This window comes from Faecalibacterium prausnitzii (genome assembly GCF_019967995.1).
Lineage (GTDB): Bacteria > Bacillota > Clostridia > Oscillospirales > Ruminococcaceae > Faecalibacterium > Faecalibacterium prausnitzii_E.
Genome location: NZ_CP065377.1, coordinates 1,997,690 through 2,053,561 on the forward strand (window position 1 = coordinate 1,997,690; position 55,872 = coordinate 2,053,561).

Below are 55,872 nucleotides of genomic sequence, written 5' to 3' on the forward strand. Positions count from 1 at the left end.
TGCTCCCGGCTACTACATGGCCAAGCAGATGATCCGCATGATCTGCAAGCTGGGCGACCTCATCAACAACGACCCCGTCGTCCGCGAAAAGCTGCGCGTGGTCTATCTGGAAGAGTACTGCGTCTCCCTGAGCGAGCACCTGATGCCCGCTGCCGAGGTCTCTGAGCAGATCTCTCTGGCAGGCACCGAGGCTTCCGGTACCGGCAACATGAAGTTCATGCTGAACGGTGCCATCACGCTGGGTACCCTGGACGGTGCCAACGTCGAGATCGCCGATGCCGCTGGCAAGGAGAACGAGCTGATCTTCGGTATGCTGACGCCTGAGGTCAACAACCTCAAGCAGGTCGGCTATCACCCCAACGCCTTCATCATGGGCGACGATGTGGCCAACGCAGCCCTGAACTTCCTGGAGCGCGGCTGGAACGGTGAGAACTTCCACGAAGTCACCGAGAACCTGCGCAGCAGCGACCCGTACATGGTCATGGCCGACTTCAAGGATTACCGCCGTGCACAGGCCGACCTGCAGCGTCTGTATGCCGACCGTGAGGCCTGGGCCCGCATGAGCCTGAAGAACATCGCCAACAGCGGCATCTTCAGCGCCGACCGTTCCGTCCTGGATTACGCCCGCGATATCTGGAACGCACCTGTCGTAAAATAAACCGTCTTATCGATCAACTTCTCCGTCTCGCTTCCGCTCGCCAGCCCCCCTGATCGGGGTGCCTCTGGCGAAGAGAAGAAACTCTTCGCATTGACGGAAAGGTTTAACCTCATGATACCAAAAGCTCCGGACTGTACAACGGCTCCGGAGCTTTTTTCGAGAAAGGAACGACCCGACTTGTCTTGCCTGTTCAACAGCTACGATCCCTATTTCAAGCAGCCCTTCGGTGCCGTGCGGGCCGGGCAGAGCGTCCGGCTCTCCCTCTGCATCCCCGAAGAACTCGGCTATGTGGACCCGCACCTCGTCCTTCAGAAAGAGGGCCGGTTCGACGTGCCGGTGTACTACCGGATGAACTTCAACGGCCAGACCCCCAAGCAGAACCATTTCTCGGTCGAAGTCACCCTCAACGACCCCGGCCTCTACTTCTACTATTTTGACCTCTATACCGACTTCCGCCGCATCGTGCGCGGGCCGGACAACTGCGGCATGGTCAGCTGGCAGGACGGTGAGAAATGGCAGATCACGGTCTACGATGCCGCCTTCGAGACGCCGGAGTCCATCAAGGGCAAGGTATTCTACCAGATCTTCCCGGACCGCTTCTGCGAAGGGGTGGAGAACAAGCCCATGCCCTTCCCGGACCGCATCTATCAGGCCGACAAACACGCCGAACCCTTCTGGCAGCCCAACGAGGTGGGCGGCCACCTGAACGAGGACTACTTCGGCGGCGACCTGAAGGGCATCCAGCTCAAGCTGCCCTACCTACACGAGATGGGCGTGGATTTCCTCTACCTGAATCCCATCTTTGAGGCCCACTCCAACCACCGCTACAACACCGCCGACTACCTCAACGTAGACCCCCTGCTGGGCACCAACGAGGAGTTCGAGGCGCTGTGCGCCGAGGCGAAGAAGTACGGCATCGGCATCGTGCTGGACGGTGTGTTCAGCCACACCGGTTCCGACAGCCGCTATTTCAACCGCGAGGGCCGCTACGGCGAAGGCGGCGCTTACCGCGACCCCAGCTCCCCGTACCGCAGCTGGTACGATTTCGACCCGAAGTACAAGGGCGGCTACCGCAGCTGGTGGGGCTTCGAGACCCTGCCCGAAGTCAACGAGGAGACCCCCTCTTACGTCGAGTTCATCACCGGCGTGGGCGGCGTCATCGATACCTGGCTGCGGCGCGGTGCCGCCGGTTTCCGGCTGGATGTGGCCGACGAGCTGCCGGATGAGTTCATCGAACAGATCCGCACCGCCGTCAAGCGGGTCAGCCCCGAAAAGTTCCTGCTGGGCGAAGTCTGGGAGGACGCCACCACCAAATACGGCTTCAACCAGCGCCGCACCTACCTGCTGGGCAAGGGGCTGGACAGCGTGATGAACTATCCGTTCAAGAATGCCGTGCTGGATTTCGTCAAGGGCAAGCCCGCCGAGCAGGCTGCCAACGAGATCCTGACCATCTGCGAGCACTACCCTGCCCCCGCCATGGACACGGCGCTGAATTTCCTCTCCACCCACGACACCGAGCGCGCCCTGACCGTCATCGCCGACGAGCCCGCCAACGGCCGGGGCCGGGAATGGCAGAGCGGCCGCTGTGTGACCGGCGACGCCTACGAGGAGGGGCTGCTCCGGCTCCGGATGGCCTACGCCATCATCTACACCCTGCCGGGTGTGCCCTGCCTGTACTACGGCGACGAGATCGCCATGCAGGGCTACCGCGACCCGTTCAACCGGGCCTTCTTCCGCTGGGACGCCCACGAGCAGCGTCTGCGCCCCGTTCTGGCACAGCTGGCCCAGCTGCGCCACACCTGCGAGGCGTTCCGCACCGGCAAGCTCAACGTCCTGCGGGCCGAGGGCGGCATCCTGCACTACCAGCGCATCGGCGAGGCGGAGACGGCGGAGATCATCGTCAACCGCACCGAACACATCATCGTGGAGACGCTGGCCAGCGGCAAGAGCACCGAAGTGAACCCCATGGGCTTCACCATCGTGGTGGAAGAGGTCGGCCACAACCCGAACCACAGCTACTACGATTATATCTGACCCTCAACGAACAAGGCCCGTGGGATCGCAAGACCGCGGGCCTTGTTTTCTTAAATCAGGACATCTTGTAATCCCGCCCTCGTTATTATATAATAAACGAAAAGAGGCCCTTCGTCTCGTTTTCATCTGCAAGGGAGGGAGTATCTATGCCCATTGACCCCATCTTCTGGCTCATCGCAGCCATCGGCTTTCTGGTGCTGGAGGGAATGACCTTCAGCATGGTATCCATCTGGTTTGCAGCGGGCAGTGCGGCTGCTCTGCTGAGCTGCCTGTTCTGGCCGTCGTTCCGGGTGCAGGCGGTGGTGTTCATCGTGGTCAGCATCCTCTGCCTGGCGGCGTTCAAGCCGCTGGCCGACAAGCTGCGCCGGAAGCACACCCCCACCAACGGCGACCGCAGCCTTGGCCGCGAGGCAAAGGTCCTGACCCCGGTCTCCGCCGGGAAGACCGGCCGTGTCCGGCTGGACGGCGTGGACTGGAACGCCCGCTGCGCCACCCCCGGCGACGCACTGGAGCCGGGCCAGACCTGCCGTGTGACCGAGATCCACAGTACCCTGCTCATCGTGGAGCCTGTCCTGACCGAATCATCCACCCACTGAAAAAAGGAGCGTCCCTATGCCCATCATGCTGTTTGTGATCCTTGCACTGGTCTTCGTCATCCTTCTCATCGTCATCACCAACATCGTCATCGTGCCCCAGTCCATGACCTACGTCATCGAGCGGCTGGGCAGCTACTCCGACAGCTGGAGCGCCGGCCTGCACGTCAAGATCCCGTTCGTGGAGCGGGTGGCCAAAAAGGTCAGCCTGAAGGAGCAGGTCGCTGACTTCCCTCCCCAGCCGGTCATCACCCGCGACAACGTCACCATGCAGATCGACACCGTGGTCTTCTTCCAGGTCATGGATGCCAAGCTCTACACCTACGGCGTCAACCAGCCCATCGCGGCCATCGAGAGCCTGTCTGCCACCACCCTGCGCAACATCATCGGTGAAATGGAGCTGGACCACACCCTGACCAGCCGCGATGTCATCAACGGCAAGATCACGGCCATTCTGGACGAAGCCACCGACAAGTGGGGCATCAAGGTCAACCGCGTCGAGGTCAAGAACATCATCCCCCCGCGTGAGATCCAGGAGGCCATGGAAAAGCAGATGAAGGCCGAGCGCGAGAAGCGCGCCGTCATCCTGAAGGCCGACGGTGAAAAGCAGGCCGCCATCACCGCCGCCGAGGGCGAAAAGGAAGCCGCCATCCTCCGCGCCGACGCCGTCAAGCAGCAGCGCATCCTCGAAGCCGAGGGCGAGGCACAGGCCATCCTCGCGGTGCAGCAGGCCAACGCCGACGCCATCCGCCTGCTGAACGAGGCCATGCCCAGCGACAAGGTGCTGGCCATCCGCAGTCTGGAAGCGCTGGCCAAGGTCGCCAACGGCAAGGCCACCAAGATCATCATCCCGTCCGAGCTGCAGAACCTCGGCGGCGTGGTGCCCAGCATCAAAGAGCTGCTGACTGACCCGAAGGACGCAGAATAAGGAGCCTGTTTATGATCTACGATACCCTGAACAACCTGCCAAACTATCTGGGCATGAGCGAAAATCTGGACGCCGTCATTGAGTTCGTCATGGCGCGGGACATCAACAACCTCCCCGCCGGAAAGACCCGCATCCTCGGCGAGAAGGCCGTCGTCACAGTCAGCACCGTGACCCCGCAGCCCGGCGACAAGACCCCCTTCGTCCGCCGGGACACCCACCTGACGCTGGAGACCGACCTCGAAGGCAGCGAGCTGTTTGAAGTCTCGCTGGGCGAGTTCAGCCCCACCAAGCCCACTGATGAGGCTGCTGACATCACGGTCGGCAGCGCGGGCACCAGCATTGCCGGGATGCTCTGCGAAGGCCGCTTCGTCCTCTATCTGGCTGGGGAGCCGTACAAGTCCGGCCTGAAGGCGCAGGGCTGCGGCAAGCTGAAAAAGGCCGTGTTCAGCATCGAGCTGGACGAGGACGCCGAAGAAACCGAAGCGTAAACCAAGACCCCTCTACGCAGCGTAGGTTGCGCAGAGGGGTTTTCTATGCTATCCTGTCTGCAACGCAAACGAACAGGAGGAATCCATTATGAATACCTATGTGACCGGAAACACCATCCGGCTGCTGCGGGAAGCCAAGGGCCTGACGCAGGCAGAGCTTGCCCGCCAGCTCCTGGTCAGCGCCAAAACGGTCTCCAAATGGGAGACCGCCAAGGGCCTGCCCGACATCTCTCTGCTGGAACCGCTGGCCGCTGCACTGGGCGTGTCGGTGCTGGAACTGATGCAGGGCGAACCGGTGGTCAACCGGAACCGTGCCGCCAATCTGCTGCGTTCCAAGCTCTACGTCTGCCCCCTCTGCGGGAACGTGCTCCACTCCACCGGTCAGGCCGTGGTGAGCTGCTGCGGCATCACGCTGCCCGCGTTGGACATCGCGGATGCCGATGACGCCGACGAGAAGCACCAGCTGACCATTGAGCGGGTGGAAGATGAACTTTTCGTTACCCTGCACCACCCCATGGAGAAGGGCCACTTCATCTCCTTCATCGCCTATCTCACCGGCGACAAGCTCCAGCTCGTCAAGCTCTACCCAGAGGGCGAAGCCAGCTGCCGGTTCCCGCTGCGGGGCACTGGAGTGCTCTATTTTTACTGCAACCGCCACGGCCTGATGAAAGCCCCAGACCTCCGCACGGCCACCCGCCGCACTCCGCCCCAGAAGATCCATCTGCGGGAGCCGGACGAGCGTGACCGCGAACAGGTCATGACGTATCGGAAGGAATTTCTCGCCCTCGGCTCCCGGATGGACGGCACCTCGGCGCTGGACCAATTCGACGATTTCGACGCCTGGCTGGCCCAGATTCGGAAACTGACCGACCCCCGCACGACGCCCGCCGGGCTTGTTCCTGCCACCGAATATCTGGCGCTGGACGAGCACGAACGCCTTGTGGGCATGACCAACCTGCGCCATCGCCTGAACGACTATCTGCTCACCTACGGCGGGCACATCGGCTACAGCGTCCGCCCCTCCGAGCGGCAGAACGGCTATGCCACCCAGATGCTCCGCCTGACGCTGGAACAGGCCAGAGCGCGCGGCATCGGGAAGGTGCGCATCTGCTGCGACCACTACAACGTCGCTTCCGCCAAAACCATCCGCGCCAACGGCGGCGTCCTCGAAGACGAACAGTTTGACCCGCAGGATGGAACCCTGACCCAGCGGTACTGGATCTCCAACAATTAAGAAACCCTCTCCGTCAAAGCCTGTCGACTTTGGCGGAGAGGGTCTTATATTATCAACCCAGATGGAACAGATCAATAAGAACGACCATGGCAAGGCCGTAATAGACCACAACGGCCACCAGATCGTTGATGGTGGTGATGAGCGGGCCGGAGGCCACAGCGGGGTCGATGTGGATCTTGTGGAACAGCATGGGGATGACCGTGCCCACCAGGCTGGAAACGACCATGGCGATGATCAGCGCCACGCCGACACAGCCGGACAGCAGGAAGGCTTCGCCCCAAGCATACGCCTTGAAGAAATGGATATAGCAGCCCAGGAAGCCCAGCGCCATCACAGCCAGCAGTGCGCCGTTCACCAGACCGACCCGCATCTCCTTCCAGAGCAGCTGGAGCTTTTTGGCGGTGGTCAGGTTCTCGTCCACCAGCACACGGATGGTCACGGCCAGCGACTGGGTGCCCACGTTGCCGGCCATGTCCAGCACCATAGACTGGAAGCAGATGACGATGGGCAGCACCGCCACCACCGACTCGAACGCACCGACGACCGAGGAGACGAGCATTCCGAGGAAGAGCAGGGCGATCAGCCAGGGCAGGCGCTTCTTCACGCTCTCGAAAACGCCCTCGTTCAGGTCCTCTTCGCTGGTCAGGCCGCCCAGTTTTGCGTAATCGTCGCCCATCTCGTCATCGACCAGTTCGACCACGTCGGACGAGGTGATGATGCCGACCAGCTTCCCCGCATCGTTCAGCACCGGGAGCGAGCGCTCGGCGTAGTCCACGATGCGGTCGATGCAGTCGCTGATCTTCTCGTGGTCGGTCACATAGGGGTACGACCGCGCGATGAGCTTTTCGAGCCGGTCGTCCGCGCGGGCAATGATGAGGTCTTTCAGGTCGATGGCACCATAGAACTTGTCGTTCTCGTCCACGACGTACAGGGTGGAGATATTGTCGTTCTCGCCCGCCTGCTTCACCAGCTCGCTCATCGCCTGCCGGATGGTCATATCCTTCCGGATGGAGATATAGTTGGTGGTCATGCTGCTGCCGATCTCATCCTCGCCGTAGGAGAGCAGCATCCGGACGTCCTCAGCGGAGTCGCGATCCAGCTGGCCGACGATCTTGGCCTTGTCCTCTTCTTCGAGGTCATCCAGCGCGTCCACCGCATCGTCCGAATCCATGTTGGAGACGACTTTCGCCGCCTTTTCCGAGGGCAGCTCTTTCAGATACGGCTCTGCATCGTCGAGGTAGGAGAAGATCTCTGCCACACGCTCGATGCCCAGCACCGGGTACAGCTTCTGGCGCTCGTCCGGCGTCAGCGCCGTCAGCGCATCGGCCAGGTCGTTTTCGTGGTAGTCGGAAAGCTTTTCCGCCAGCTCTGCCTGCGGCAGACCGCTGTGGATGAGGTTCAGGATCTCTTCCTGGTAATTCTTCTTCTGCATCTTGGTTCCCTTCCTGCCCATTCCGGGCATAAAAAATACACCGCGTCGGTCAAGCTCGACTCCTGCGGTGTATCATGGGCACATGCAGTTCAGGACGCGGCAGACTCATTCGCCTGGCCCGCATCGCAGGAGAAACGTTGTTTGGGGTGATCCGTATGGTCACTGGACATGGAAATCAAACGCCTCCTGAAACTGAGATTTGCCGTTCGGCCTCGTTATGATACTACGGCCGGGCGGATTTTTCAACCCCTTTTACAAAACTTTTACCGATTCTGAGCCGGATTTCAAGACATGATAAAACCGGAACGCATCGAAAGATACGTTCCGGCTTTTGTCACTTTTTGTATTTTCCGTACCATGTCACCGACACCCGCCAGGACACGGCATACAGGGTCAGTACCACCAGCAGAAGCACTGCGGCCAGCCAGAGGGGTACAGGCAGCGGCACACTTCCCGTGCCGTTCTGCTGCAGTTCATCCATCACGGCACCGCCGCCGCCCAGCAGGGCACCCAATCCGACAAAGGTCAGGATATAGATCATGCTGGCTTTTTCTGCCCCAAAACGGTACAGCAGCGGCAGAGAAATACCGTTGACCAGCAGGATGGCACACACACTGCCCGCCAGCAGGGACAGCACATCCTTGTCCGGAGCCGTTCCGGTGCGCAGAGGGATCACCGTTACGAACAGTCCTCCGATCACAACAGCCGCCGCAGCGCAGAACAGACCGATGAGGTACTTTTCCGCCACCAGCGTCTTTTTGCTCACCGGAAGCGTCCGGCCATACTCCACCCAACCGACACTCTGATCGTAGGCAAGCAGGTTCACCGGCAAGATGCCCAGAAAAATGGCCGCATAACTCACCGGGAACACATAGGCGCTCGATGTGCTGAACACCCACACCAGCACAAATGCAACAGTCAGGTACATGGCTTTCATACTGGTTCTGACCTGATACCAATCCTTCAACAGCAACCCTTTCATCGCATATTCTCCCCTTTCACCATCAATACAAACAGTTCCTCGATACTCACCGGTGTCAGGGTGCTGCCCAACGGGACAAGTTCCCTTTTCACCAGTGCCTCGGCCCCGTAGGCTGTCACCCGATGGCTGACGATGGCGTTTTTATCCAGCTCCTCCAATTGCCCGGCAGTGCCGTGCCAGAGGGCGTATTCTTCCCGCAGGGTGTCTTTGTCCTCGCAGAGCAGGAGCCTGCCCTTGTGCAGGAAGGCAATGGTGTCGCAGAGCTTTTCCAGATCACTGACAATGTGGGACGAGATAAGAATGGCGTGGTCTTCGTCCCGCACAAAATCCAGCAGCAGGTCGATGAGCTCATCCCGAACGACAGGGTCCAGGCCGCTGGTGGCTTCGTCCAGAAGCAGCAGCTTCGGATGGTGGGACAGTGCCACTGCAAGGCAGAGTTTCATCTTCATGCCGGTGGAGTATTCGTTATACTTTTTCTTAGCAGGCAGTTCAAAGCGCTTGCAAAATCCGGCATAGACCCCGGCGTCCCAATTGCGGTAGATGCCCGCCATCACCTTTCCCACCTGTTCGGCGGTCAGGCAGGTGGGGATGCCATCGCCGCTCAGCACCACGCCGATGTCCTCCTTGGTGCAGGGGGATGCTTCCAGGTCGTCTTTCCCCAGCACCCGGATGGTGCCGGACTCCGGTGGAAGTATTCCCAAAATCAGCTTCAGGGTCGTGCTCTTGCCCGCACCGTTCTCGCCGATGAGGCCGCAGACCGTGCCGCCGGGCAGGGTTAAATCGATAGGGCCCAGGGTAAAATCCGGATACGTTTTCTGTACGCCGTGCAGTTCCAGTGCGTTCATCTTCATTCCTCCCACAGCAGTTCCAGCATTTCGACAAGGTCGTTCTTTGCCAGCCCGCAGGACGCCGCCAGCCGGACGGCCTCCGTCAGGTGCGATTCAATTTGCTTCAGATTCTCCTCCCGGAGCAGTTCCGTGTTTTTCGCCGCCACGAAGAAGCCTTTGGCCGGGATGGCATACAGAAAGCCCTCCTTTTCCAGCTCATCGTAGGCGCGTTTGGTCGTGATGACGCTGATGCGCAGGTCGCGCGCCAGCGCCCGGATGGACGGCAGCGCCTCGTCCGGCTGCAGATTACCGTTCAATATCTCATTTTTGATCTGGGTATAGATCTGGTCATAGATCGGTGCTCCGCTTTTGTTGTCGATAAAAAGATTCACATCGCTCCCCCCTCCGTCTTGTCTGTACATGTACAGTATATACAGTTGACGCAGAGTTGTCAAGAGGCAACTGCAAAAAAGCAGCCGCTCCCAACGGGAACGGCTGCTTTTGGTTTTTCTTATGCAGTTCCTGCGAACGGCTCAGTAGGCCACGCCCCAATAGACCATGGCCTTGGCGGGCTTGCCGCAGCAGGGGCAGACATCGCTCAGGTGCTCCTGCGCGAAGGGCATGCAGCGGCTGGACAGACCTGCCTCTTCCTTCATCTTCATCTCGCAGGCCAGGTCACCGCACCACATGGTCTTGATATAGCCGGTGTTGGCCTTGGCCAGCTCCTTGACCTCGTCCATGGTGGTGGCTGCCCAGGTGCGCTTTTCGCGGTTGGCCAGAGCGCGCTCGTACAGGTCCTTGCGCAGGGCCTCCAGCTGGGCCGGGATGGCCGTTTCCAGCTCATCCAGAGAGACGAAGACCTTCTCGCGGGTGTCGCGGCGGACCAGGACGCACTGGTTCTTCTCCAGATCCTTGGGGCCGATCTCCAGGCGGAGGGGCACACCCTTCATCTCCCACTGGGAGAACTTCCAGCCGGGGGCGTTGTCGCTGTCGTCCAGCTTGACGCGGGCGTACTTGCTGATCTTCTCAGCCAGCTCCGCGGCCTTCTCAGAAACACCGGGCTTGTGGGCGGCGATGGGCACGACCACGACCTGGATAGGAGCCACAGCGGGCGGCAGGATCAGGCCGTCGTCGTCGCCGTGGGTCATGATGATGGCACCCACCAGACGGGTCGAAACGCCCCAGCTGGTCTGGAACGGGTGGTGCAGCTGGTTGTCGCGGCCGGTGAAGGTCACGTCATAGGCCTTGCTGAACTTATCACCGAAGTAGTGGCTGGTGCCGCTCTGCAGGGCCTTGCCGTCCTTCATCATCGCCTCGATGGTGTAGGTCGCCTCCGCACCGGCAAACTTCTCTTTATCGGTCTTGCGGCCCTTGACAACAGGGATGGCGAGATCCTGCTCGCAGACGTCTGCGTAGCAGTTCAGCTGCTGCTGGGTCTCAGCCTCAGCCTCGGCAGCGGTCTCGTGGATGGTGTGGCCCTCCTGCCACCAGAACTCGCGGCTGCGCAGGAAGGGACGGGTGGTCTTCTCCCAGCGCACGACGCTGCACCACTGGTTGTACTTCATGGGCAGCTCACGGTAGCTGTGCAGCACGCGGGACCAGTGGTCGCAGAACATGGTCTCGCTGGTGGGGCGCACCGCCAGACGCTCTTCCAGCTTGTCCGAGCCGCCCATCGTGACCCACGCCACCTCCGGCGCGAAGCCATTGACCAGCTCGCCTTCCTTCTGCAGCAGGCTCTCCGGGATCAGCACGGGCATGGCCACGTTCTCATGACCGGTGGCCTTGAAGCGGGCATCCATGTCCTTCTGGATCAGCTCCCAGATGGCCTGGCCGTAGGGGCGCAGGATGATGAAGCCCTTCACGCTGGAATACTCGACCAGCTCTGCCTTGACGCAGATGTCGGTGTACCACTGCGCAAAGTTCTCTTCCTGGCTGGTGATCGCCTGCACGAGTTTCTTGTTGTCTTTTGCCATTTTCTTTTATCCTCCAAAGCCGTGCGCCAAACGCCCTGCTCCCAGGCCGTTCCGCACGAACTCATATTAAAAGCCCCGCCGCAGCACCGCCGTGTGCAGCGCCGGGAAACGGGGCCTTTTGCAGCGTCCGGATCAGCCCTGATGGCTGTCCACAAAGTTCACCACGTCACCCACGGTGCGCAGCGTCTCGATGGCGTCATCCGGCACCTCGATGCCGAACTCATCCTCCAGCGTCATGACCATATCCACGATGTCCAGGCTGTCGGCCTCGAAATCGCTCATGATGTCGCTCTCCATCGTGATCTTGGCGGGGTCGATATCCAGCTGTTCCGCCAGCAGGGCACGAATTTTCTCAAAGGTATCCATTGTCACGGTCTCCTTTTGTCATCGATTCTTTGTTGTCCGCCCTGCGCAGCTGACCGGCCGCGCAAAGCACTCTCTATTTTTTATATCCCATGGGCCGCATCTTGTCAAGCCCTGTTTTGGATTCCGGAACGGATGCGGCGGAAATTTCCGATAAAAATTGCGGAAAGCACAGTTTTCCGCTTGACAGAATCCCGTTTGCTTCTTATGATAATAAGAGGTTCGTTATAACTACCGAAAGGATGAACGCGATGAAGTTCTCATTTACCAAAATGCAGGGCTGCGCCAACGACTATATCTATCTGGACTGCCGGTCCTCCGGCGTGCCGGAGAACATTGTTCCGCTGGCCCGGAAGCTCTCGGCGCGGCATTTCTCGGTGGGTGCCGACGGCATCATCTGCATCTGCGCCCCGGAAACGCCGGGCGCAGACGGCACCATGCGCATCTTCAACGCCGACGGCAGCGAGGCGCAGATGTGCGGCAACGGCATCCGCTGCGTGGCTGAGTGGCTGCATGTGCATGAACCGGCCTGCGCAGCAAAGCCCGTGCTGAAGATCGACACCCGCAGCGGCCGGAAGACGCTGACCCGGATGGGCGAGGAGCTGTGGCAGGTGGAGATGGGGGCCTATTCCACCCGCGCCGCCGATCTGCCCGCCGTGAACATGGGCGAAGGGCCGCTGGTCCGCTGCCCGCTGACGGTGGACGGCAAGACCTGGGAGGTCACCTGCATCAGCGTGGGCAATCCCCACTGCGTCACCCTTGTGCCGGAGGTGGACGGCCTCAAGCTGGAGGCCATCGGCCCGGCGTTCGAGTCCCACCCGAACTTCCCGGAGCGGATCAACACCGAGTTCGTCGAGTTCGTGGACCGCACCCGCCTGAAGATGCGGGTGTGGGAGCGCGGCAGCGGCGAGACCTGGGCCTGCGGCACCGGCACCTGCGCCACGGTGGCCGCTCTGGTGGAGCAGGGCCTGTGCCCCGCGGGCGAGGACGTCCATGTGGCGCTGCGCGGCGGCGAGCTGACCATCCGGGTCCTGCCCGGCCAGCAGCTGCTCATGACCGGCGCGGCCTCCACCGTTTACGAAGCTGTGATCGAAGTCTAACGTTAGAAAGAATCGAGGGAAAATACAATGAAAATGAATCATCATTACGGTGAGCTGAAGGCAAGCTATCTGTTCGTGGACATCGCCCACAAGGTCGCCGCCTATCAGGAAGCACACCCCGAAAAAGAGATCATCCGCCTGGGCATCGGCGATGTGACCCAGCCTCTGGCCAAGTGCGTCGTCACCGCCATGCAGGACGCCGCCGCTGAGATGGGCACCAAAGAAGGCTTCCACGGCTACGGCCCGGAGCAGGGCTACCCCTTCCTGAAGCAGGCCATCCAGGGCTATTATGCCGGCCGCGGCACCCGGCTGGACGAGGATGAGATCTTCATCTCCGACGGTGCCAAGAGCGACCTGGCCAACGTGCTGGGCCTGTTCGATGTGGACAACACCGTTCTGGTTCCGGACCCCGTCTACCCCACCTACGTGGACGACAACGTGACCGACGGCCGCAGGATCATCTACGGCCGCACCAGCCAGGAGAACGGTTTCCTGGGGATGCCCGATGAGAACGTGAAGGCAGACATCATCTATATTTGCAGCCCCAACAACCCCACCGGTGCCGCTTACACCCGCGAGCAGCTCAAGGAGTGGGTGGCCTATGCCCGCAAGAACAGCGCCGTCATCCTCTACGATGCCGCCTACGAGTGCTTCATCACCGACGAGCACCTGGCCCGCAGCATCTTCGAGATCGAGGGTGCCCGCGAATGCGCCATCGAGATCTGCTCCTTCTCCAAAATCGCAGGCTTCACCGGCACCCGCTGCGGCTACACCATCGTGCCCAAGGAGCTGGAGCGCGAGGGCATGAACCTGAACAAGCTCTGGCTGCGCCGCCAGACCACCAAGTTCAACGGTGTGCCCTACGTCGTGCAGCGCGCCGCTGCCGCCGTCTTTACCGAGAGCGGTATGGCCGAGATCCAGCAGAACCTCGACTACTACCGCCAGAACGCCAAGGTCATCGCCGATGCGCTGGACGCATGCGGCGTGTGGTACTGCGGCGGCAAGAACAGCCCCTACATCTGGCTGCGCTGCCCCGGCAATATGAAGAGCTGGGAGTTCTTCGACTGGCTGCTGGAGAACTGCGGCGTCGTCGGCACCCCCGGCGTTGGCTTCGGTGCATGCGGCGAGGGCTATTTCCGCCTGACCGCCTTCGGCGATGCGGAGAAGACCCGGACCGCCGCTGAGCGCATCCAGACCGCCATCCAGGCCCTGTAATTTTTTGCAAGCAAAAAGGCGATGCAGTTTTTGTACGACTGCATCGCCTTTTCTGTTTTTTCCGGTCCGGTCTTATTTCCGGCCCGTCAGCCGGTTCAGCAGCATCACCGCCAGGACCAGCACACCGATGACGAGGATGATGCCGACCATTCCGATCACCATGATGGGCAGAGTGGTCATCCACGAAGAAAGATGAAGCATAAACACACCTCCGTTAAGCCATCAGAGTCAGGATCAGGCCGCCTGCAATGACGGACGCGATCTGCCCCGAAACGTTGACGCTGATGGAGTACATCAGCAGGAAATTCTGGTTGTCCTCTTCCAGGCCCATCTTGTTGACGACGCGGCCGCTCATGGGGAAGGCCGAGATGCCGGCAGCGCCGATCATCGGGTTCAGCTTTTTGCCCTCCGGCAGGAAGAGATTCAGCAGCTTTGCAAACAGCACACCGCCTGCGGTATCGAAGACAAAGGCCACCAGACCCAGTGCGAGGATCAGCAGGGTGTCGGGCCGGACGAACTTGTCTGCGGTCATCTGCCCGGCTACGGTCAGGCCCAGCACGATGGTGATGAGGTTCGCCAGCACATTCTGCGCCGTTTCACTCAGCACATTCAGCACGCCGCACTCCCGCAGCAGGTTGCCGAACATCAGGAAGCCCACCAGCGCCACACTGGCCGGGGCCACCATGCCCGCGATGATGGTCACAACGATCGGGAACAGGATCTTGGTCAGCTGGGAGACGCTGCCCTTCTCGTAGGACATCCGAATGCGGCGCTCCTTCCGGGTGGTCAGCAGCCTGATGACCGGCGGCTGCACGATGGGCACCAGCGCCATGTAGCTGTAGGCAGCCACCATGATGGCACCGAGGTACTGGGAGTTGAGGGTGTTGGCCACGAAAATGGCGGTGGGGCCGTCGGCTGCACCGATCACGGCGATGGACGCGGCATCCTTCAGGTCAAAGAAGAAGCCCGCCAGGAACAGCGTGAAAAAGATGCCGAACTGTGCTGCCGCACCAAAGAGCATAAGCCACGGCTTTTCCAGCAGGGGGCCAAAGTCGATCATGGCGCCGATGCCGATGAAGAGCAGCAGCGGGAACAGCTCGTTGGACATGCCCGCCTCAAACAGGGCCGAAATGGGGCCGACGGTCTCTCCCTGGGTGATGGCACCCGACAGGGGCAGGTTGACCAGAATGGCACCAAAGCCCATGGGCAGCAGCAGGCTCGGCTCCATCTTTTTTGCGATGGCAAGGTAGATGAGCAGCGCACCGATGCCCCACATCACCACCATCTGCCAGGTCAGATTCCCGAAATTGGAAAAGAGCCCGGCGAACGTGTTCAGAAAGTTCATAGTTTTACCTCCTCGTGTTCCGGTGCCAAAGGCAAGAAAAAAGAGACTCCTGCCACAGCACCCTGTCTGTGACAAAAGTCTCAAGCGAACACATGACATCGGGCATTTCTGCCGTGATGACGCTGCCATGCAGCACCCCGCAGACCCTGCGGAGCGCTCTTTACTCCCTTTTATCGGGTCTTATTAAATCAGACTGCGTCCCCGCTGTCAAGAGGTTTTCCGGATTCTTTGCCAAATTTTGCTTCAGCGCTCGAACGTCGTGCTCAGGGTCGTGGCCCAGTGCTGGCCGGGGGCGAGGCAGGCGGCGGCAGCGCGTTCGGTCCAGGCCTGCGGGTCGCACTCGGCACCGGGCAGGGACTGCCACGGCTCGATGCAGACGAAGCGGACCGGCTTTGCCGGGGCCGACCAGATGAGAGAATACGGGTAGCCCTCGACGTTGCAGACGATGTGGCGGCCGGTGTCCTTTTCGTAGATGCCCAGCGTCCTGGTGCGCAGGCCCGCCATGCAGAAGCTGTCGTTGGCGAAGAGGTCGTCCGTGAGCGGGATGGCGGAGACGTTCTTCCACCGGTAGCCGCACCTGCCGGTCAGCAGGCCGTTGGGGTAAGCGTCCAGGATCATCGGGCTTTCGGGCTGGTCGAAGCGGAACTCGTAATCGGTGGTGGTGTGGCTGGCATCAAAGGGGATGCGGAAGGCCGGGTGGTAGCCGATGCCGAAGCGCAGCTCCTCTGCGGCGGTTTCGGGGTTCACGACCGTCAGGGTGTGGTGGACGGTCTTCCCCTCCAGCCGGAAGGTGCTGGTGAGGACAAAATCGAAGGGGAAGCGCTCGGCCTTGATCGCATCGTCCGAGCGCAGTTCCAGCTCAATGGTGTCACCCTCGGCGCGGAGCAGGGTGTGCTCCAGATCCCGTGCAAAGCCGTGCTGGCCGCCCTTGTAGGTCTTGCCGCCATGGGTGAAGGTGCCGCCGGGCAGTTTGCCCGTCCAGGGGAAGAGGATGGGCGCATGACGCTTCCAGACCGCCGGGTCGGCCTGCCAGAGCAGCTCTTCGCCCGCTGCGTTCTTCAGGCTGACGGCCTCCGCGCCAAGGGTGTCCACGGTCAGAGTCAGAAATTCGTTGTGGATGGTTGCCTGCATGATTCGTTCTCCTTTTTCATTGTTATCGGTTGACGATGTGCTCGCCGTTTCCGTCCAGGAAGGTGCGCAGGTTCCGGGTGGTGATGTCCATCAGGTTCTGCAGCGCTTCCTTTGTCGTCCATGCAATGTGCGGGGTGAGGAGGGCGTGGGGCTCCTTCCGGAGCGGGCTGTCCGCCGGGAGGGGTTCGGTGGCAAAGGCGTCGGCCCCGTAAAAGCCCAGCTGCCCGCTGCGGAGCGCCGCCGTGACCGCTGTTTCGTCCACAAGGGCACCGCGCGCGGTGTTCAGCAGGATGGCACCGGGCTTCATCTGCGCCAGTGCCTCCGCACCCATGAGCCCCCGCGTCTGGGGCGTGGCCGGGCAGTGGAGGCTGAGGACGTCGCTCTCCTTCAGCAGGTCGGCAAACGGCACGAACTCCACACCGTCGGCGGCATATTCCGGCCGGACGGTCCGGGTGCAGACGAGCACCCGCATCCCGAATGCTCTGGCGATGCGGGCTGTCTGCCGCCCGATGCTGCCGTAGCCGTAGATGCCGAAGATCTTGCCGTACAGCTCCATCTGGGGCAGCAGGCCGTAGCCTGCCGGGATATCCAGCTGCCACAGGCCGTCCTTGACGGCGCGGTCATACCGCTCGGCACACTGGACGATGGCCAGCAGCAGGCTGAAGGTCATCTGCGCCACGCTGTAGGTCGAGTAGCCGGGCACATTCGCCACGGCCACGCCATGGCGGCGGCAGGCGTCCAGATCCAGATTGTCAGTGCCGGTGGCGATGATGCCCACGAACTTCAGGTTCGGGCACTGGGCTAGGATGGCTTCATCCATCCGGCATTTGTTGAGGAAGACGACCTCGGCATCCCCGATACGGGGCGCAATCTCCTCGTAGGCCGTGCGGACGTAGCTGGTGGTATCCGGGATGAGGGCTTTGACCCCCGACCAGTCGAGGTCGCCCTCGTGCATGACATAGCGTTCCAGAATGACAGCTTTCATCGCTTCTCCTCCAATTCCACGTCCTCGCGGAGCACCTGCCCGATGGGCTGGGCGATGCACAGGTCTGCGCTTTCGTCCGCCGGGGTGGGCTGCATGTTGATGACGACGAGATGCCGGCCCCGGAAATACCGCAGCAGCCCCGCCGCCGGGTAGACCACCAGACTGGTGCCGCCCACGATGAGGGTATCGGCCCGGCGGATGGCCTGCACGGCCCCGGAGACGACCTCGTCGTCCAGCCCTTCTTCGTATAGCACCACGTCCGGCTTGACGATGCCGCCGCAGTCCGGGCAGCGGGGCACACCGGTGCTGTTGGCGATGAAGTCGATGTCGTAGAACTTGCCGCATCCGGTGCAGTAGTTGCGCAGGGTGCTGCCGTGCAGCTCATAGACGGTCTTGGACCCTGCCGCCTGGTGCAGGCCGTCGATGTTCTGGGTGACGACCGCTTTCAGCCTGCCCTCGCGTTCGAGTTTGGCCAGCCGCAGATGGGCGGCATTGGGCCTTGCCCCTTTCACGATGAGCTTATCGCGGTAAAAACGGTAAAATTCCTCTGGATTTTGTTCCCAGAAGGTGTGGCTCAGGATGGTTTCGGGCGGGTAATCGTATTTCTGATGATACAGCCCGTCCACGCTCCGGAAGTCCGGGATGCCGCTCTCCGTGGAGACGCCCGCACCGCCGAAGAAGACGATGCTGTCGCTCTCCTGGATGATTTTCTCCAGCGCAGGAACCATAACAAAAAACGCCCCTTTCCAGCAGATTTGGTTACACGTCCAGTATAACACAAATCCGGCGGAAAGGAAGCGTTTCTTTTGGTTCTCTGGTTCAGCGGCCGTTCTCGGCAAACAGGGTGCCGAGGGCCGCAAAGAGGTCGTGCGGGAGCATCCCGGCTTCGCCGTGCACGGCGGCGGCGCGGTCGGCAGCGGCCCCGTGGAGGTAGACCGCGCAGACGGCAGCCTCAAAGGCAGGCAGCCCGCAGGCCAGCAGAGCGCTGGTCATACCGGCCAGCACATCGCCGCTGCCCCCGCGTGACAGGCCGGGGTTGCCGGTGGGGTTCACCGCGCACCGGCCATCCGGGGCCGCGATGACCGTCTGCGCCCCCTTGAGCACGACCACGGCGTTCCACGCTCTGGCAAACCGCAGGGCGGTGCCCTCCCGGTCGGCGTGGATGGCCGCAGCGGACAGCCCGGTCAGCCGGGCCATCTCGCCGGGGTGGGGTGTTAAAATCAGTTCACCCTTCGGATGAAGCATTTTTCCAGCTTGCAACAGGTCGGCGGCGGCGTTCAGGCCGTCGGCGTCCAGCACGGCACTGCCCGCAAAGCCGGGCAGGAGCGTTTGTACCAGTGTCCGGGTCTCGGCGGCGCGGGCCATGCTCTGGGCCGTGTAGCCCAGCCCCGGCCCCAGCAGAAGGACGGTCGCCTTCTGGCGCTGGATGCAGGGGATGCTCTCCGGCGCGATGCCGCATTCGGCCCCGGCCTCGCAGGGGCAGAGGCAGCACTCCGGCAGGCGGGCAGACACCGCCGCCAGCACCGGTTCCACGCTGGCCAGCGTGACGATGCCCGCACCGGTGCGCAGAGCGCCTTCCACCGCCAGCGCTGCCGCACCCCGGTAGCTGGCGCTGCCTGCCACGGCCAGCACGGCCCCGAAGGTACCTTTGTGGCTGTCCCGCGGGCGGGGGCGAAGACACGTCCAAACATACGCGGCGTCTGTTTTCATAAGGTTTACACCTCTCCCTGCAAATAGTTCCGGATCTCCTTCTCGACCTCCTGCACTTCCTGATGGAACATGCGGGCCGAGACGCGAAGGGCACCGTGGCCCAGAATGATGATCTGTTCCATGCCGTCGGAGGTGGCCACGCGGACCCGCCGCCCCTTGCCGATCTCGTGGGTAACATGCTCGATGAACATATCCGCCGTCTCGGCCTCCTTGGTGTAGACGACGTGGATGTTGTGATATTGCTCGATGACGCCGGGGCTGCCCGGCACACGGTAGGCATCGAACACGAGGATGAGCACACACTTTTTGAACCCCTGATAGTTGCACAGGATGTCCATCAGCTTCTTGCGGGCGGCATCAAGGCTCTGTTTGGAGAGCTCGTTCAGCTCATCCCACGCAAAGATGATGTTGTAGCCATCCACCAGCAGGTATTCGGGCGCGATCTCCCACTGCTCGGCGTCAAAATCCGGGCGCTCGGTCTTCCGGGTCGGGCGGAATGCGGCCAGCGGGTCCCGCTTGATGGGGCCATAGGTCTGCTCAAAGATCTTCAGCAGCTCGGCGTCCTCTTCCAGCGTGGCGCGGTAGGCGGCCATCCGGCGGGGCCGGGTGGCCGCCTCTTCCGCCGGGCGGGCGGTCTTGCCCCAGCCGCTGTCCACGTGCATGTGGCTGCGTACCTGTTCCCAGGGCACCACGAACCCGGCCCCATGGGAGCAGAAGACCGAATCCGCCGGGTTGTCGAGGTCGTGTTCCGGCTCGTAGCCGATGGCTGCCAGCACCTCGTCGGTGTTGTGGCAGGGACGGTAGCCATCCAGCGTCAGACTCAGGTGCCCCCGGCCCCGCGTGTAGCCCACTACGTCCATCGGGTAGCTGCGCATCGTGGAGGCCGGGGCTGTGCCGGTCAGGGTGGCCGTCTGGCCATCCGGAGCCGTCTGGGGCGGGTCGAAGCTGCCGCCCATCTGCTGGATGTCGTTCATCGCACGGCCCACATTCTCGGCCGGAAGTTCCAGCCGGAAGGCGTACCACGGCTCCAGCAGCTGCGCTTTGTGGATCTGCGCGGCCATCATCAGGCCCTGCCGCACCGCGCGGTAGGTCGCCTGCCGGAAATCGCCGCCCTCGGTATGCTTCAGGTGGGCGCGGCCCGCGATGAGGGTGATCTTCACATCGGTCAGCGGGGCACCGGCCAGCACACCAAGGTGCTGTTTTTCTTCGAGATGGGTCAGCACCAGACGCTGCCAGTTCTTATCCAGCACCTCTTCGCGGCAGTCGGCCGCAAACTGCATCCCGCTGCCGCGGGGCAGAGGTTCCAGCTTGAGGTGGACTTCGGCATAGTGGCGGAGCGGCTCATAGTGGCCCACGCCCTCGATGGCCTCGGTGATCGTCTCCTTATATAAAATGCCGCCGGGGCCGAAGCACACCTCCAGCCCATAGCGCTCTGCCAGCAGGCTCCGGAGCACCTCCAGCTGGATCTCGCCCATGAGCTGGACGTGGATCTCGCCCAGCGTCTCGTTCCAGACGACGTGGAGCTGGGGTTCCTCTTCTTCCAGCCGGTGGAGCTTGCCGAGAGCTGCGTGGACGTCAGCCCCCTCCGGCAGAAGCACCTGATAGCTCAGCACCGGCTCCAGGACCGGCAGGTCGCCGTCCCGCTCTGCGCCCAGCCCCTCGCCGGGGCGGGCTTTGGTCAGTCCGGTGACGGCGCAGACCTGCCCCGGCCCGATGCGCTCGGCCAGCGTATACCTGGCACCGGAATAAAGGCGGAGCTGGTTGGCCTTTTCGGCCCAGGGCTCCCCGTCCACTTCGCCGGTGAGCTGGGCCTTGACCTTCAGTTCGCCGCCGGTCACGCGCAGCCAGGTCAGCCGGGCCCCCTGCTCATCCTGCGAGATCTTGAACACCCGTGCGCCGAAAGCCTCCAGCGCGGGAGCCGGGCGAGTGAAGCGGTCCAGCCCGGCCAGAAGTTCGTCCACACCCTCCAGCCTGAGCGCTGCGCCGAACCAGCACGGGAAGACATGCCGCCGGGCGATGGCCGGGAGAATGTCGGCATCGGTCAGTTCCCCTTTGTCGAGGACGGTTTCCATCAGCCGCTCGTCGCAGAGGGCCAGCGCTTCGTCGCGGGCGGACGCATCGGCCCCGAAATCCACAAAGCCGTCCCCCAGCCGATGGTTGAGCTGTTCCAGCAGCGCCTCCCGGCCGGGGCCGGGCAGGTCCATCTTATTGAGGAAAACGAAGGTCGGGATGTGATACCGCCGCAGCAGACGCCAGAGCGTTTCGGTGTGGCTCTGGACGCCGTCGGTGCCGCTGATGACCAGCACCGCATAATCGAGTACCTGCAGGGTGCGCTCGGTCTCGGTGGAAAAGTCCACATGGCCGGGGGTATCCAGCAGGGTGAAGTCGGTGTTTCCTGCCGTCAGCAGGGCCTGCTTGGAAAAGATGGTGATGCCGCGCGCCTTTTCCAGCGCGTCGGTGTCGAGAAAGGCGTCCTTGTGGTCCACGCGGCCCAGCTTCCGGATGGCACCGGCGCGGTAGAGCATGGCTTCGGAAAGGGTGGTCTTGCCGGAGTCCACATGGGCGAGGATGCCCACCACCAGCTGCTTGTGCGGGTTTTCCATGGTCTGCACCCTTCCTTATAAAAAGCTGATGCAGAGTGCCACCACCACCAGCGGCACCCCCAGCACCAGATTGGAGAGCATACTGCAATAGGTACGCTCCTCCGGCTCCAGCTCCTCAAAGGAGACGATCTTCTCGTCGGCATAGTCCATGATGGAGCGGGTGGCGTGGAACTTTTTCTGCGGCTTGATCCCCTTGAACTCTTCGAGCAGATGGTGGATGGTCAGGCCGTCCAGCCGCATATAGTCCACCCACGCCCAGATGAGCAGCACCACGCCGCACAGAAAACCCGGTGCCTCCCACATGGAGAAGGTTCCATCGCTGACATACCGCTCCCACAGCAGCATCAGCACAGCCACGATGGAAGTGCGGGTCACAGTTTTATATAAGATGGGATGAAGCATATAGCCTTTGTACATCGCGCGTAGTTTTTTCATGGTTTGCTCCTTATTCCGATACAGATACATTTTATTGTAGCATGTTTTTATGAAAAAAGATAGCAGAATCGTCCGTGGTGAAAAAACAGTCCACCTTTTTTTCTTTTGAAGCCTGCCGCTTTCCGCGGCCACCCGGCGCTTTGGATTCTTTTGCATTTTTCCGCTGCTGCTTTTCATGCAAAAGCGGCTGTCACCCTTTTGTTTCCAATTTATTGCTTTAATCCGTTGACTTCTTTTCAATACAGTGCTAAAATATCTGGAGTGCGACTTTTGCCCTTCCTGTGCATTTTTTCGTGGAGGACAGGCCACACTCGTTCAGGAATAGGAAAAAACGGCGCAGGCAGACCGCCAGTGCCAGAGATCTGGGAGGATCCATCCATGAGTATCAATTTTGAGTCTCACAAGCTCGACCGCCGCAGCTTCCTCAAGGGCGCAGGCATGGTCGGCGCAGCTGGGCTGCTGGCCGCCTGCGGCGGCAAGTCCGACAACGGCAGCAGCGCTACTTCCACCAGCGGTGCCGCAGCCCCCAACACCACCGGCGCCACCCCGCTGAAGGAGTTCATCTCCTTTGAGAGCGGCAACCGGGAGCTGGAAAGCTGGAATATACTGTACACCCAGAGGGCTGAGGACGCCAACGTCATCACCAACCTGTGGGACGGCCTGCTGAGCTTCGACTGCTACGGCAAGGTCGTGCCCGCCATCGCTTCCAGCTGGGAGCACAACGACGATTCCACCGTCTGGACCTTCCACCTGCGCGATGACGTCGATTGGGTCGATGCCAACGGCGAGGTGAAGGATCACCTGACCAGCAAGGATTTCCTGGTCGGCTTCGAGTGGGTCATGAACGCCTACAAGAATGAGGCCAACAACACCTCCATGCCCAACGATACCGTCGTGGGCGCTGCCGATTACTACGAGCAGACCAAGGCAGCCGGCGACGCTGCTGCCGACATGACCTATGAGGACATGCTGGCTGCCGGTGTCGGCATCGAGGCTCCCGATGACTACACGCTGGTCTTCACCTGCAAGGACCCCTGCCCGTACTTCGACACCGTGGCGGCTTACAACAGCTTCTACCCCGTCGCTCCCGCCCTGCTCGACGAGCTGGGCATCGAGGGCTTCCGCGGCTGCGACAACACTACCATGTGGTACAATGGCCCGTACGTCGTCGAGGAGTATATCCAGGGCAACACCAAGAGCTATATCCCCAACCCCAGCTACTACGATGCAGCCAACGTCAGCCGCTTTGAGCGCCTGACCATCACCATGATCTCCGATGGCTCCATCAGCCTGCAGCTGTACGAGAACCGTGAGCTGGACGAGGTCGATCTGGGCGAGAGCAGCATCGCCACCATCCAGGCCGATCCTTCCAACGTGTTCAACCAGCAGCTGTGCGAGAAGCGCCCCAAGAAGTTCAGCTACTGCTTCATCTTCAACTACGACAAGCGCAAGGCCGACGGCACCGCCGATGAGAACTGGAACAAGGCCATCGCCAACAAGGCATTCCGCCAGTGCTTCTCCAAGGGTCTGGAGCTGTCCAAGTTCTACGCTCGCTACAACCCCATCAACCCGCTGAAGTGCGAGAACGACTTCTTTACCATGAGCGGCCTGTGCTACACCACCGACGGCACCGATTACACCAGCCTGGTCGCTAAGGAGCTGGGTCTGGATGGCGAGAAGTATGATGGCAAGACCATGAAGCGTCTGCGCGCCAACAACGGCGACATCACCGACCTGAAAAAGCAGGCCATGGACGAGCTGAGTGCCATCGGCGTCACCTTCCCGGTGCACTGCTCTTACTATATCCTGGCCGGTTCCACCACCGCTCTGGACAGCGCGACCGTCCTGAAGCAGTGCTTCACCGACAGCTTCGGCGATGACTTCATCGTGCTGGACATCGAGACCTTCGTCTCCTCCACCATGAAGGAGGTCGTGGCACCCAAGCTGCAGAGCTTCGTCCACATGGGCTGGGGCGCTGACTTCGGCGATCCCATCAACTTCCTGGCCCAGATCATCGTCCACGACGACAACGCTTACTACAGCTGCAACATGACCAACATCGAGGGCATCGCCGAGAACGGTGCCGCCGATTACCAGAAGGATCTGGTGGCTGCCTACGAGCAGTTCACCGACCTGGTCAACGAGGGCCGCGTCATCGTCAACGACACCGATGCACGCTACGCTGCCTTCGCAAAGGCTGAGGCCTACTTCCTGGAGGAGAATCTGATCTTCCCCACCGTCTACGATGTGACCTGGTGCCTGACCCACGCCAACGAGTACAGCAAGATCAACGCCATGTACGGCCCCTGCAACTACAAGGCGGTCAACTGGGAGACCAGCGAAGAGGCTTACACCACCGAGCAGTACGAGGAGTTCGCCGCTGCTTTCGATGCAGCCACCCAGGCCTGATCGGTTTTTGAGCGCATTCTAAGTTAAGCACTTTTCCCCCGGCGGGAGCTGTTCGCAAAGCGGATGGCTCCCGCTCTTTTATTATGTAAAGTGTTTCACACCTGTTCGTTTGTGAAGAACAATTTCGGTTGTTTTGTCTTTCAAAAGCAGTGTTAAACTTTTTGCATCCTTCGTCAGACAAAAACAAATATATTTCATCGTTTTCCACAGTCTATCTTTCTTTTTTGAAGAAGTTCCTGTCCATGCTCCATTGACAGCTTATTCTTTTAATGATATAATAATCAGCGTGTTAAGGTTTTGCGGGAGGAGCACAGGCACAGACAGAGGGGTCTGTATCTGCGCTCTTTTGTATTCCTCAGCAGTACAGGAGATGCGAAGCTCCCGCAAAGGAGTGGGAAACAAGCAGGACAACGCGCCCTGCACCATGCACCGAAGCACGGAAAAAATTTTAGGGAGGATAACACAATGAACATCAATCACGAGTCTCATGCAATCAGCCGCCGCAGCTTTCTGAAGGCTTCCGGCGTTGTTGGTGCCGCCGGCATCCTGGCAGCCTGTGGCGGCAGCTCCAGCAGCTCCACCGCTGCTTCTTCCGGCGCAACCAGCGCCCCCAACACCACCGGCGCTACTCCGCTGAAGGAGTTCATCTCCTGGGAGGGCACCAACCGTGAGCTGGAGAGCTGGAACATGCTGTACAGCCAGATGGCTTCCGACATGAATGTCACCACCAACCTGTGGGAGGGCCTGCTGAGCTTTGACTGCTACGGCAAGGCCGTGCCTTCCGTGGCCAAGGAGTGGAGCCACAACGAGGACTCCTCCGTCTGGACCTTCAACCTGCGCGACGATGTCGACTGGGTGGACGTCAACGGCGAGGTCAAGGCTCACCTGACCAGCAAGGACTTCCTCGTGGGTCTGGAGTGGGTGCTGAACGCAGCCAAGAACCAGGCCAACAACACCTCCATGCCCAACGAGACTCTGGTGGGCGCTGCGGACTACTACCAGAAGACCAGCGACATGGGCGACGCCGCTGCCGACCTGACCTACGAAGATATGCTGGCCGCCGGTGTGGGCATTGAGGCTACCGATGATTACACTCTGGTCTTCACCTGCAAGAATCCCTGCCCGTACTTCGATACCGTGGCTGCTTACACCAGCTTCTACCCCGTCTCTGAGGACCTGATCACCGAGCTGGGCATCGAGGGCTTCCGTGCCTGCGACTACACCAACATGTGGTACAACGGCCCGTATGTGGTGGAGGAGTTCATCAGCCAGAACACTAAGAGCTACATCCCCAACCCCAACTACTATGGTGCAGACGATGTGTCCCGCTTCGACCGCTTCACCGTTACCATGATCAGCGACGGCACCGTCACCTTCCAGCTGTATCAGAACCGTGAGCTGGACGAGATGGATGTCGGCGAGAGCACCCTGACCACCATCCAGGCCGATCCCAACAGCGAGTACAATGCTCAGCTGTGCGAGAAGCGCCCCAAGAAGTTCAGCTACCAGATGCACTTCAACTATCAGAAGAACAATGAGGACGGCACCCCCGACGACAACTGGAACAAGGCCATCGCCAACACCGCCTTCCGTCAGTGCTTCTACAAGGGCCTGGAGCTGACCAACTGGTATGCACGTACCAACAAGATCAACCCCCTGAAGTGCGAGAACGACTACTACACCATGCCGGGCGTCTGCTACAACACCAAGGGCGAGGAGTACTCCACCCTGGTCGCCAAGGAGATGGGCTTCGACAAGGAGTCTTATGACGGCAAGACCATGATCCGCCTGCGCGCCAACAATGGCGACATCGCGGACCTGAAGAAGCAGGCTATGGACGAGCTGAGCGCCATCGGCGTCACCTTCCCCGTCCACGCTGCTTACTACATCATCGCCAGCAACTCCACCGCTCTGGACAGCGCAACCGTCCTGAAGCAGTGCTTCACCGACAGCTTCGGCGATGACTTCATCGTGCTGGACATCAAGACCTTCGTTTCCTCCATCACCCAGGAAGTCCGTAACCCGCAGCTGCAGAGCTTCGTCATCAACGGCTGGGGCGCTGACTTCGGTGACCCCGTCAACTTCGTTGGTCAGGAGATCCTGCACGACGACAACGCCTACTACAGCTGGTACTACTCCAACATCGCTAAGATCGTCGAGGCCGGCCCCGCTGACTGGCAGAAGGATCTGGTGGCCTGCTACGAGGAGTTCACCGATCTGGTCAACACCGCAAAGGCCATCGTCGATGATACCGATGCCCGCTATGCTGCCTTCGCAAAGGCTGAGGCCAGCATGCTGAACAACGTTCTGGCCTGCCCCTGCTACTTCGAGGTGGCCTGGACTCTGACCCACGCCAACGAGTACAGCAAGATCAACGCCATGTACGGCCCCTGCAACTACAAGGCTGTCAACTGGGAGACCAGCGAAGAGGCTTACACCACCGAGCAGTACGAGGAGTTCGCTGCTGCATTCGATGCTGCCACCAAGGCCTGAGTTTTTTACCGCACCCCAAAATAAAAGTTAAAGGTTCGATAACATGTTAAAATACACGGTTAAGCGGCTGCTCCAGTCGCTTGTCACAATCTTTTTGATCGCAACAGCCGTCTTTTTGATGATGCGCTGTCTGCCGACGGACTACTACTTCACTGAGGAACAGCTCATGAAGTTCACCGATCAGCAGAAGACCGCTGCTCTGGAAGCAGCCGGCCTGACCGACCCCATCCCCACCCAGCTGATCAAGTTCTACAACGATCTGCTGCATCTGGACTTCGGCACATCCCGCCGCATCCAGAACGGTGCATCGGTGGTCAAGGTCATCGGCAAAAAGTTCGGCGTCTCGATGCGCCTGGGCCTCACCGCCTCCGGCATCTCTCTGGTGCTGGGTGTGCTGATGGGCATTCTGCAGGCGGCATTCAAGGACAAAGTGTTCGACTGGATCGGCACGGCTTACACCGTGTTCGTCAACGCAGTTCCTTCTCTGGTCTCGTATTCGCTGGTCCTGGTCTTCGGCTCCAAGTACCTGGGCTTCCCCACGCTGTACTCCACCCGCAATGTGGGTGCGTCCAGCGTGCTGCCCATCACCTGCCTGTCGCTGGCTTCCATTGCAGGCTATGCCCTGTGGACCCGCCGCTACATGGTCGATGAGCTCACCCGCGACTACATCAAACTGGCGCGTGTCAAGGGCCTGAGCTCCCGCGAGATCATGTTCAAGCACGTGCTGCGCAACGCCATGGTCCCCATGGTGCAGTATATCCCCCAGTCCATCCTGCTGACGGTCGGCGGCTCTCTGCTGATGGAGCGCTTCTTCTCCGTCCCCGGCATGGGCCCCCTGCTGACCGACGCCATCCAGCGTTATGACCTGAACGTCGTGCAGACGCTGGTCATCCTGTATGCCGTTCTGGGCATCGTGGGTGTTTTCCTGGGCGACGTGCTGATGATGGTGGTCGACCCGCGTATTACTCTGACCGGAAAGGAGGAAGCTCGCTGATGGCTAAGGCATCGGATTTTGAGGGCAAGAAGCAGGACGAACTGTTCTACTTCGTCGAATACTCTCCGGAAGAAGCCGAGCGCATCGGCTATTCCAACTATTCCTACTGGGGTTCCGTCATCCAGAACTTCCTCAAGCAGAAGGTTGCTGTCTTCTGCCTGATCCTGTTCCTGGCACTGAGCGTGTTCTCTTTCATCGCACTGGCCATTGGCAAGTACGATTACACCACCCTGATCTCGGATACGAGCAAGGCATTCATCAAGCCGAACAGCGAATACTGGTTCGGCACCGACAACCTCGGCCGTGACTACTGGTGCCAGGTGTGGTACGCCACCCAGGTCTCCATCCGTCTGGCTCTGGTCGTTGCCGTTGGCGAGAGCATCGTCGGCGTCATCTTCGGCCTGATCTGGGGCTACGTCCGCAGCCTGGACCGCTTCTTCACGGAGCTGTACAACCTGATCGACAACGTGCCCTATATCATCTATATGACCCTGATCGCCCTGATGGTCGGTCAGAGCTTCTGGATCATGGCCATTTCGATGATCGCCATCAACTGGCTGTCCATGGCGCGCCGTGTCCGTAACATGGTCTTCATGTTCCGTGACCGCGAGTACAACCTCGCTTCCCGCTGCCTTGGCACCCCGCTGTGGCGTGTTCTGACCAAGAACATCCTGCCGTATCTGGTCTCTGTCATCATCCTGCGCATGGCGCTTTCCATCCCCGGCACCATCAACCTGGAGTCTACGCTGTCCTACCTGGGCCTGGGCCTGGGCATCGACACCCCGTCTCTGGGCCTGCTCCTGAGCAAGGTGCGCGGCTTCTTCCTGGATTACCCGTACCTGCTGGTCTTCCCTGCATCCATCGTGTCCATCATCTCGATCTCGTTCTACATCATGGGCAACGCTTTGTCGGATGCGGCAGACCCGCGCAACCACGTTTGATAGATTGGAGAGAGAAACGTAAATGGATAGAAAACCGATTATCTCTGCCAAAGACGTGGAGATCACTTTTAGCCTGCGCGGCCGCAAACTGAACGCCATCCGCAAGTGCTCGCTGGATCTGTATGAAGGCGAGACCCTCGCCATCGTCGGCGAGTCCGGCTCCGGCAAGTCCGTGTTTACCAAGACCTTTGTGGGTATGCTGGATGCCAACGGTACCATCACCGGCGGCTCCATCCTGTACGAAGGCCGCGATATGACCAAGTTCACCGAAAAGGACTGGCTTGGTGTCCGCGGTAAGAAGATCGCCATGGTCATGCAGGACCCGATGACCAGCCTGAACCCGCTGAAGAAGATCGGCAAGCAGATCCAGGAGAGCATCGAGCATCACCAGGGCCTGAAAGGCGAAGCCGCCAAGAAGGCCGCCATTGAGATGCTGGGCAAGGTCGGCATCCCCGACCCGGAGCGCCGCTACGAGCAGTATCCGCACGAGTTTTCCGGCGGTATGCGCCAGCGTGTCGTCATCGCCATTGCAGCAGCCTGCCGCCCGCAGATCCTGATCTGCGACGAGCCGACCACCGCACTGGATGTGACCATCCAGGCGCAGATCCTGCAGCTCATCCGCGATCTGCAGAAAGAGCTGGGCATGTCCGTCATCTACATCACCCATGACCTGGGTGTTGTGGCCAACGTGGCAGACCGCGTGGCCGTCATGTACGCCGGCCAGATCGTGGAATACGGCACCGTTCAGGAGATCTTCTACGACGCATGGCATCCCTACACCTGGGCGCTGCTGCAGGCGCTGCCGCAGCTGGGCACCAAGGGCGAGAGCCTGCCCACCGTGGACGGCACTCCCCCGAACCTGTTCAACGAGATCCATGGCGATGCTTTCGCCCCCCGCAACAAACACGCGCTGGCGATCGACTTCGTGGCAGAACCTCCGTTCTTCCAGGTGTCCGAGACCCATGCAGCAAAGACCTGGTATCTGGACCCGCGCGCGCCCAAGATTGAGCGCCCGCACTCCATCCAGAACCTTCGTGAGAAAATGGGAAAGATGGGAGGTTCCAACTTAAATGGCTGAGCGTGAAAAGCTGATTGAGCTGAAAGACCTTCAGATCACCTTTGGCTCTGGCAAAAAGAAATTTGTGGCTGTGGACCATGTCAATTTTGACATCTACAAGGGCGAGACCTTCTCGCTGGTCGGCGAGTCCGGCTCCGGCAAGACCACCATTGGCCGTGCCATCTGCCGCATCAACCCGACCTCCGGCGGCGACATCCTCTTCAAAGGCCAGAAGATCAACGGCAAGATCTCCAAAGAGCTGGACCAGGAGGTCATCCGCAAGATCCAGATGATCTTCCAGGACCCCATGGCATCCCTGAACGAGCGCGCCAAGGTCGAGTACATCGTGGCCGAGGGTCTGCTGAACCACCACCTGTACAAAGACCAGGAAGACCTGCACAACAAGGTCATGGACGCGCTGCACGAAGTCGGCCTGCTGCCGGAGTTCGCTTCCCGCTTCCCGCACGAGTTCTCCGGCGGCCAGCGTCAGCGCATCGGCATCGCCCGTGCTCTGGTCATGCAGCCGGAGTTCATCGTGGCCGATGAGCCCATCTCGGCTCTGGACGTCTCCATCCGCGCACAGGTGCTGAACCTGCTGAACGAGATGAAGAAGAGCCGCGGCCTGACCTACCTGTTCATCGCACATGACCTGTCGGTCGTCCGGTTCATCTCGGACCGCATCGCCGTCATCAGCAAGGGCCGTATCGTGGAGCTGGCCGAGGCGGAAGAGCTGTTCCTCCATCCGCTGCACCCCTACACCAAAGCCCTGCTGAGCGCCGTTCCCATCCCCGACCCCGCTCTGGAGAAGAACAAGAAGCTGCTTGTTTATGATCCGTCCATCCACGATTACAGCGTGGAGAAGCCGGTCTGGGAAGAGATCGCCAACGGTCACTTCGTCTATGGCAACCAGCGCGAGCTGGAAGGCTACCGCAAGGAGTACGAAAGCCAGCTTTAAGCTGAACCGCTTTCCGGTATTTTAACACAAATGCCCCGCCGTTTGAGGGAGACCTCAGCGGCGGGGTTTTGTGCTGTTATCACCTTTCCTGGTAGGAGAGGCCTTTGCAGGCCGGGTAACCCCTGCTGGACGCGGAAAGTCGTTTTCTATCGAAAACAGAAATGCTCCGCTGTCGAGACCAGCGGCATCTATACGATGCTGTGGATCTCAACAGCGGAGCACTCTATTTTATGAGCTAGACGGAGAGGTTCTTACTCCACGATGATGCTCTTACCGGTCATCTCTGCGGGGACAGGCAGACCGATATAGGGCAGCATGGTGGGCGCAATGTCGGCCAGGCAGCCGCCCTCGCGCAGCTTCACATCGCCGCAGCCAATGGCCACAAAGGGCACCACATTGGTGGTGTGTGCGGTGAAGGGCGTGCCGTCGGGGTTCTTCATCTTCTCTGCATTGCCGTGATCGGCGGTCAGGAAGGCGCAGCCGCCCGCATCCAGCACAGCGGTGACAACTTCCTTGACGGCAGCGTCCACGGCCTCTACGGCCTTCACAGCGGCCTCAAAGACGCCGGTGTGGCCGACCATGTCGCAGTTGGCGAAGTTCAGGATGATGACATCATACTTGCCGCTCTCGATCCGCTGCTTGCACTCTGCAGCGACCTCCGGAGCGCTCATCTCCGGCTGCAGGTCGTAGGTGGCCACCTTCGGGCTGGGGATGACGCAGCGGTCCTCCCCCGCGTAGGGAGCCTCGACACCGCCGTTGAAGAAGAAGGTGACGTGTGCGTACTTCTCGGTCTCGGCGATGCGCAGCTGGGTCTTGCCGTTCTCGGACAGGTACTGGCCCAGAACGTTCTTCAGCTCCACGGGAGGATAGGCGACCTCGCAGTTGGGCATGGTAGCGTCATACTCGGCCATGCAGACGTAGTGGACCTGCTTGCGGCCGCCGCGGCGCTCAAAGCCGGTGAAGGCGTCGTCGCAGAAGATGCGGGTCATCTGGCGGGCACGGTCGGGGCGGAAGTTCATGAAGATGACGGTGTCGCCGTCCTGCACACGGCCGCCCTCGCAGGTGACACAGGGCAGAACGAACTCGTCGGTCTTGTCGTTGGCGTAGGATGCCTCGATCGCCTCTGCAGCGTTGGCATACCGCTCGCCCTCGCCGTAGACGAACGCCGCGTAGGCCTTCTCCTCACGGTCCCAGTTGTTGTCGCGGTCCATGGCGTAGTAACGGCCGGAGACGCTGGCGATCTTGCCGATGCCCAGCGCGTCGAGCTTGGCCTGCAGGTCGGCCAGGAAGCCCTTGCCGGAGTGCGGGTCGGTATCACGGCCGTCGGTGATGCAGTGGAGATAGACCTCCTTGGCACCCATGTGCTTGGCCATTTCCAGCACACCGAACCAGTGGTCAGCGTGGCTGTGGACGCCGCCGGTGCCGACCAGGCCCATCAGGTGGATGGCCTTCCCTGCGTCGATGGCAGCTTTCATGTTCTTGACGAGGACCGGGTTCTTGAGCATCTCGCCGTCCTGGATGGACTTGGTGATGAGGGTCAGCTGCTGATAAACGATGCGGCCTGCGCCCATGTTGGTGTGGCCGACCTCAGAGTTGCCCATCTGGCCGTCGGGCAGGCCGACTGCCATGCCGGAAGCGTCGATGGTGGTCATGGGGTACTTTGCCATCAGAGAGTCGATAAACGGCTTGTTTGCGGCAGCCACAGCGTTGCCATAGGTCTCGTTGGGGGTCCAGCCAAAGCCGTCCATGATGCAGAGCATTACGGGTTTCTTGGACATAAATGGTATCTCCTTTGATTTTGAACTAAAAAGCGCCCGGCTTCAGCGCTTGCAAACGGCGCGGCCGGGCGCTGGGGTGATTTGCAAAAGGCAGTGTGCGATGCGGGGAAGCTCTCTTTCTCAGCCCTTGGTCGCAGCGTTGACGATGACTGCAAAATCCGGAGCCTTCAGGGATGCGCCGCCGATCAGGCCGCCATCGACGTCCTTCTTGCTCAGCAGCTCTTCGCAATTCTTTGCGTTCATGCTGCCGCCATACTGCACAGTGGTCGCCTCGGCCACGGCCTCGCCGTAGACCTCGCCGATGACCTTGCGGATCTGGCCGCAGACTTCCTCTGCCTGGTCTGCCGTAGCGGTCTTGCCGGTGCCGATGGCCCAGATGGGCTCATACGCGATGACGACGTTGGCCATCTGCTCTGCGGTGACATCGCGCAGAGCGATCTTGGTCTGCATCCGGACCAGCTCCTCGGTCACGCCCTCTTCGCGCTGCTCCAGGCTCTCGCCCACGCAGATGATGACCTTCAGGCCCGCGTTCAGCGCAGCCAGAGCGCGCTTGTTGACGGTCTGATCGGTCTCTGCGAAGTACTGGCGGCGCTCGGAGTGGCCGACGATGACGTACTCCACGCCCAGATCCACCAGCATCTCTGCGCTGATCTCACCGGTGAACGCACCGGACTTCTCGAAGTGGACGTTCTCAGCACCGACATGGATGTTGGTGCCCTTGGTCTTTTCCACAGCCGTCACCAGATCGGTGAACGGAGTGCAGATGACGACCTCGCAGGAAGCATCCTTGACGGCAGGGATCAGCTCGTCCACCAGCTTGGCTGCTTCCGAAGCGGTCTTGTTCATCTTCCAGTTGCCTGCAATGATTGCCTTACGCTTTGCCTTATCCATGATCTCTATCTCCTTCTATTTACCTACGTACCAAAAAAGGTGCGGCGGCGCCATGCCGCCGCACCTCGATCCTGCTGTTGCGAGCGCGAATTATGCGTTCTGGATGACAGCGATGCCGGGCAGCTCCTTGCCCTCCAGATACTCCAGAGAAGCGCCGCCGCCGGTGGAGATGTGGGTCATCTTATCGCCCAGACCCATCTGCTGGACTGCTGCTGCGCTGTCGCCGCCGCCGATGACGGTGGTAGCGCCGCTCTCAGCCATAGCCTGTGCCACAGCCAGGGTGCCTGCTGCCAGAGTCGGGTTCTCGAAGACGCCCATGGGGCCGTTCCAGACAACGGTCTTGGAAGCCTTGACGGCCTCAGCAAACAGCTTGGTGCTCTCCGGGCCGATGTCGCAGCCTTCCATATCGGCAGGCATTGCGGTCACGGGCACAACGGTGGTCTCGACGGGTGCGTCGATGGGATCGGGGAAGTCCTTGATGCAGACGGCATCGACGGGCAGGAGCAGCTTGACGCCCTTCTCCTGAGCCTTTGCCATCATCTCCTTGCAGTAGTCCAGCTTGGAGTCATCGCACAGGCTCTTGCCGACTTCGTAGCCCTGTGCCTTGACGAAGGTATAAGCCATGCCGCCGCCGATGATCAGGGTATCGACCTTCTCCAGCAGGTTGGAGATGACGTTCAGCTTATCGGCGACCTTTGCGCCGCCCAGGATGGCGGTGAAGGGACGCTCCGGGTCGTTGACGGCATTGCCCAAGTACTTGATCTCCTTCTCCATCAGGTAACCGACAGCGGTATCCTTGACGTAGTCGGTGACACCAGCGGTGGAGCAGTGTGCGCGATGGCAGCTGCCGAAAGCGTCATCCACGTATGCGTCCGCCAGAGAAGCCAGCTCCTCGGAGAACTCCGGCATGTTCTTGGTCTCTTCCTTGCGGAAACGGGTGTTCTGGAGCAGGACAACGTCGCCGTTGTTCATGGCAGCCACAGCAGCCTTTGCGTTCTCGCCCACGACGTTGTCGTCGTCTGCGAACACAACGGTCTTGCCCAGCTTTGCGCTCAGGGCAGCTGCAACGGGAGCCAGGCTGAACTTTGCCTCAGGGCCGTTCTTGGGCTTGCCCAGGTGGCTGCACAGGATGACCTTTGCGCCATCATTGAGCAGCTTCTGGATGGTGGGCAGAGCTGCGTTGATGCGGTTCTCGTTGGTGATGACGCCGTCCTTCATCGGGACGTTGAAGTCGCAGCGGACCAGAACCTTCTTGCCGCAGTAATTCTCGTCGTCGATCGTCTTCTTACCTAAACCCATGGTAATAAACTCCTCTCAAATTCTTTTCATCGGAATCGAATTTCACTCGTTATCGGGGCTTGCCTCCCCGTACACTTCTATTATAAACAAAAACTGTGTGGTTTGCAAGGACAGGCAATAGATAATTTATTAACAAACTTTCCCCGTATCCCGGTGGAAATGTGTCTATTTTGACTGAAAGGCGGAGCAACTCCCCTTTTTCATGAAAAAAAGAACCTCTGAAAAGCATTTTTTCCAAAGGTTCCCTTCTCTTATTTGAGATCCAGTTCCGGCGGCAGGTCGATCTCATCTGAGACATACTTGCCATTCTTCTTCCGTTGACGCACACACTCGGTGAGCAGATACTCGATCTGTCCGTTCACCGAGCGGAAATCATCTTCAGCCCACGCGGCAAGGGCTTCGTAGAGCTTCGCGTTCAGGCGGAGCGGGATCTGCTTTTTGGGTTCTGCTGCCATCAGTAGAGGCTGCCGCTGTTCACAATGGGCTGAGCGTCACGGTTGCCGCAGAGCACGACCAGCAGGTTGGAGACCATTGCTGCCTTGCGCTCATCGTCGAGCTCGACCACCTTGTTTTCATTCAGGCGTTCCAGTGCCATTTCCACCATGCCGACGGCACCGTCCACGATCATCTTACGGGCGTCGATGATGGCGCTGGCCTGCTGGCGCTGCAGCATGACGGCTGCGATTTCCGGCGCGTAAGCCAGATAGGTGATGCGAGCTTCGATGATCTCGATGCCGGCCTCGGTCACATTTTTCTGGATCTCGTCCTGGATGCGCTTGGCCACGACCTCGGACGAACCGCGCAGGCTGCCTTCGTCGGCGATACCGTCACCGGTGGTGTCCACATTGGGGGCCACATCATAGGGGTAGACCCGCACGACGTTGCGCAGGGCGCTGTCGCACTGAAGGGACAGGTACTCTTTGTAGTTGTCCACGTTGAAGACGGCTTTCGCGGTATCGGTCACGCGCCAGATGACGGCAATGCCGATCTCCACCGGGTTGCCCAGGCAATCGTTGATCTTCTGGCGGGAGTTGTTCAGGGTCATGATCTTGAGGGAGATCTTTTTGCCATCCTGCTCCCGGCTCGCCTGCACAACGGGCATCTTCTGGACATCGCCGCTCTGGCTCAGCACTGTGCCTGCGGCGGGGTTGACGGAGGTGCAGAAGGGATTCACCCAATAGAAGCCCTCCCCTTTCAGGGTGCCGATGTAATCACCGAAGAGGGTCAGCACCAATGCTTCCTCCGGCTTCAGCACCTTCAGGCCGCAGAGCAGGAAAATGCCGACGATGCCATAGACGATGCTCAGCACCAACAAAATCACGCCCGGCACGTTATGTTCTGTCGTGAGCAGTATCCCACCCAGCACGAACACGATGATGGCCGCAACATAGCCGAGCAAGGTCAGCAGCAGCATCGTCATTCCGTTCTTCTTCGTTTGCAAGATCTTCTCTTCCATGTAAGATCCCTCCTTATCGGGTCTGGAAGTGTTTCTATCTGATATCAAAATCATATCATGTTGTATTTCATCTGTCAAGAGGAAACAACAAAAAAGGCACCCTCGCCTTTCGACGAGAGTGCCTTCATTTCAAGAATCGAAATTCAAGAAAGAACGTTCAGGGGGATCAAATTACTTGATCTCGACCTTAGCGCCAGCCTCTTCCAGCTTCTTCTTGATGTCCTCAGCCTCAGCCTTGGAAGCCTTCTCCTTGACAGCCTTGGGAGCGCCGTCAACGATAGCCTTAGCCTCCTTCAGGCCCAGACCGGTGATCTCCTTGACCAGCTTGATGACCTGCATCTTGGTAGCGCCAGCCTCAGCCAGGATGACGTCGAACTCGGTCTTCTCTTCCTCAGCGGCAGCAGCAGCGCCAGCAGCAGCGGGAGCAGCAGCAGCAACAGCGGAAACACCGAACTCTTCGCAGTAAGCGTCGATCAGTTCCTTCAGCTCCAGGACGGACAGCTCCTTGACGGAGTCGATGATGGCAGTAATCTTCTCAGAAGCCATGGTAATAACCCTCCAATATAAATGGTTTTGTGTTTGTTGATTTCAGATCGTTAAGCAGCAGTCACGCAGCAATTAAGCAGCGGGCTCTTCCTGCTTGTCGGCATAAGCCTGCATTGCAACAGCCAGACCAGACAGAGTGCTGGTGAGGGCGCCTGCAAACATGGACAGCATGCCTTCGCGGTTGGGCAGCTTTGCGATGGCGTTGGTCTCGGCAGCGTCCATGACCTTGCCTTCCATGAAGCCAGCCTTGACGACGAACTTCTTGGACTTATCGCCATCCTGATACTTGCACAGGATGCGGGCAGCGGACATGGGATCTTCCTCGTGAGCAAAAGCGATAGCGGTATCGCCCTTGAACTGCTCAGCCAGGCCCTCCAGAGAGGTACCCTTAACAGCCAGACGCAGCATGGTGTTCTTCACGACCATATAATCGACGCCTGCCTCACGCAGCTCCTTACGGAGCTTGGTGTCGTTCTCGACGTTAATGCCGCCGTAAGCGACGACGCAGCCGGAAACCGCACTCTCAAACTTTGCCTTCAGATCAGCGACATAAGCCTGCTTCTCAGAAAGAATCTTTGCACTGGGCATTCGGTTTCACCTCGTTTCAAAAACTTGTATCGAACACTGAAACTCAGAGATCAAAAAAGCCTCTTTCCCGCACTGTGTCCGAGAAAGAGGCATAAAACAACATTATGCGCGTTTCTCGGCAGGCGGCTTAGCCTTACGCTGGGTTCCAGCACCTGCTGTCTCAAAAACAGCATGATTATTTTACCGCAAACGCGCGGTGTTGTCAAGTGCTTTTTTGAAGATTTTTTATTTTCCTCTCTTTGGCTCCCATAATAGGGAAGCTGGCTGCGCCAAAGCGCAGACTGAGAGGTTTTATTTCTTCAAATTAGACACCGTACTTCAGGGTGTTGAGACGGATGCCAGGGCCCATGGTGGTGGCGATGGTAGCGCTCTTGAAATAAGTGCCCTTTGCAGCAGCAGGCTTTGCCTTTGCAATGGCGCTCATGACGGTATCCAGGTTGGTGTACAGCTTCTCTGCACCGAAGGAAGCCTTGCCCACGGGGACATGGATGATGTTCTGCTTGTCCAGACGATACTCGATCTTACCAGCCTTGGCCTCGGTGACTGCCTTGCCCAGATCGGGAGCAACAGTACCAGCCTTGGGGTTGGGCATCAGGCCGCGGGGGCCCAGCACCTTACCGAGACGGCCGACGCGGCCCATCATGTCGGGGGTGGTGACAACAACGTCGAAGTCCATGAAGCCGCCAGCGATGCGGGCGATCAGCTCATCATCACCAACGATGTCAGCGCCAGCTGCCTCAGCAGCAGCGGCAGCAGCGCCCTTTGCGATGGCGCAGACGCGGACGGTCTTGCCGGTGCCGTTGGGCAGAACGACAGCGCCGCGGACCTGCTGGTCAGCGTGGCGGCCGTCAACGCCCAGGCGGACGTGCAGCTCAACGGTCTCGTCGAACTTGGCAGAAGCGGTCTTGCAAGCCAGCTCCAGAGCCTCGTTCATATCATACAGCTTAGAAAAATCGATCTGCTTCGCAGCATCGACATAGTGCTTGCCATGTTTCATTGTATATCCTCCTATGTGGTCATGCGGGCAGTTTTATGCCCTCCCACTGTTGTTGTCTCAGCCCTCGACGGTGACGCCCATGGAGCGGCAGGTGCCACGGACCATGCTGCATGCAGCTTCCAGAGAAGCAGCGTTCAGGTCGGGCATCTTGGTCTTCGCGATCTCTTCCACCTGAGCAGCGGTCAGAGAAGCAACCTTTTCCTTGTTGGGCTTGCCGGAAGCGGTGTTGATGCCAGCGGCCTTCTTGATCAGAACGGCTGCCGGAGGAGTCTTGGTGATGAAGCTGAAGGAGCGGTCAGCGTAAACGGTGATGACGACGGGGATGACATAACCCATCTGGTTCTTGGTACGCTCGTTGAACTCCTTGGTGAAGGCCATGATGTTGACGCCCTTCTGACCCAGAGCAGGGCCAACAGGGGGAGCCGGAGTCGCCTTGCCGGCCTCGATCTGCAGCTTAATGTAGCCAGTAACTTTCTGTGCCATGATAAATGCACCTCCAAAAATCTGTGGTGAGTTGCGGCGCCGTGTAGGCGCCTCCCACGAGCATGTGCGCGGTGCACACGCTCTATAAGAACCGCACTGCGGTCTTACCTTGGTAAACGGATGCCGGTTGGTTACGGCAGCTCGACCTGCGCGATGTCCACCTCAGCGGGCGTCTCGCGGCCAAACATGTTGACCTTGAGCTTGACTTTGAAGCTCTCGGTGTCGATGCCCTCCACAAGGCCCATAAAGCCTTCCAGGGGGCCGGCAGTGATCTGCACGGTGTCGCCGACTTTGAAATCGACGGTCAGCGGAGCTGCCTTCTCGACGCCCATCTTCTCGACCTCCTCAGCGGAGAGCGGGACGGGCTTGGATGCGGGGCCGACGAAACCGGTGCAGCCGCGCGTGTTGCGCACCACATACCAGGTATCGTCGTTCATGACCATCTTGACCAGAACGTAACCGGGGAACAGCTTGTGCTCCACCATACGCTCCTTGCCGTCCTTGATCTCAGGGACCATCTCGGTGGGGACCTTGATGTCACAGATCAGGTCTTGCAGACGGCGGTTCTCGACCATGGTCTGCAGGTCCGTTGCAACCTTATTCTCGTAACCGGAATAGGTATGGACTACATACCAGAGGGCTTCATTGGACTGATCTTCCATTTTTCAAACCTCCGTTTCAAGATGTTCATGCGCCGATGATCAGGCCCAGGATGCCGCCGAAAATGGCATCCAGCGCGATCATGACAACGGCAGCGATCGCCACGGTGACGAGCACGACGACGGTGTTGGTCTTGGTGTCCTCTTTGGACGGCCACACGACCTTCTTCAGCTCGCTCTTCGTGTCGCGGAAGAACTTCGCAACGCGGTTGCAAAAGCCCTTCACGGCGGCCTTCATTCTGGCCACAAAGCCCGGCTTTTTCTCGGTTTTGTCTGCCATGATGTCGTCCGCCTTTCTTACTTGGTTTCGCGATGAACGGTGTGCTTCTTGCAGAAGCGGCAGTACTTCTTCATCTCAAGACGATCGGGGTTGTTCTTCTTGTTCTTCGTGGTGTTGTAGTTGCGCTGCTTGCACTCGGTGCAGGCCAGAGTGATTTTAACGGTCATTTGTTGACACCTCCATTATAACGGTTGTTTTGAACCTCCCTCGGCTTGCGGGAGCGCCTTCAAAACAGGGCGCACTTAATAACCCCGCAAAAGAGGTGTTATCATTGTATCACGTCTTTTTCCATCCGTCAAGCGGATTTTCTGCGGTTTTTCAACTTTTTTGAAAAAATTTTCTTTTGCTTCTTTCTGGTTCTGCCCGCTTGCATCCCGCGCATAGATATTGTATAATAACAGCGTCTATACCTATATAGAGAAATTCCGGCCTTCCGGCCGTACGATCAGGAGAGATCATGATGCAATCTGAAGAGAAACTCTGTGTCGTCGTGTTGTTCGGCGGCATGTCCAGCGAGCACGAGGTCAGCTGCGTGTCCGCCGGGACCTTCGTTGACAACCTCGACCCCAGCCGCTACGAAGTGCTGACCGTGGGCATCACCAAAGAGGGCCGCTGGCTGTGCACCGAGGCTTCCAGCGCCCAGATGGCCGATGGCAGCTGGGAAGAGCTGCCCGGCAACATGCCCTGTGTCATCAGCCCGGACCGTGCCGACCACGGCATGATCCTGTTCGCTCCTTCCGGCCAGGTGGAAAAGCTGCACGTGGATGTCGTCATCCCGGCCCTGCACGGCCTGTGGGGCGAGGACGGCACGGTGCAGGGCCTGCTGGAGCTGGCCGGCATCCCCTACGTGGGCTGCGGCGTTCTGGCCAGCGCCGTCTGCATGGATAAGGCGGTAGCCAACGCCCTGTTCGACGCCGCCGGCATCCCCCACACCCGGTGGCTGGCTGCCAACCGCTGGGAGATCGAATCCGACCTCGAAGGCGTCTGCGACGGTGCCATCGCGAAGCTGGGCTGGCCCATCTTCGTCAAGCCCGCCAACGCCGGTTCCAGCGTCGGCATCACCAAGGCCCACGACCGCGCCGAGCTGAAGGACGCCATCCGGCTGGCTCTGGAGAACGACCGCAAGGTCGTCTTTGAGGCCTTCGTGGACGGTCATGAGGTCGAGTGTGCCGTCATCGGCTCCGACCCCGCTGTGGCCACCCGCCCCGGCGAGATCCTGGCCGGTGCCGAGTTCTACACCTACGACGACAAGTACAAGAACGGTGTGAGCCAGGTGGTCATCCCGGCCCGGCTCGACGAGGCCAAGCTCGACGAGGTAAAGACCTACGCCGCCATGGCCTACACGGCCCTGAACTGCGAGGGCCTGGCCCGCTGCGACTTCTTCGTGGAGCATGGCACCAACCGGGTGATGATCAACGAGATCAACACCTTCCCCGGCTTCACCCCCATCAGCATGTACCCCAAGCTCATGGAGCACGAGGGCACCCCTGTGCCCGCCCTGATCGACCATCTGATCGAACTGGCGCTGGAAAGGACGGAAAAGCAGCATGGATAACCGCCCCATCGGCGTATTTGACAGCGGCCTCGGCGGCCTGACCGGCGTGAAGGAGCTGCGCAAGCGGCTCCCCCACGAGAACATCGTCTACTTCGGCGACACCGGCCGTGTGCCCTACGGCAGCCGCAGCCCGGAGACCATCCTGCAGTATGCCCGGCAGGACATCGCGTTTCTGCTGTCCCAGAATGTCAAGTGCATCATGGCCGCCTGCGGCACGGTGTCCAGCACCTACCCCGCCGCCGAGGCGGCGCTGCTGCCCGTGCCCTACCTGGGCGTCGTGGATGCGGCTGCGCGGGAGGCTGCTTTTTCCACCCGCAACCGCCGCATCGGCGTCATCGGCACCGCGGCCACCATCCGCTCCCGCAGCTATGAGACCCTGCTGCGCAAACTGGTGCCGGGCGTGGAGATCACGGCCCGCCCCTGCCCGCTCTTCGTGCCGCTGGTGGAGGCCGGTTACGTGGACCACAGCGCGGAAGACAAGCAGGAAGTGACCCGGCTCGTCATCGCCCAGTACCTCACCGAGGTGCGGGATGCCGGGGTGGACACCCTCATTCTGGGCTGCACCCACTATCCCCTCATCAAGACCATGATCGGCGAATTCATGGGCCGGGACGTCGTGCTGGTGGACCCGGCCAAGACCGCCGCCCACCATCTGGAACGCACCCTCAGCGAGCGCGGTCTGCGGGCCAACCACCCCGCCGGGCAGGCGCATTTCTACGTCAGCGACACGCCGGACAGTTTTTCGCAGACGGCAGACCTCTTCCTCGGCGAGTACAAGGGAGGGCCGGTGGAGCAGATCGCCATCGACAAATACTAAAGCGAAGGACAAACGAACGTGAAGGAAGATTTCATCATCCGCATCAAGAGCCGCTCGGAGCAGTTCGAGCACACCCAGCCCGTCCGGGTGGACGAGGATGACCGCATCGAACTGATGACCTACGGCAGCTTCGTGAAAAAGGGCGACACCTACTATATCACTTATAAAGAGACCGAGACCATCGGCTTTGCCGGCTGCACCACCACCATCAAGATCGCAGCCGACGGCAGCCGGGTGGGCCTGCTCCGGTTCGGCCCGGCCAACGCCCAGCTCATCATCGAGCGGGACCGCCGGAGCATCTGCCACTATGAGACCGAGGTCGGCTCCCTGACGCTGGGCGTGACTGGCGACGGCATCGAGTGCAGCCTGACCGAAACGGGCGGCACGGCCCGATTCAGCTATCTGCTGGACGCCGACGACCCCATCTCCATCATCAACCGCAACACGCTGGAAATTTCCGTGCAAAAGCCAAATTAAAGCGGTTCACCCTCTCCGTCCGCGCTTTCGAGTGCAAAGTTTCTCTCGTTTGCGAAAAGCTCTCCCCCCTTTGGGAGAGCTGGACGCGAAGCGGCCTGAGAGGGTCAGCCCGTGAAAGGATAAAACAATGACTGAATTCGAAAAGACCTACCAGAACTACAACCCCCGCTCGGCTGCCCTGAGCGAGGCCCGCGCTCTGCTGACCGCTGCGGCCAAGGCCGCCATGGCCGACGGCACCCTGCCCGAAGCCGAGCTGCCCGCTTTCATCGTGGAGATCCCCGCTGACACCAAGAACGGTGACATCGCCTCCAACCTGGCCATGGCCGGTGCCCGCACCTGGCGCAAGGCTCCCCGGATGATCGCCGACGCCCTCATCGCCCACCTGCCCTCCATCGAGGGCGGCGTCTTCGCCAAGGTGGAGGTGGCCGGCCCCGGCTTCATCAACCTGTTCCTGGCTCCGGCCTTCTGGGCCAGCGTCGTGCTGGGCGCAGCCGCCAACAAGGACTACGGCCGCACCGACTACGGCAAGGGTGCCAAGTACAACGTGGAGTTCGTCTCTGCCAACCCCACCGGCCCCATGCACATGGGCAACGCCCGCGGCGGCGCTCTGGGCGACTGCCTGGCCGCCGTGCTGGACTGGGCCGGTTACGATGTGACCCGCGAGTTCTACATCAACGACGCAGGCAACCAGATTCAGAAATTCGGCAAGAGCCTGGCCGTCCGCTATTTGCAGAAGTTCTGCGGCGAGGAGGCCTATCCCCTGCCCGCTGAGTGCTACCAGGGCGGCGACATCAAGGTGCTGGCCGGGGAATTTGCCGACCTGCACGGCGACTGCTACGTGGCCGCCTGCCAGGGCATGGACGAAGAGACCCTGTTTGCCAGCGAAGCGTTCGAGACCCTGAAGAACACCCTCGTGGATTACGCACTGCCCAAGAACATCGCGGCCCTCAAGCGCGACCTGGGCAAGTACCGCATCGACTACGATGTCTGGTTCCACGAGAGCACCCTGCACGAGTCCGGCGCTGTCAAGGCTGTGGTCGAAAAGCTGCTGGAGCTGGGTGCCTGCTACAAGGCTGAGGATGGCGCCGTCATGTACCGCAGCGCCCAGTACGCCGCCAAGTACGGCACCGTCAACAAGAAGAAGACCGAGGACGGCACCGAGGAAGAGGCCAAGGACGAAGTTCTGGTCCGCGCCAACGGCATCCCCACCTACTTTGCCGCCGACATCGCCTACCACTACAACAAGCTGGCCACCCGCGGCTTTGCCAAGGCCATCGACGTCTGGGGTGCAGACCACCACGGCCACGTCGCCCGCATGAAGGGTGCCATGGACGCCATCGGCCTGAACGGCAATGACCTCGACGTCGTGCTGATGCAGATGGTCAACCTGATGCGCGACGGCCAGCCCGTCCGCATGTCCAAGCGCACCGGCAACGCCATCACCCTGACCGACCTGCTGGAAGAGGTGCCCATCGACAGCGCCCGCTTCCTGTTCAACATGCACGACGCCGGAAGCGGCATCGACTTCGACCTCGACCAGGCCGTCAAGACCGACAACGACAACCCGGTCTACTACGTCCAGTATGCACACGCCCGCATCTGCTCCATCCTCAAGAAGATGGAGAGCGAGGGTGTTGCCTTCGCGGGTGCCGACCAGGTGGATGCCACCCTGCTGACCGAGCCCTCCGAGATGGACCTCATCCGGATGCTGGCCGCCTTCCCGCAGGAGATCGTCATGGCCGCTGAGAAGTACGATCCCAGCCGAATCAACCGCTTCGTCATCGACCTCGCCAGCGCCTTCCACCGCTTCTACGGCAGCTGCCGCATCCAGGGCGCAGACCCCGCCGTCCAGCAGGCCCGCCTGGCCCTCTGCATCGGCGTCAAGAACGTCATTTGCAACGTGCTGACCATGTTCAAGATCAGCGTTCCGGAGAAGATGTAACCGGAAGTTTTCCCGCATACGAAAAGACCCGCTCATCCGACACTTCATCGGGTGGGCGGGTCTTCGTTTGTCCCTTAATATTGGAAGTAGAGCTTCACTTCACCGATCTTCTTTTTCCGCAGCAGGATCGCCGCCGGGATGAGGTAGACCAGCACCGACAGCAGCATCGAGGCATCGTAGCTGCTCACGCTCTCGGCCACACTCTCGGTGCCGTAGAGCCCGCCGACGAGCATGGAGATGATGTCCATGCCGCCATGTAAGAACACCGTGACCCAGAGGTTGCCGGTGCGGAAGTAGATGGCCGCATACAGCACCCCCAGCGACGCTGCGAAGATACACTGCATCAGCACCCCCAGCGGCGCACTGGACAGCAGATTCGTCAGGTGGGCGCAGCCAAACAGCAGACCCGACAGCAGGCAGGCCTTCCAGATGCCGCCCCGGCTCGTGCCGAAGTGCTCCAGCAGCGTCTCCGCGATGACGCCCCGGAACAAAAACTCCTCCGCGATGCCCACCAGAATCATATTGGCCAGAAAGCTCAGGATGCGCCAGAGCGGCAGCAGTGTGCCGTCTTCCGGCAGGCCGAACAGGATCTTTGCGTACAGCGTGTACGCCAGCAGGGCCAGCGGATACATTCCCACCAGCAGGCCGTTGAAGAAGCCGCAGCCCCGCTTTCGCAGCAGCTGCGCCTTGCCGGTGCGCTTCAGCAGCAGCACGGCCACGCCGACGCCGACCAGCTCCTGGATGCAGCCCAGCAGATAGTCGTCCGCATAGGCCAGATCAAAGCGGAACAGCATCAGCAAAAACACCACAAGGATCGACGTTAGGATCAGACTTCCCAGAAACAGCACCTCCGCCCCGACACAGTAGCCGAGCGGATGGTTTTTGCGCAGACGTTTGAGCATCGAATTTTCCTCCGTTGCAGATAGTGACTCTATTGTAACATATTGGGGGAAATTGTTCAAATCCCGCTTGCGGAGGCGGAAATACAGCAGCAGTCCCCTTGTTCGACATTCCTACTGGTCCAGGACCCGCGGGCTAAGCAACAGCCCTCAGGGCTGATTGCTTGCCTTGCTTCGCAAGGCCGCCCTGTTCAAATCCCGCTGCAAAGATAAAAAAGACCAGACGGATAAAAATCCGTCTGGTCTTTTTTGGTCGGAGCAGCGGGATTTGAACCCACGGCCTCTTCGTCCCGAACGAAGCGCGCTACCAACTGCGCTATGCCCCGAAAATACCGCAGCTTTTCGGCTGCGGTCTGGTTGGGGATGAGAGAATCGAACTCCCACAAGTAGAGTCAGAGTCTACCGCACTACCACTATGCAAATCCCCAATATTTTGTTTTGTCAGGAGCGTTGCTCGCTGCTGACAAGGGATATTATACTATCAAACCACCTTCTTGTCAACACTTTTTCAGAACTTTTTTGCCGAAGTTTTTCCGGTAAATTCTCTGCGCGATTTCACGCGATTTTTACGTTCCAACTCTTGACACTGCCCCGCTTTGGGAATACTCTTATAGTACAAACTTCTCCTGCACGAGTGGGAAATTCAGAGAAAACGAGGGATATTACGAGATGAAAAAACGTGTTGGCATCCTGACCTCCGGCGGCGACTGCCCCGGCCTGAACGCCACCATCCGCGGCGTGGCAAAAGCTCTGTATGCCCGGATGGGCGACAGCGTCGAGATCGTGGGCATCCTGAACGGCTACCATGGCCTGATCACCGGCGACTACAAGGAGATGACGGAAGACGACTTCCGGGGCATCCTGACGCTGGGCGGCACCATTCTGGGCACCAAGCGCACCCCCTTCAAGCTGATGCGCGTTGTGGAAGAAGACAAGATCGACAAGGTCGCAGCCATGAAGAAGACCTATAAGGACGCAAAGCTCGACTGTCTGCTCTGCCTGGGCGGCAACGGCACCCACAAGACCGCCAATCTCCTCTCTCAGGAGGGCCTGAACATCATCGGCCTGCCCAAGACCATCGACAACGACATCTACGGCACCGACGTCACCTTCGGCTTCCACACCGCTGTGGATATCGCCACCGACGTCATCGACCGCATCCACACCACCGCAGGCAGCCACAGCCGCGTGATGTGCATCGAGATCATGGGCAACAAGGCCGGCTGGCTGACCCTCTATTCCGGCATCGCCGGCGGCGCAGACATCATCCTGCTGCCCGAAATGCCCTACGACATCGACCGCGTCTGCGGTGCGGTGGAGCGCCGCGCCAAGAAGGGCTCCAACTTCTCCATCATCGCCGTGGCAGAGGGTGCCCTGAACGAGGAAGAGGCCAAACTGAAGCGGAAGGAATGGACCGCCAAGCGCGCCGAGGCGGGCTACACCACCGCCACCAGCCGCATCGCCGCCGCCGTCCAGAAGAAGACCGGCATGGAGACCCGCGTCTGCATCCCCGGCCACATGCAGCGCGGTGGCAGCCCCAGCGCCTATGACCGTGTGCTGGCCACCCAGTTCGGCAGCTACGCCGCCAAGCTGGTGGAGATCGAGCGCTACGGCGTGACCGTCGCTCTGGTCAACGGCCACGTCACCGCCAACCGTCTGGAGGACATCGCCGGCAAGACCCGCAATGTTCCCGAAGGCTGTGAGCTGCTCACCGTCGCCCGCCGGATGGGCGTGAGCCTGGGCTGAGGTTTTCCTGAAAACGATACAAAACGAGCGCTGCACCCACCATGCAGCGCTCGTTTTCGTTTGCTTCGTTTCATTTTGCCAGACCCTCCACGATTTTGGAGAGGGCATCCACCTGTTCCCCATCCAGACGCTTCAGGTTTTCCACCATCTTCCGGATGGTCTCCGGGTCTGCACTGCCGTCCTCAAAAAATTCTTTCGGCGTGATGTGGAGGTACTCGCAGATGTAGAAGAAATTCGTCATCGTCGGAAAGGTCTTTCCATTCTCAATGCTATTGATATATCCATGGTTCTGCCCCAGCGACAAACTCATATCTCTGGCAGAGACACCTTTCTGCATTCTCAATTGTGCCAAACGTTTGGAGAACATCTCTTCGTACATGCAAAGCACCATCCTTTTGTCATATTGTATCGGATAGTATAGCAATTTTCGGCACTTTTTATGTTCCATTTCTCTTGTTGTGTCAGTTTATTTCTGATATAATTTGATTGGCAACAGAATTTATCCGAGATTTTGAGGAGGAATATCATGTTAGGCTTTTTTAGTTTATTTTCAAAAGAACCCGAAAGAATATCCCCGTCTATAATTGAGGCATCTGACGACTTCCAGAAAAATCTCAAAATCATAAAAAATCTTCAAGAACTCATTCGTGGAATGTCCATCTCCCCCGCAAAAGTTTCTTTTTCTACTGGATGTGCAAATCTAAGGCTTCATACGATACCATTCACACTTTCTGCGGATATCAACAACTCAGAGCTTATTACCGCGTTAAACCGATACTATAATCATAAATATTTCTATCCTTCTCAAGCACATAAATACGTTGACTCCGTTTCTGAATTGCAGAAATACTTATCTGACCTCTGGGCTGAAAGCGACAAAGATTTGGAAATCATTGAGGAACTTCTTTTTCGTGATGCTTATCATAAATCCCTTCGTCAAAGTTATCCTTTTTGCAACTACACTATACACGGGTTTGTAGAGGATGATTTTGGTGTATATCAAAACGACCAGCATAATTATTCCCCTGTCAGAGGCAACTCAATTCATTTTTCCCATTCTTCCTATATTACACCTGCAATCTCCCCTACTACATCTTCTGGCCGCCAAAAAACAGAAAAAAATTTGGAGAATGATTTTAGCACTTATAGTCAATTACTCTTGAAAAAAGTAAATGTATAATCGGGAGGTTTTTCTATGGCAACAATTTATCGTGGAACTGGTTGGAGTTCGGACTGCATTGGTGAAACCAAAAACGGTACGGTCTACCGTGGCACCGGCTGGAGCTCAGATGCAGTTGGTGAGTACAAAGATGGTACGATTTATCGTGGCTGCGGCCTGCACTCGGATGCCATTGGCGAGTATAAAAATGGCACCATTTATACCGGCCTTGGCTTGCATTCCAGAGAAATCGGAGAATATAAGGATGGAACGATCTATCGTGGAATCGGTTGGAGTTCCACAGCCATCGGCGAATACAAAGAAGGCTCGGATGGTGTAGCCGCTGCGGCACTTCTGCTGTTGGCCGCTGACCTGCTCTGACGCAATTTGATCCATACGCAAAAAGGAGCACTCCCCTGCATCATGCAGAGGGGTGCTCCTTTTGGTTTTGCGATTCCGAGGGCTTACAAGCACTTACTTATTCTTGTACATTTCCTCGTAGTACTTCTGGTAGTTGCCGCTGGTGATGTGCTCCATCCACTCCTCGTGGTCGAGGTACCAGTCGATGGTCAGGACGATGCCCTTCTCGAACGGGGTCTCCGGGTACCAGCCCAGATCGTTCTTGATCTTGGTGGGGTCGATGCCGTAGCGGCGGTCATGGCCCAGACGGTCGGCAACGTGCTTGATGAGGTCTTCGCTGATGCCGTCATCCTTCAGGCGGTCGTGCAGCTGCTCGATGATGGTCTTGACGATGAAGATGTTGGGGCGCTCGTTGTGGCCGCCGACGTTGTAGACCTCGCCGATCTTGCCGCCATTGCAGACCATATCAATGGCCTTGCAGTGGTCTTCCACGTACAGCCAGTCGCGGATCTGCATTCCGTCGCCGTAGACGGGCAGCTGCTTGTGGTGCTTGACGTTGTTGATCATCAGGGGGATCAGCTTCTCCGGGAACTGATAGGGGCCGTAGTTGTTGGAGCAGCGGGTGATGTTGATGGGCATCCCGTAGGTATCGTGGAATGCCATGACGAACATGTCGGCACTGGCCTTGGAGGAAGAGTAGGGGCTGTGGGGGCACAGCGGGGTGGTCTCCATGAAGAAGCCCTCGGCACCCAGAGCGCCATAGACCTCGTCGGTCGAGACCTGCAGATACTTCTTGCCCTCTTTCCAGGTCTTGGCCTCGGCGTCATACCAGGCCTCCTTGGCGCGCTGCAGCAGGTTCACCGTGCCCATGACGTTGCTCTGGACGAAGATCTCCGGGTTCTTGATGGAGCGGTCCACGTGGCTCTCTGCGGCAAAGTTGATGACGTAATCGAAATCGTACTTTGCGAACAGGCCCTCGACCAGCTCCTTATCGCAGATATCGCCCTGCACGAAGACGTGGCGGGGGTCGCCCTCGACGTCCTTCAGGTTTTCCAGATTGCCCGCATAGGTCAGCTTATCCAGGTTGACCAGCAGGATTTCCGGGTACTTCTTGAGCATATAATGCACAAAGTTCGAGCCAATAAAGCCGGCGCAGCCGGTGATCAGATATTTTTTCATAGTTTGATTCTTTCCTCAAAACAATTTGTTTCTCTTTTTTCGTTTTTTTGATACAACCTCTCAGTCACCTGCGGTGACAGCTCTCCCTTCGGGAGAGCTGGATGCGAAGCGGCCTGAGAGGGTTTACTTCATGCCGTTGTCGCCGTCCCAATGCTCAAAGAAGCAGGCCAGGGCAGCTTTCCAATCCCGCACCTCGTTGCCGACGGTGCAGCGCAGCATCCGGTTGTCCAGAGCGCTCCACTTGGGGCGGTCGGCGCTTTCGGGGTGCTTGGCCTTGTACTCCTCGCTGGTGCAGGGGGCCACGGTCGCGTCCACGCCGGACAGGCGGATGATCTCGGAGGCAAAATCGTACCAGGAGCAGATGCCCTCACCGGTGCAGTGATACAGGCCGTACTCATGGGTGACGCAGAGCTGCAGGATCTCGTGGGCCAGATCCACCGCGTTGGTGGGGTTGCCGCACTGGTCGTTGACGACTTCCAGCTTGCCGAACTTTTTGCCCGCATTCACGATGGTCTTGACGAAGTTCTTGCCATAGTAGCTGTACAGCCAGGCCGTGCGGACGATGAAGTGGCGGTGGCAGAACTGCTCCACGTACTTCTCGCCCATGAGCTTGGTGGAGCCGTAGGCGCTGATGGGGCCGGGAAGGGTGGCCTCATCCTGTGCGATGCCGCCGTTCTCGCGGCCGGAGAAGACGTAGTCGGTGGAGACATGGACCAGGCGGGCACCGGTCTTGGTGGCAGCCTGTGCCAGGTTGCGGGGGCCGAGGGCGTTTGCCTTAAAGGCTGCGTCGTGATTCACCTCGCAGCCGTCCACGTTGGTGTAGGCAGCGCAGTTGATGATGACATCCGGGCGCTGACGGCGGATGAAGTCATCCACCATCTTGTAGTTGGAGATGTCCAGTTCGGGCAGGTCCACGGGGATGACGGTCGCGCTCTGCAGCTTTTCGGGGATGGGGCCGATCTCGCTGCGGCCCTCGCGGAGCTGCTTGATGATCTCGGTGCCCAGCTGACCCTTACAGCCAGTAACGATGATTTTCATGTGCGGTCTCCTCTTAGTATCTCAGTTTTCCGTCGGCCACATTCTTCAGGTGCTGGCCATAGGGGCTCTTGCCATAGCGCTTTGCGCTCTCCAGCAGCGTGTCGCGGTCGATCCAGCCATACTTGAAAGCGATCTCCTCCGGGGCACTGATCTTGATGCCCTGCCGCTTCTCGATCATCCGCACGAAGTCGGCGGCATCCACCAGGCTGTCCATCGTGCCGGTATCCAGCCAGGCAAAGCCGCGGCCCAGCAGCTGGACGTCCAGCTCGCCCTTCTTGAGGTACATGTCGTTCAGGGTGGTGATCTCCAGCTCGCCGCGGGCAGAGGGCTTGACCTGCTTTGCCATCTGGACGACTTCCTTGTTGTAGAAGTACAGGCCGGTGATGGCGTAGTTGGATTTCGGGTGCTCCGGCTTTTCCTCCACGCTCAGGACTTTGCCGTTGGCGTCGAACTCGACGATGCCAAAGCGCTCCGGGTCCGGTACGTAGTAGCCAAACACGGTGCAGCGGCCCTTGGTCTCGGCGTTGGAGGCAGCGGTCTTCAGGATCTTGGAGAAGCCGTTGCCGTAGAAGATGTTGTCGCCCAGGATCATGGCGCAGCAGTCTTCGCCGATGAACTCCTCACCCAGAATGAATGCCTGTGCCAGGCCATCGGGAGAGGGCTGGACCTTATATTGCAGATGGATGCCGTACTGGCTGCCATCGCCCAGCAGCGCCTCGAAACGGGGCGTGTCAGTGGGGGTCGAAATGATAAGGATATCCTGGATGCCCGCCAGCATGAGGGTGGACAGAGGATAGTAGATCATCGGCTTGTCGTAGACAGGCAGCAGCTGTTTGCTGGTGACCATGGTCAACGGGTAAAGCCGGGTGCCGGCGCCGCCGGCGAGAATAATGCCTTTCATCGTTTGTGCACTCCTTTAATTAAAATGAAAAAAGTTGTGCAGCTATACGAAGCCTTCGTTTCCTCCGGCCTCGTAATATTCAAAGCGGAGCTGCGTCCGCTGTCAACAAAGTTGCAGAAAAACCGCTCTGCCGGGGGCATTCCGGCCACCGCAGATAGTTTTACACTTCATTTTACTATCAAATCGAAAAAAAAGCAAGAAAGAACGGCCCTTTACAGAAATTTTTCTGCAAAGGGGCCGTTCTCCTGATGTCATTTGCGGGATGAACCTCTCAGTCATTGCTTCGCAATGCCAGCTCCCCTGGTAGGGGAGCCATTGGCAGGCCGGGCAGGCCCTGCTGTTCGCGTGGGTCCGAGGGTTCACCACCGGAATCCCCACTTGGAGAAGTACCGCAGCAGGTTGCCGGTCTGCCAGAGAGCAGGCTTGAGGCTGCGGTGGGCAGCGCGGTGCCAGGCGTGGATGGCCGTGAACTGCGGCACAAGATATGCCTTGCCCTGCGTGCGCATCTTCTGGGTGAGGTCGGCGTCTTCCACATACATGAAGTACTTCTCATCGAAGCCGCCCACCGCCCGGAAAGTGCGAGTGCGAACCGCCGAGAAGCTGCCGGTGCAGAACTCGATCTCGGTGGGGCGGGTCAGGTCTTTGTCCTTCATGAGATAGGCATCGTTGTACTTTGCCCAGAATCTGAGCGCCGGCAACTGGCGGTAGACCATGGGGCGGAGCGCACACCGGCGCAGCGGCAGCTGCTGGGGGCGGCCATCCGGGAAGACAAGCGCAGGCCGGGCCATGACGACATCCGGGTGCTGGTCCATCCAGTCGGCCAGGTCGCTCAGGGTGTCCGCCGTCAGCTGGATGTCCGGGTTGAGGATGAAGTGATAGTCGCTGTCCAGTTCCGGCAGGACCATGTTGTGGCCGGTGCCGAAGCCGCCGTTCTCGGTGCGGCAGCGGACGACGACCTGCTGCCCCTCCCCTGCTGCCAGCAGGCCGCTGTGCAGCGCTGCTTCCAGCTTTTGGCCGCTGCCGTCCGGGCTGGCGTTGTCCACCAGATAGAGGGTCAGCGGGTGGCGGCGGGTGAACCGCAAAACGGTCTGTGCCGCTTTCAGCGCCTCGTCGTACCCGTTATAGACTACAATACAAGCTGATAATTTCAAATGGATTCTCCTCTTCTCTGTCGCGGTGCTCGACAAGTTCCGAACGGAACGGCCTGCGCCATCCTGCTCCGGCCTTGGCGGACACGCGAAGCATGACCGGGAGGGTCATTCCAGCGGCAGGATCTTCAGCGCGAAATCCTCCCGCTGGATGTCAAAGTTGGGGTTGGTGCAGGGGTCGCCCTTGGCCAGCAGGTCGCCCCAGCGGGCCTGGAAGCGGAGCACCTCGCCCTGGAAGCGCTTCTGCTTTTCGGGGTTGTCCTCCATGCCGCGGCTCTTGCTCTCGTAGTGGTAGAGCTGGGCGAACGGAGTAAAGACGTTGGTATAACCCGCCTCGCGGACGCGGACACAGAAGTCCACATCGTTGAAGGCCACCGCATAGCTCTCATCCAGGCCGTTCAGCTCCTGATAGATCTCACGGCGGATGAGCAGGCAGGCAGCGGTGTCGCCGTAGACGTCCTGCACATAGTTCAGGCGGCCCATGTAGCCATCGGATGCCGCCGGGAAGTATTTGTGCAGGTGGCCCGCCACGCCGCCAATGCCAAAGCCGATACCGGCATGCTGGATGGTGTCGTCCGGATAGAGCAGTTTGGCGCCTACGCAGCCCACCCGCTTTTGCTGGGCGTACATGACCATCTCTTCCAGCCAGTTGGGGGTGATGACCTCGGTGTCGTTGTTCAGCAGCAGCAGATACTCGCCGGTGGCGAACTTCTCGCCGAAGTTATTCAGGGCGCTATAGTTGAAGCCCTTGCCCTGCCAGGTGACGACGTGCAGGTTGGCATGCTCCTGCTCCATCCGCTTGTAAGCACGGAACGTCTCCGGCTGCCTGCTGTTGTTCTCGATGATGATGAGTTCAAAATCCGGGTAGGTGGTGCGGTCGTAGATGGACTCCACACACAGTTCCAGATCCTTGATGTGGTCACAGGTGGGGATCAGGATGCTGACCCGGCCCGGATGCGCGATGGTGTAATCGGTCTTGTAATAACCGGGGGTACCGGGGATGAGGGTCACATCATCCACCGCCACGCCGCAGCGCTCGTAATGCGCCTTGAGCGCTGCAATGCCCGCTTCAATGCAGTAGGTCTTGGCGGAGATGTCCGCCGCCGTGCTGCCGGGGCTGGAGCGCCAGTAGTACAGCGCATGGGGGATGTGGACGATCTTCTCGGCCTGTTCGGTCAGGCGGAGGAAGAGGTCGTAGTCCTGACTGCCGTTGTATTCCATCCGCTCACCGCCGCCGCTGCGCTCCATCAGGGCGCGGCTGAAGACGGACAGATGGCAGATATAGTTGTTGGAGCGGAGGTTGTCCAGCATGAAGTCCGGCTTGAAGTGGTAAAGCACCACGTTCTCCACCTCGCCCTCAAAGGTAGCCTCGTCGGTATAGACGAAGTCCGCCTTCTGCTCGGCGATGGCTTTGGCCGCATACCACAGCGCACAGGGGTGCAGGATGTCATCATGGTCCAGCAGGGCGATGTACGCGCCGGTAGCCATCGCAAAGCCGTGGTTGGTGTTGCCGGGGATCAGCTCGTTCTTTTCCAGCTTCTGGTAGCGGATGCGCGGGTCGGACGCAGCGCGGGCCTGGACCTTCTGACCCACGGCGGGGTCCTGCCCGGCGTCCACACAGCACAGCTCCCAGTTGCGGTAGGTCTGGTTCACGACGGAATCCAGCAGCTCTTCCAGAAAGTTCAGCGGGGTGTTGTACAGCGGCACCACGATGCTGATCTTCGGCCCGGCGGGCTGGTCGTTTGCCTGCCGGACCAGCAGCTCCACCGGGGCGAAGCGGTCGGCCCGCATCGTCATGCCGGGGAAGAGCGCCGCATACACACGGCGGGCACGGGCCTTTTCCAGCATACCGGAAACGCCCTCGGTGCGCAGCTCGTGCAGGAAGACAAAGAGCGGGAAGGTGTGCCAGAGCTGGCGGCTCTTGCTGACCGCATAGCGGGCGGGCCAGGTCATCTTCCAGAAGGTGGAGCCTGTGACCTCGTTCAGAGTCTGCTCCAGCTGCTTTTCGTGGCTGCGGCTCAGGGAGAGGTCGCTGCGCAGCCGCTCGATGAGCGCCGCTTCCTCGCCGCAGGTGCGCTCTGCACGGACCATCCGGTCCCGCAGGATGTCGAGTTCTTCCTCGTAGCCGCGGACCATCCCCATGGCGCTGGGCTGGACAGTGCAGAACAGCGCCGCCTGCTGGGCACGGCCCCGGCTGCGCCACTGCAGATCACGGTAGTAGCCGCGCTCGGCCAGCTTTTCCGCCCATGCGGACAGGGCGGTGGCATCGGTGCACACCAGCAGGACCTGTTCGGCCAGCTGGGCGGGCAGTTCGACCCAGACCGGGTCTTCCACCACCAGCAGCTCCGGCTGGGCCGTGGCGGCCGCCGTCCAGGGGTTGGCCCGGATGCCCGCACGGCGCAGCGCTTTTTCCAGCAGCGCACCGGACTCCTCATCGGCTGCAAGCACCGCAGCCGCCTCCGGTGCCAGCTCCTCCGCGATGCGCTGTGCCAGCAGGCGGCAGCGCTCTGCAGCCTCTCTCGTTTCCTTTTCTTTCTCCAACTGCATTTCTGATTTCTCCACTTCTCCGCAGGACGCAGATCCCGCGCTTCGCTTTCCTATAAACTAATATAGTATACCAGATTCCGCCCCGTTTGAGAAGCGCTTTTGCCCATTTTCCTGCGGATGCCAGTTCTTTAGCCGAACAGACCGCTCAGCCAGCCGAACAGGCCGGAAGTGCCGCGGCCTGCCTTGCCGATGGAGGTGCCGGGATAATAGTGCTTGAGGATCTTTTTATAATTCATTCCACG

The 55,872-nt window shown here is 59.8% G+C and carries 55 protein-coding genes, 2 tRNA genes and 1 other annotated feature (2 of these 58 only partly in view); of the genes, 21 read left to right on the forward strand and 36 right to left on the reverse strand.

Annotated features, from left to right (window positions below):
• From I5P96_RS09850 to I5P96_RS14245, 6 genes are all read left to right on the forward strand, one after another.
• On the forward strand, positions 1-658 hold the 3' end of the coding sequence (locus I5P96_RS09850) for a glycogen/starch/alpha-glucan phosphorylase (RefSeq protein ID WP_223381892.1). Its footprint begins 1,739 nt before the window's first position; 658 of the gene's 2,397 nt are visible here — the last part of the coding sequence; the start codon falls outside the window, past its left edge; the stop codon is at positions 656-658.
• 177 nt (positions 659-835) lie between these two features.
• Positions 836-2,692 (forward strand): glycoside hydrolase family 13 protein, encoded by a 1,857-nt coding sequence (locus I5P96_RS09855; RefSeq protein ID WP_097792611.1) that lies wholly within the window; start codon positions 836-838, stop codon positions 2,690-2,692.
• A 146-nt stretch (positions 2,693-2,838) separates the two neighbouring features.
• The gene (locus I5P96_RS09860; RefSeq protein ID WP_097792612.1) at positions 2,839-3,288 is read left to right on the forward strand and encodes an NfeD family protein; all 450 of its coding nucleotides are present in this window, start codon (positions 2,839-2,841) and stop codon (positions 3,286-3,288) included.
• A gap of 16 nt (positions 3,289-3,304) precedes the next feature.
• Positions 3,305-4,213 (forward strand): SPFH domain-containing protein, encoded by a 909-nt coding sequence (locus tag I5P96_RS09865; RefSeq protein WP_179859508.1) that lies wholly within the window; start codon positions 3,305-3,307, stop codon positions 4,211-4,213.
• Positions 4,214-4,224: 11 nt separating this feature from the next.
• On the forward strand, positions 4,225-4,701 hold the full coding sequence (locus tag I5P96_RS09870) for a YhcH/YjgK/YiaL family protein (protein ID WP_223381894.1): 477 nt from the start codon (positions 4,225-4,227) through the stop codon (positions 4,699-4,701).
• Positions 4,702-4,789: 88 nt separating this feature from the next.
• Complete coding sequence (locus tag I5P96_RS14245; RefSeq protein WP_317850505.1) at positions 4,790-5,935, forward strand: GNAT family N-acetyltransferase; 1,146 nt, start codon at positions 4,790-4,792, stop codon at positions 5,933-5,935.
• 52 nt (positions 5,936-5,987) lie between these two features.
• On the opposite strand, the gene mgtE is transcribed toward I5P96_RS14245, so the two are convergent.
• The 6 genes from mgtE to acpP all read right to left on the reverse strand — a co-directional run bounded on the left by mgtE (position 5,988) and on the right by acpP (position 11,515).
• Positions 5,988-7,367, reverse strand: a complete 1,380-nt coding sequence (mgtE, locus tag I5P96_RS09885) for a magnesium transporter (RefSeq protein ID WP_223381895.1) — start codon at positions 7,365-7,367, stop codon at positions 5,988-5,990.
• 334 nt (positions 7,368-7,701) lie between these two features.
• Positions 7,702-8,349, reverse strand: coding sequence for an ABC-2 transporter permease (locus I5P96_RS09890; RefSeq protein WP_223381897.1), 648 nt, complete (start codon positions 8,347-8,349; stop codon positions 7,702-7,704).
• A complete protein-coding gene (locus I5P96_RS09895; RefSeq protein WP_223381899.1) occupies positions 8,346-9,194 on the reverse strand; it encodes an ABC transporter ATP-binding protein in 849 nt (282 codons plus the stop codon). Before I5P96_RS09895 ends, I5P96_RS09890 begins: the two co-directional genes overlap by 4 nt.
• 2 nt (positions 9,195-9,196) lie before the next feature.
• Entirely contained in the window at positions 9,197-9,568 is a 372-nt protein-coding gene (locus I5P96_RS09900) for a GntR family transcriptional regulator (protein WP_097792619.1), read from the reverse strand.
• A gap of 141 nt (positions 9,569-9,709) precedes the next feature.
• Complete coding sequence (gene proS / locus I5P96_RS09905) at positions 9,710-11,149, reverse strand: proline--tRNA ligase (RefSeq protein ID WP_207685492.1); 1,440 nt, start codon at positions 11,147-11,149, stop codon at positions 9,710-9,712.
• 132 nt (positions 11,150-11,281) lie between these two features.
• On the reverse strand, positions 11,282-11,515 hold the full coding sequence (gene acpP / locus I5P96_RS09910; RefSeq protein WP_097792621.1) for an acyl carrier protein: 234 nt from the start codon (positions 11,513-11,515) through the stop codon (positions 11,282-11,284).
• A 248-nt stretch (positions 11,516-11,763) separates the two neighbouring features.
• Here acpP and dapF point away from each other — a divergent pair, with 248 nt between their 5' ends.
• Together dapF and I5P96_RS09920 are read left to right on the forward strand one after the other, a co-directional pair.
• The gene (gene dapF / locus I5P96_RS09915) at positions 11,764-12,612 is read left to right on the forward strand and encodes a diaminopimelate epimerase (RefSeq protein ID WP_223381901.1); all 849 of its coding nucleotides are present in this window, start codon (positions 11,764-11,766) and stop codon (positions 12,610-12,612) included.
• A 27-nt stretch (positions 12,613-12,639) separates the two neighbouring features.
• Entirely contained in the window at positions 12,640-13,827 is a 1,188-nt protein-coding gene (locus tag I5P96_RS09920) for an LL-diaminopimelate aminotransferase (RefSeq protein WP_223381902.1), read from the forward strand.
• A gap of 72 nt (positions 13,828-13,899) precedes the next feature.
• Here I5P96_RS09920 and I5P96_RS09925 read toward each other — a convergent pair whose 3' ends face one another.
• The 8 genes from I5P96_RS09925 to I5P96_RS09960 form a co-directional block, all read right to left on the reverse strand.
• The gene (locus tag I5P96_RS09925) at positions 13,900-14,028 is read right to left on the reverse strand and encodes an oxaloacetate decarboxylase (protein ID WP_097792624.1); all 129 of its coding nucleotides are present in this window, start codon (positions 14,026-14,028) and stop codon (positions 13,900-13,902) included.
• 13 nt (positions 14,029-14,041) lie between these two features.
• Positions 14,042-15,172: a sodium ion-translocating decarboxylase subunit beta gene (locus I5P96_RS09930; protein WP_223381904.1), complete on the reverse strand. Its 1,131-nt coding sequence runs from the start codon at positions 15,170-15,172 to the stop codon at positions 14,042-14,044.
• A gap of 243 nt (positions 15,173-15,415) precedes the next feature.
• Positions 15,416-16,303 carry an aldose 1-epimerase family protein gene (locus tag I5P96_RS09935; protein ID WP_223381906.1) on the reverse strand — a complete coding sequence of 296 codons (888 nt, stop codon included), beginning with the start codon at positions 16,301-16,303 and terminating at the stop codon, positions 15,416-15,418.
• Between the two features lie 22 nt (positions 16,304-16,325).
• On the reverse strand, positions 16,326-17,288 hold the full coding sequence (locus I5P96_RS09940; protein ID WP_223381908.1) for a D-2-hydroxyacid dehydrogenase: 963 nt from the start codon (positions 17,286-17,288) through the stop codon (positions 16,326-16,328).
• Positions 17,285-18,016, reverse strand: a complete 732-nt coding sequence (locus I5P96_RS09945) for an NAD-dependent protein deacylase (protein ID WP_118551739.1) — start codon at positions 18,014-18,016, stop codon at positions 17,285-17,287. Before I5P96_RS09945 ends, I5P96_RS09940 begins: the two co-directional genes overlap by 4 nt.
• Before the next feature lie 91 nt (positions 18,017-18,107).
• On the reverse strand, positions 18,108-18,998 hold the full coding sequence (locus I5P96_RS09950) for an NAD(P)H-hydrate dehydratase (protein WP_223381910.1): 891 nt from the start codon (positions 18,996-18,998) through the stop codon (positions 18,108-18,110).
• 5 nt (positions 18,999-19,003) lie between these two features.
• Positions 19,004-21,601 carry a translation factor GTPase family protein gene (locus tag I5P96_RS09955; RefSeq protein WP_223381912.1) on the reverse strand — a complete coding sequence of 866 codons (2,598 nt, stop codon included), beginning with the start codon at positions 21,599-21,601 and terminating at the stop codon, positions 19,004-19,006.
• Between the two features lie 15 nt (positions 21,602-21,616).
• Positions 21,617-22,036 (reverse strand): hypothetical protein, encoded by a 420-nt coding sequence (locus I5P96_RS09960; protein ID WP_097792631.1) that lies wholly within the window; start codon positions 22,034-22,036, stop codon positions 21,617-21,619.
• A gap of 378 nt (positions 22,037-22,414) precedes the next feature.
• On the opposite strand from I5P96_RS09960, the gene I5P96_RS09965 reads away from it, so the two are divergent.
• The 6 genes from I5P96_RS09965 (at position 22,415) to I5P96_RS09990 (ending at position 30,885) form a co-directional block, all read left to right on the forward strand.
• Positions 22,415-24,445, forward strand: a complete 2,031-nt coding sequence (locus I5P96_RS09965) for an ABC transporter substrate-binding protein (protein ID WP_223381914.1) — start codon at positions 22,415-22,417, stop codon at positions 24,443-24,445.
• 465 nt (positions 24,446-24,910) lie between these two features.
• Positions 24,911-26,938: an ABC transporter substrate-binding protein gene (locus I5P96_RS09970; RefSeq protein ID WP_223381916.1), complete on the forward strand. Its 2,028-nt coding sequence runs from the start codon at positions 24,911-24,913 to the stop codon at positions 26,936-26,938.
• A 43-nt stretch (positions 26,939-26,981) separates the two neighbouring features.
• Positions 26,982-27,932 carry an ABC transporter permease gene (locus tag I5P96_RS09975; RefSeq protein ID WP_118551727.1) on the forward strand — a complete coding sequence of 317 codons (951 nt, stop codon included), beginning with the start codon at positions 26,982-26,984 and terminating at the stop codon, positions 27,930-27,932.
• Positions 27,932-28,873, forward strand: a complete 942-nt coding sequence (locus I5P96_RS09980) for an ABC transporter permease (RefSeq protein ID WP_118551725.1) — start codon at positions 27,932-27,934, stop codon at positions 28,871-28,873. Before I5P96_RS09975 ends, I5P96_RS09980 begins: the two co-directional genes overlap by 1 nt.
• Before the next feature lie 22 nt (positions 28,874-28,895).
• Positions 28,896-29,951, forward strand: coding sequence for an ABC transporter ATP-binding protein (locus I5P96_RS09985; RefSeq protein ID WP_097792636.1), 1,056 nt, complete (start codon positions 28,896-28,898; stop codon positions 29,949-29,951).
• The gene (locus tag I5P96_RS09990) at positions 29,944-30,885 is read left to right on the forward strand and encodes an ATP-binding cassette domain-containing protein (protein ID WP_223381917.1); all 942 of its coding nucleotides are present in this window, start codon (positions 29,944-29,946) and stop codon (positions 30,883-30,885) included. Before I5P96_RS09985 ends, I5P96_RS09990 begins: the two co-directional genes overlap by 8 nt.
• A gap of 251 nt (positions 30,886-31,136) precedes the next feature.
• Here I5P96_RS09990 and gpmI read toward each other — a convergent pair whose 3' ends face one another.
• The 12 genes from gpmI to rpmG form a co-directional block, all read right to left on the reverse strand.
• A complete protein-coding gene (gene gpmI / locus I5P96_RS09995) occupies positions 31,137-32,663 on the reverse strand; it encodes a 2,3-bisphosphoglycerate-independent phosphoglycerate mutase (protein ID WP_223381918.1) in 1,527 nt (508 codons plus the stop codon).
• Positions 32,664-32,783: 120 nt separating this feature from the next.
• Entirely contained in the window at positions 32,784-33,554 is a 771-nt protein-coding gene (gene tpiA / locus I5P96_RS10000; protein ID WP_097792639.1) for a triose-phosphate isomerase, read from the reverse strand.
• A 90-nt stretch (positions 33,555-33,644) separates the two neighbouring features.
• A complete protein-coding gene (locus I5P96_RS10005; protein WP_207685504.1) occupies positions 33,645-34,853 on the reverse strand; it encodes a phosphoglycerate kinase in 1,209 nt (402 codons plus the stop codon).
• Between the two features lie 251 nt (positions 34,854-35,104).
• The gene (locus tag I5P96_RS10010) at positions 35,105-35,308 is read right to left on the reverse strand and encodes a PTS ascorbate transporter subunit IIC (RefSeq protein WP_097792641.1); all 204 of its coding nucleotides are present in this window, start codon (positions 35,306-35,308) and stop codon (positions 35,105-35,107) included.
• Positions 35,308-36,309 (reverse strand): SPFH domain-containing protein, encoded by a 1,002-nt coding sequence (locus tag I5P96_RS10015; RefSeq protein ID WP_223381919.1) that lies wholly within the window; start codon positions 36,307-36,309, stop codon positions 35,308-35,310. Before I5P96_RS10015 ends, I5P96_RS10010 begins: the two co-directional genes overlap by 1 nt.
• 171 nt (positions 36,310-36,480) lie before the next feature.
• On the reverse strand, positions 36,481-36,855 hold the full coding sequence (gene rplL, locus I5P96_RS10020) for a 50S ribosomal protein L7/L12 (protein WP_055189512.1): 375 nt from the start codon (positions 36,853-36,855) through the stop codon (positions 36,481-36,483).
• Positions 36,856-36,927: 72 nt separating this feature from the next.
• Positions 36,928-37,443, reverse strand: a complete 516-nt coding sequence (gene rplJ / locus I5P96_RS10025) for a 50S ribosomal protein L10 (protein ID WP_097792643.1) — start codon at positions 37,441-37,443, stop codon at positions 36,928-36,930.
• 43 nt (positions 37,444-37,486) lie between these two features.
• Positions 37,487-37,626 (reverse strand) — a sequence feature (ribosomal protein L10 leader region).
• Positions 37,627-37,747: 121 nt separating this feature from the next.
• The gene (gene rplA / locus I5P96_RS10030) at positions 37,748-38,440 is read right to left on the reverse strand and encodes a 50S ribosomal protein L1 (protein WP_118551711.1); all 693 of its coding nucleotides are present in this window, start codon (positions 38,438-38,440) and stop codon (positions 37,748-37,750) included.
• Positions 38,441-38,497: 57 nt separating this feature from the next.
• Positions 38,498-38,923: a 50S ribosomal protein L11 gene (rplK, locus tag I5P96_RS10035; RefSeq protein ID WP_005920496.1), complete on the reverse strand. Its 426-nt coding sequence runs from the start codon at positions 38,921-38,923 to the stop codon at positions 38,498-38,500.
• A 131-nt stretch (positions 38,924-39,054) separates the two neighbouring features.
• A complete protein-coding gene (nusG, locus tag I5P96_RS10040; RefSeq protein WP_097792645.1) occupies positions 39,055-39,585 on the reverse strand; it encodes a transcription termination/antitermination protein NusG in 531 nt (176 codons plus the stop codon).
• A 25-nt stretch (positions 39,586-39,610) separates the two neighbouring features.
• A complete protein-coding gene (gene secE / locus I5P96_RS10045) occupies positions 39,611-39,862 on the reverse strand; it encodes a preprotein translocase subunit SecE (protein WP_097792646.1) in 252 nt (83 codons plus the stop codon).
• A 17-nt stretch (positions 39,863-39,879) separates the two neighbouring features.
• Positions 39,880-40,029 (reverse strand): 50S ribosomal protein L33, encoded by a 150-nt coding sequence (gene rpmG, locus I5P96_RS10050; RefSeq protein ID WP_005920501.1) that lies wholly within the window; start codon positions 40,027-40,029, stop codon positions 39,880-39,882.
• A gap of 293 nt (positions 40,030-40,322) precedes the next feature.
• Between rpmG and I5P96_RS10055 the strand changes: the two genes are divergently transcribed.
• The 4 genes from I5P96_RS10055 to argS all read left to right on the forward strand — a co-directional run bounded on the left by I5P96_RS10055 (position 40,323) and on the right by argS (position 44,653).
• Positions 40,323-41,417: a D-alanine--D-alanine ligase family protein gene (locus I5P96_RS10055; RefSeq protein WP_097792647.1), complete on the forward strand. Its 1,095-nt coding sequence runs from the start codon at positions 40,323-40,325 to the stop codon at positions 41,415-41,417.
• The gene (murI, locus tag I5P96_RS10060; RefSeq protein ID WP_097792648.1) at positions 41,410-42,234 is read left to right on the forward strand and encodes a glutamate racemase; all 825 of its coding nucleotides are present in this window, start codon (positions 41,410-41,412) and stop codon (positions 42,232-42,234) included. Before I5P96_RS10055 ends, murI begins: the two co-directional genes overlap by 8 nt.
• A gap of 18 nt (positions 42,235-42,252) precedes the next feature.
• Positions 42,253-42,711 (forward strand): DUF1934 domain-containing protein, encoded by a 459-nt coding sequence (locus I5P96_RS10065; RefSeq protein ID WP_118551707.1) that lies wholly within the window; start codon positions 42,253-42,255, stop codon positions 42,709-42,711.
• Between the two features lie 127 nt (positions 42,712-42,838).
• Positions 42,839-44,653, forward strand: coding sequence for an arginine--tRNA ligase (gene argS / locus I5P96_RS10070; RefSeq protein WP_223381920.1), 1,815 nt, complete (start codon positions 42,839-42,841; stop codon positions 44,651-44,653).
• Positions 44,654-44,727: 74 nt separating this feature from the next.
• Here argS and I5P96_RS10075 read toward each other — a convergent pair whose 3' ends face one another.
• The 3 genes from I5P96_RS10075 to I5P96_RS10085 form a co-directional block, all read right to left on the reverse strand.
• On the reverse strand, positions 44,728-45,555 hold the full coding sequence (locus tag I5P96_RS10075) for a CPBP family intramembrane glutamic endopeptidase (RefSeq protein ID WP_223381921.1): 828 nt from the start codon (positions 45,553-45,555) through the stop codon (positions 44,728-44,730).
• A gap of 247 nt (positions 45,556-45,802) precedes the next feature.
• A tRNA-Pro gene (locus I5P96_RS10080) sits at positions 45,803-45,878 on the reverse strand.
• A gap of 28 nt (positions 45,879-45,906) precedes the next feature.
• Positions 45,907-45,980: transfer RNA gene (locus I5P96_RS10085), tRNA-Gln, on the reverse strand.
• A 241-nt stretch (positions 45,981-46,221) separates the two neighbouring features.
• Between I5P96_RS10085 and I5P96_RS10090 the strand changes: the two genes are divergently transcribed.
• Positions 46,222-47,298, forward strand: coding sequence for a 6-phosphofructokinase (locus tag I5P96_RS10090; protein WP_097792652.1), 1,077 nt, complete (start codon positions 46,222-46,224; stop codon positions 47,296-47,298).
• A 70-nt stretch (positions 47,299-47,368) separates the two neighbouring features.
• Here the strand turns inward: I5P96_RS10090 and I5P96_RS10095 are convergent, their stop codons facing one another.
• On the reverse strand, positions 47,369-47,677 hold the full coding sequence (locus I5P96_RS10095; RefSeq protein ID WP_223381923.1) for a helix-turn-helix domain-containing protein: 309 nt from the start codon (positions 47,675-47,677) through the stop codon (positions 47,369-47,371).
• A 147-nt stretch (positions 47,678-47,824) separates the two neighbouring features.
• Between I5P96_RS10095 and I5P96_RS10100 the strand changes: the two genes are divergently transcribed.
• Both I5P96_RS10100 and I5P96_RS10105 read left to right on the forward strand, forming a co-directional pair.
• Entirely contained in the window at positions 47,825-48,478 is a 654-nt protein-coding gene (locus I5P96_RS10100; RefSeq protein ID WP_223381925.1) for a hypothetical protein, read from the forward strand.
• Between the two features lie 15 nt (positions 48,479-48,493).
• A complete protein-coding gene (locus tag I5P96_RS10105; RefSeq protein ID WP_223381926.1) occupies positions 48,494-48,838 on the forward strand; it encodes a hypothetical protein in 345 nt (114 codons plus the stop codon).
• A 93-nt stretch (positions 48,839-48,931) separates the two neighbouring features.
• Here the strand turns inward: I5P96_RS10105 and rfbB are convergent, their stop codons facing one another.
• The 6 genes from rfbB to I5P96_RS10135 form a co-directional block, all read right to left on the reverse strand.
• The gene (gene rfbB, locus I5P96_RS10110) at positions 48,932-49,996 is read right to left on the reverse strand and encodes a dTDP-glucose 4,6-dehydratase (protein ID WP_097792653.1); all 1,065 of its coding nucleotides are present in this window, start codon (positions 49,994-49,996) and stop codon (positions 48,932-48,934) included.
• 123 nt (positions 49,997-50,119) lie between these two features.
• Complete coding sequence (rfbD, locus tag I5P96_RS10115; protein ID WP_097792654.1) at positions 50,120-51,034, reverse strand: dTDP-4-dehydrorhamnose reductase; 915 nt, start codon at positions 51,032-51,034, stop codon at positions 50,120-50,122.
• Between the two features lie 13 nt (positions 51,035-51,047).
• Positions 51,048-51,935 carry a glucose-1-phosphate thymidylyltransferase RfbA gene (gene rfbA / locus I5P96_RS10120; RefSeq protein ID WP_223381928.1) on the reverse strand — a complete coding sequence of 296 codons (888 nt, stop codon included), beginning with the start codon at positions 51,933-51,935 and terminating at the stop codon, positions 51,048-51,050.
• Positions 51,936-52,294: 359 nt separating this feature from the next.
• Complete coding sequence (locus I5P96_RS10125; RefSeq protein WP_223381930.1) at positions 52,295-53,086, reverse strand: glycosyltransferase; 792 nt, start codon at positions 53,084-53,086, stop codon at positions 52,295-52,297.
• A gap of 105 nt (positions 53,087-53,191) precedes the next feature.
• Positions 53,192-55,630 carry a glycosyltransferase family 2 protein gene (locus I5P96_RS10130; RefSeq protein WP_223381933.1) on the reverse strand — a complete coding sequence of 813 codons (2,439 nt, stop codon included), beginning with the start codon at positions 55,628-55,630 and terminating at the stop codon, positions 53,192-53,194.
• A 128-nt stretch (positions 55,631-55,758) separates the two neighbouring features.
• Positions 55,759-55,872: the 3' end of a SpoIID/LytB domain-containing protein gene (locus I5P96_RS10135; RefSeq protein ID WP_223381935.1), read on the reverse strand. It continues 948 nt past the right edge of the window; only the last 114 of its 1,062 coding nucleotides appear in the window; its start codon lies beyond the right edge, outside the window; it ends in the stop codon at positions 55,759-55,761.

Excerpts from the sequence above, each read along its gene's own strand:
- murI (WP_097792648.1), top strand. The coding sequence starts at position 41,410 with ATGGATAACCGCCCCATCGGCGTATTTGACAGCGGCCTCGGCGGCCTG.
- argS (WP_223381920.1), top strand. The coding sequence starts at position 42,839 with ATGACTGAATTCGAAAAGACCTACCAGAACTACAACCCCCGCTCGGCT.
- mgtE (WP_223381895.1), bottom strand. The coding sequence starts at position 7,367 with ATGCAGAAGAAGAATTACCAGGAAGAGATCCTGAACCTCATCCACAGC.
- I5P96_RS10015 (WP_223381919.1), bottom strand. The coding sequence starts at position 36,309 with ATGGAAGAGAAGATCTTGCAAACGAAGAAGAACGGAATGACGATGCTG.
- I5P96_RS10055 (WP_097792647.1), top strand. The coding sequence starts at position 40,323 with ATGCAATCTGAAGAGAAACTCTGTGTCGTCGTGTTGTTCGGCGGCATG.
- I5P96_RS09955 (WP_223381912.1), bottom strand. The coding sequence starts at position 21,601 with ATGGAAAACCCGCACAAGCAGCTGGTGGTGGGCATCCTCGCCCATGTG.
- rfbD (WP_097792654.1), bottom strand. The coding sequence starts at position 51,034 with ATGAAAATCATCGTTACTGGCTGTAAGGGTCAGCTGGGCACCGAGATC.
- I5P96_RS10010 (WP_097792641.1), bottom strand. The coding sequence starts at position 35,308 with ATGGCAGCAGAACCCAAAAAGCAGATCCCGCTCCGCCTGAACGCGAAG.
- rplA (WP_118551711.1), bottom strand. The coding sequence starts at position 38,440 with ATGAAACATGGCAAGCACTATGTCGATGCTGCGAAGCAGATCGATTTT.
- I5P96_RS09860 (WP_097792612.1), top strand. The coding sequence starts at position 2,839 with ATGCCCATTGACCCCATCTTCTGGCTCATCGCAGCCATCGGCTTTCTG.
- dapF (WP_223381901.1), top strand. The coding sequence starts at position 11,764 with ATGAAGTTCTCATTTACCAAAATGCAGGGCTGCGCCAACGACTATATC.
- I5P96_RS09965 (WP_223381914.1), top strand. The coding sequence starts at position 22,415 with ATGAGTATCAATTTTGAGTCTCACAAGCTCGACCGCCGCAGCTTCCTC.
- I5P96_RS09970 (WP_223381916.1), top strand. The coding sequence starts at position 24,911 with ATGAACATCAATCACGAGTCTCATGCAATCAGCCGCCGCAGCTTTCTG.
- I5P96_RS09985 (WP_097792636.1), top strand. The coding sequence starts at position 28,896 with ATGGATAGAAAACCGATTATCTCTGCCAAAGACGTGGAGATCACTTTT.
- I5P96_RS09920 (WP_223381902.1), top strand. The coding sequence starts at position 12,640 with ATGAAAATGAATCATCATTACGGTGAGCTGAAGGCAAGCTATCTGTTC.
- I5P96_RS09945 (WP_118551739.1), bottom strand. The coding sequence starts at position 18,016 with ATGGTTCCTGCGCTGGAGAAAATCATCCAGGAGAGCGACAGCATCGTC.
- rplL (WP_055189512.1), bottom strand. The coding sequence starts at position 36,855 with ATGGCTTCTGAGAAGATTACTGCCATCATCGACTCCGTCAAGGAGCTG.
- I5P96_RS09940 (WP_223381908.1), bottom strand. The coding sequence starts at position 17,288 with ATGAAAGCTGTCATTCTGGAACGCTATGTCATGCACGAGGGCGACCTC.
- rplJ (WP_097792643.1), bottom strand. The coding sequence starts at position 37,443 with ATGCCCAGTGCAAAGATTCTTTCTGAGAAGCAGGCTTATGTCGCTGAT.
- I5P96_RS14245 (WP_317850505.1), top strand. The coding sequence starts at position 4,790 with ATGAATACCTATGTGACCGGAAACACCATCCGGCTGCTGCGGGAAGCC.
- I5P96_RS09990 (WP_223381917.1), top strand. The coding sequence starts at position 29,944 with ATGGCTGAGCGTGAAAAGCTGATTGAGCTGAAAGACCTTCAGATCACC.
- proS (WP_207685492.1), bottom strand. The coding sequence starts at position 11,149 with ATGGCAAAAGACAACAAGAAACTCGTGCAGGCGATCACCAGCCAGGAA.
- I5P96_RS09865 (WP_179859508.1), top strand. The coding sequence starts at position 3,305 with ATGCCCATCATGCTGTTTGTGATCCTTGCACTGGTCTTCGTCATCCTT.
- secE (WP_097792646.1), bottom strand. The coding sequence starts at position 39,862 with ATGGCAGACAAAACCGAGAAAAAGCCGGGCTTTGTGGCCAGAATGAAG.
- I5P96_RS10100 (WP_223381925.1), top strand. The coding sequence starts at position 47,825 with ATGTTAGGCTTTTTTAGTTTATTTTCAAAAGAACCCGAAAGAATATCC.
- I5P96_RS09950 (WP_223381910.1), bottom strand. The coding sequence starts at position 18,998 with ATGAAAACAGACGCCGCGTATGTTTGGACGTGTCTTCGCCCCCGCCCG.
- nusG (WP_097792645.1), bottom strand. The coding sequence starts at position 39,585 with ATGGAAGATCAGTCCAATGAAGCCCTCTGGTATGTAGTCCATACCTAT.
- I5P96_RS10105 (WP_223381926.1), top strand. The coding sequence starts at position 48,494 with ATGGCAACAATTTATCGTGGAACTGGTTGGAGTTCGGACTGCATTGGT.
- I5P96_RS09960 (WP_097792631.1), bottom strand. The coding sequence starts at position 22,036 with ATGAAAAAACTACGCGCGATGTACAAAGGCTATATGCTTCATCCCATC.
- I5P96_RS10095 (WP_223381923.1), bottom strand. The coding sequence starts at position 47,677 with ATGTACGAAGAGATGTTCTCCAAACGTTTGGCACAATTGAGAATGCAG.
- I5P96_RS09975 (WP_118551727.1), top strand. The coding sequence starts at position 26,982 with ATGTTAAAATACACGGTTAAGCGGCTGCTCCAGTCGCTTGTCACAATC.
- I5P96_RS09890 (WP_223381897.1), bottom strand. The coding sequence starts at position 8,349 with ATGAAAGGGTTGCTGTTGAAGGATTGGTATCAGGTCAGAACCAGTATG.
- I5P96_RS09895 (WP_223381899.1), bottom strand. The coding sequence starts at position 9,194 with ATGAACGCACTGGAACTGCACGGCGTACAGAAAACGTATCCGGATTTT.
- I5P96_RS10005 (WP_207685504.1), bottom strand. The coding sequence starts at position 34,853 with ATGGGTTTAGGTAAGAAGACGATCGACGACGAGAATTACTGCGGCAAG.
- acpP (WP_097792621.1), bottom strand. The coding sequence starts at position 11,515 with ATGGATACCTTTGAGAAAATTCGTGCCCTGCTGGCGGAACAGCTGGAT.
- I5P96_RS09870 (WP_223381894.1), top strand. The coding sequence starts at position 4,225 with ATGATCTACGATACCCTGAACAACCTGCCAAACTATCTGGGCATGAGC.
- gpmI (WP_223381918.1), bottom strand. The coding sequence starts at position 32,663 with ATGTCCAAGAAACCCGTAATGCTCTGCATCATGGACGGCTTTGGCTGG.
- rfbB (WP_097792653.1), bottom strand. The coding sequence starts at position 49,996 with ATGAAAAAATATCTGATCACCGGCTGCGCCGGCTTTATTGGCTCGAAC.
- I5P96_RS09930 (WP_223381904.1), bottom strand. The coding sequence starts at position 15,172 with ATGAACTTTCTGAACACGTTCGCCGGGCTCTTTTCCAATTTCGGGAAT.
- rfbA (WP_223381928.1), bottom strand. The coding sequence starts at position 51,935 with ATGAAAGGCATTATTCTCGCCGGCGGCGCCGGCACCCGGCTTTACCCG.
- tpiA (WP_097792639.1), bottom strand. The coding sequence starts at position 33,554 with ATGGATAAGGCAAAGCGTAAGGCAATCATTGCAGGCAACTGGAAGATG.
- I5P96_RS10075 (WP_223381921.1), bottom strand. The coding sequence starts at position 45,555 with ATGCTCAAACGTCTGCGCAAAAACCATCCGCTCGGCTACTGTGTCGGG.
- rplK (WP_005920496.1), bottom strand. The coding sequence starts at position 38,923 with ATGGCACAGAAAGTTACTGGCTACATTAAGCTGCAGATCGAGGCCGGC.
- I5P96_RS09925 (WP_097792624.1), bottom strand. The coding sequence starts at position 14,028 with ATGCTTCATCTTTCTTCGTGGATGACCACTCTGCCCATCATGGTGATC.
- I5P96_RS09935 (WP_223381906.1), bottom strand. The coding sequence starts at position 16,303 with ATGCAGGCAACCATCCACAACGAATTTCTGACTCTGACCGTGGACACC.
- I5P96_RS09980 (WP_118551725.1), top strand. The coding sequence starts at position 27,932 with ATGGCTAAGGCATCGGATTTTGAGGGCAAGAAGCAGGACGAACTGTTC.
- rpmG (WP_005920501.1), bottom strand. The coding sequence starts at position 40,029 with ATGACCGTTAAAATCACTCTGGCCTGCACCGAGTGCAAGCAGCGCAAC.
- I5P96_RS10130 (WP_223381933.1), bottom strand. The coding sequence starts at position 55,630 with ATGCAGTTGGAGAAAGAAAAGGAAACGAGAGAGGCTGCAGAGCGCTGC.
- I5P96_RS10090 (WP_097792652.1), top strand. The coding sequence starts at position 46,222 with ATGAAAAAACGTGTTGGCATCCTGACCTCCGGCGGCGACTGCCCCGGC.